Annotated in this window: 51 protein-coding genes (1 of these 51 running past the window's edge); 31 read left to right on the top strand and 20 right to left on the bottom strand. The window is 72.6% G+C overall.

The window, feature by feature from the left end; all coding sequences use genetic code 11:
• Nucleotides 1-169 precede the first annotated feature (169 nt).
• Nucleotides 170-541 carry a hypothetical protein gene (locus ACZ407_RS07070; RefSeq protein ID WP_468126188.1) on the bottom strand — a complete coding sequence of 124 codons (372 nt, stop codon included), beginning with the start codon at nt 539-541 and terminating at the stop codon, nt 170-172.
• Between the two features lie 230 nt (nt 542-771).
• Between ACZ407_RS07070 and ACZ407_RS07075 the strand changes: the two genes are divergently transcribed.
• The 3 genes from ACZ407_RS07075 (at nt 772) to ACZ407_RS07085 (ending at nt 5,222) form a co-directional block, all read left to right on the top strand.
• A complete protein-coding gene (locus ACZ407_RS07075; protein ID WP_468126190.1) occupies nt 772-2,016 on the top strand; it encodes an FG-GAP-like repeat-containing protein in 1,245 nt (414 codons plus the stop codon).
• Nucleotides 2,017-2,042: 26 nt separating this feature from the next.
• Nucleotides 2,043-3,293 (top strand): FG-GAP-like repeat-containing protein, encoded by a 1,251-nt coding sequence (locus tag ACZ407_RS07080; protein ID WP_468126192.1) that lies wholly within the window; start codon nt 2,043-2,045, stop codon nt 3,291-3,293.
• A gap of 279 nt (nt 3,294-3,572) precedes the next feature.
• Complete coding sequence (locus tag ACZ407_RS07085; protein ID WP_468126193.1) at nt 3,573-5,222, top strand: lytic transglycosylase domain-containing protein; 1,650 nt, start codon at nt 3,573-3,575, stop codon at nt 5,220-5,222.
• 240 nt (nt 5,223-5,462) lie between these two features.
• Here ACZ407_RS07085 and ACZ407_RS07090 read toward each other — a convergent pair whose 3' ends face one another.
• Nucleotides 5,463-5,666, bottom strand: coding sequence for a cold-shock protein (locus ACZ407_RS07090; protein ID WP_019707740.1), 204 nt, complete (start codon nt 5,664-5,666; stop codon nt 5,463-5,465).
• 236 nt (nt 5,667-5,902) lie between these two features.
• Here ACZ407_RS07090 and ACZ407_RS07095 point away from each other — a divergent pair, with 236 nt between their 5' ends.
• A complete protein-coding gene (locus ACZ407_RS07095) occupies nt 5,903-6,751 on the top strand; it encodes a menaquinone biosynthetic enzyme MqnA/MqnD family protein (RefSeq protein WP_468126194.1) in 849 nt (282 codons plus the stop codon).
• Here the strand turns inward: ACZ407_RS07095 and ACZ407_RS07100 are convergent.
• Nucleotides 6,726-7,889: an alpha/beta hydrolase gene (locus ACZ407_RS07100; protein ID WP_468126195.1), complete on the bottom strand. Its 1,164-nt coding sequence runs from the start codon at nt 7,887-7,889 to the stop codon at nt 6,726-6,728. The two genes, ACZ407_RS07095 and ACZ407_RS07100, sit on opposite strands and share 26 nt — an antisense overlap.
• Nucleotides 7,890-7,998: 109 nt before the next feature.
• Between ACZ407_RS07100 and ACZ407_RS07105 the strand changes: the two genes are divergently transcribed.
• The 3 genes from ACZ407_RS07105 to ACZ407_RS07115 all read left to right on the top strand — a co-directional run bounded on the left by ACZ407_RS07105 (nt 7,999) and on the right by ACZ407_RS07115 (nt 11,738).
• A complete protein-coding gene (locus ACZ407_RS07105; protein WP_468126558.1) occupies nt 7,999-9,786 on the top strand; it encodes a serine/threonine-protein kinase in 1,788 nt (595 codons plus the stop codon).
• A gap of 97 nt (nt 9,787-9,883) precedes the next feature.
• Nucleotides 9,884-11,083, top strand: coding sequence for a cyclic dehypoxanthinyl futalosine synthase (gene mqnC / locus ACZ407_RS07110; protein WP_468126196.1), 1,200 nt, complete (start codon nt 9,884-9,886; stop codon nt 11,081-11,083).
• A gap of 7 nt (nt 11,084-11,090) precedes the next feature.
• Entirely contained in the window at nt 11,091-11,738 is a 648-nt protein-coding gene (locus ACZ407_RS07115; protein WP_468126198.1) for an imidazolonepropionase-like domain-containing protein, read from the top strand.
• Here ACZ407_RS07115 and ACZ407_RS07120 read toward each other — a convergent pair.
• Nucleotides 11,704-12,063 (bottom strand): response regulator transcription factor, encoded by a 360-nt coding sequence (locus ACZ407_RS07120; RefSeq protein WP_468126199.1) that lies wholly within the window; start codon nt 12,061-12,063, stop codon nt 11,704-11,706. The genes ACZ407_RS07115 and ACZ407_RS07120 overlap by 35 nt on opposite strands.
• Before the next feature lie 113 nt (nt 12,064-12,176).
• Nucleotides 12,177-12,575: a hypothetical protein gene (locus ACZ407_RS07125; protein WP_468126200.1), complete on the bottom strand. Its 399-nt coding sequence runs from the start codon at nt 12,573-12,575 to the stop codon at nt 12,177-12,179.
• A gap of 219 nt (nt 12,576-12,794) precedes the next feature.
• Here ACZ407_RS07125 and ACZ407_RS07130 point away from each other — a divergent pair, with 219 nt between their 5' ends.
• Nucleotides 12,795-13,511, top strand: a complete 717-nt coding sequence (locus tag ACZ407_RS07130; RefSeq protein ID WP_468126202.1) for a demethylmenaquinone methyltransferase — start codon at nt 12,795-12,797, stop codon at nt 13,509-13,511.
• Between the two features lie 14 nt (nt 13,512-13,525).
• Nucleotides 13,526-14,437, top strand: coding sequence for a glutaminase (locus ACZ407_RS07135; RefSeq protein ID WP_468126204.1), 912 nt, complete (start codon nt 13,526-13,528; stop codon nt 14,435-14,437).
• 11 nt (nt 14,438-14,448) lie between these two features.
• On the opposite strand, the gene ACZ407_RS07140 is transcribed toward ACZ407_RS07135, so the two are convergent.
• A complete protein-coding gene (locus ACZ407_RS07140) occupies nt 14,449-14,961 on the bottom strand; it encodes a GNAT family N-acetyltransferase (protein WP_468126205.1) in 513 nt (170 codons plus the stop codon).
• Between the two features lie 98 nt (nt 14,962-15,059).
• On the opposite strand from ACZ407_RS07140, the gene ACZ407_RS07145 reads away from it, so the two are divergent.
• Nucleotides 15,060-16,343 (top strand): geranylgeranyl reductase family protein, encoded by a 1,284-nt coding sequence (locus tag ACZ407_RS07145; RefSeq protein ID WP_468126206.1) that lies wholly within the window; start codon nt 15,060-15,062, stop codon nt 16,341-16,343.
• A 44-nt stretch (nt 16,344-16,387) separates the two neighbouring features.
• Here ACZ407_RS07145 and ACZ407_RS07150 read toward each other — a convergent pair whose 3' ends face one another.
• The 3 genes from ACZ407_RS07150 to ACZ407_RS07160 all read right to left on the bottom strand — a co-directional run bounded on the left by ACZ407_RS07150 (nt 16,388) and on the right by ACZ407_RS07160 (nt 20,075).
• Nucleotides 16,388-17,584, bottom strand: a complete 1,197-nt coding sequence (locus tag ACZ407_RS07150) for an ABC transporter permease (protein WP_468126208.1) — start codon at nt 17,582-17,584, stop codon at nt 16,388-16,390.
• Nucleotides 17,581-18,252 (bottom strand): ABC transporter ATP-binding protein, encoded by a 672-nt coding sequence (locus ACZ407_RS07155; RefSeq protein WP_468126560.1) that lies wholly within the window; start codon nt 18,250-18,252, stop codon nt 17,581-17,583. Before ACZ407_RS07155 ends, ACZ407_RS07150 begins: the two co-directional genes overlap by 4 nt.
• Before the next feature lie 152 nt (nt 18,253-18,404).
• Nucleotides 18,405-20,075 (bottom strand): efflux RND transporter periplasmic adaptor subunit, encoded by a 1,671-nt coding sequence (locus ACZ407_RS07160; RefSeq protein WP_468126210.1) that lies wholly within the window; start codon nt 20,073-20,075, stop codon nt 18,405-18,407.
• A 132-nt stretch (nt 20,076-20,207) separates the two neighbouring features.
• On the opposite strand from ACZ407_RS07160, the gene ACZ407_RS07165 reads away from it, so the two are divergent.
• Nucleotides 20,208-21,212, top strand: a complete 1,005-nt coding sequence (locus ACZ407_RS07165) for a hypothetical protein (protein WP_468126211.1) — start codon at nt 20,208-20,210, stop codon at nt 21,210-21,212.
• A gap of 114 nt (nt 21,213-21,326) precedes the next feature.
• Here the strand turns inward: ACZ407_RS07165 and ACZ407_RS07170 are convergent, their stop codons facing one another.
• Nucleotides 21,327-22,181 carry a C40 family peptidase gene (locus ACZ407_RS07170; protein ID WP_468126212.1) on the bottom strand — a complete coding sequence of 285 codons (855 nt, stop codon included), beginning with the start codon at nt 22,179-22,181 and terminating at the stop codon, nt 21,327-21,329.
• A gap of 867 nt (nt 22,182-23,048) precedes the next feature.
• On the opposite strand from ACZ407_RS07170, the gene ACZ407_RS07175 reads away from it, so the two are divergent.
• From ACZ407_RS07175 to nuoN, 14 genes are read left to right on the top strand one after another with little or no spacing between them, the layout of a single operon-like run.
• Nucleotides 23,049-23,408, top strand: coding sequence for an NADH-quinone oxidoreductase subunit A (locus ACZ407_RS07175; protein ID WP_003992243.1), 360 nt, complete (start codon nt 23,049-23,051; stop codon nt 23,406-23,408).
• Between the two features lie 13 nt (nt 23,409-23,421).
• The gene (locus ACZ407_RS07180; protein WP_226737740.1) at nt 23,422-23,976 is read left to right on the top strand and encodes a NuoB/complex I 20 kDa subunit family protein; all 555 of its coding nucleotides are present in this window, start codon (nt 23,422-23,424) and stop codon (nt 23,974-23,976) included.
• On the top strand, nt 23,973-24,686 hold the full coding sequence (locus ACZ407_RS07185; RefSeq protein WP_468126214.1) for an NADH-quinone oxidoreductase subunit C: 714 nt from the start codon (nt 23,973-23,975) through the stop codon (nt 24,684-24,686). The genes ACZ407_RS07180 and ACZ407_RS07185 overlap by 4 nt, the downstream gene beginning before the upstream one ends.
• Nucleotides 24,686-26,011, top strand: coding sequence for an NADH-quinone oxidoreductase subunit D (locus ACZ407_RS07190; RefSeq protein ID WP_468126216.1), 1,326 nt, complete (start codon nt 24,686-24,688; stop codon nt 26,009-26,011). The genes ACZ407_RS07185 and ACZ407_RS07190 overlap by 1 nt, the downstream gene beginning before the upstream one ends.
• Nucleotides 26,008-26,748 (top strand): NADH-quinone oxidoreductase subunit NuoE, encoded by a 741-nt coding sequence (gene nuoE / locus ACZ407_RS07195; RefSeq protein ID WP_468126217.1) that lies wholly within the window; start codon nt 26,008-26,010, stop codon nt 26,746-26,748. Before ACZ407_RS07190 ends, nuoE begins: the two co-directional genes overlap by 4 nt.
• 5 nt (nt 26,749-26,753) lie before the next feature.
• The gene (gene nuoF, locus ACZ407_RS07200; RefSeq protein ID WP_468126561.1) at nt 26,754-28,124 is read left to right on the top strand and encodes an NADH-quinone oxidoreductase subunit NuoF; all 1,371 of its coding nucleotides are present in this window, start codon (nt 26,754-26,756) and stop codon (nt 28,122-28,124) included.
• The gene (locus ACZ407_RS07205; RefSeq protein WP_468126218.1) at nt 28,121-30,661 is read left to right on the top strand and encodes an NADH-quinone oxidoreductase subunit G; all 2,541 of its coding nucleotides are present in this window, start codon (nt 28,121-28,123) and stop codon (nt 30,659-30,661) included. The genes nuoF and ACZ407_RS07205 overlap by 4 nt, the downstream gene beginning before the upstream one ends.
• Entirely contained in the window at nt 30,658-32,043 is a 1,386-nt protein-coding gene (gene nuoH / locus ACZ407_RS07210) for an NADH-quinone oxidoreductase subunit NuoH (RefSeq protein WP_468126220.1), read from the top strand. The genes ACZ407_RS07205 and nuoH overlap by 4 nt, the downstream gene beginning before the upstream one ends.
• Entirely contained in the window at nt 32,036-32,650 is a 615-nt protein-coding gene (gene nuoI / locus ACZ407_RS07215; protein ID WP_468126222.1) for an NADH-quinone oxidoreductase subunit NuoI, read from the top strand. The genes nuoH and nuoI overlap by 8 nt, the downstream gene beginning before the upstream one ends.
• Nucleotides 32,647-33,456, top strand: coding sequence for an NADH-quinone oxidoreductase subunit J (locus tag ACZ407_RS07220; RefSeq protein WP_468126224.1), 810 nt, complete (start codon nt 32,647-32,649; stop codon nt 33,454-33,456). The genes nuoI and ACZ407_RS07220 overlap by 4 nt, the downstream gene beginning before the upstream one ends.
• Nucleotides 33,453-33,752, top strand: coding sequence for an NADH-quinone oxidoreductase subunit NuoK (gene nuoK / locus ACZ407_RS07225; RefSeq protein ID WP_328969038.1), 300 nt, complete (start codon nt 33,453-33,455; stop codon nt 33,750-33,752). The genes ACZ407_RS07220 and nuoK overlap by 4 nt, the downstream gene beginning before the upstream one ends.
• A gap of 9 nt (nt 33,753-33,761) precedes the next feature.
• Entirely contained in the window at nt 33,762-35,702 is a 1,941-nt protein-coding gene (gene nuoL / locus ACZ407_RS07230; protein ID WP_468126226.1) for an NADH-quinone oxidoreductase subunit L, read from the top strand.
• A gap of 1 nt (nt 35,703) precedes the next feature.
• The gene (locus tag ACZ407_RS07235) at nt 35,704-37,278 is read left to right on the top strand and encodes an NADH-quinone oxidoreductase subunit M (RefSeq protein ID WP_468126228.1); all 1,575 of its coding nucleotides are present in this window, start codon (nt 35,704-35,706) and stop codon (nt 37,276-37,278) included.
• On the top strand, nt 37,275-38,927 hold the full coding sequence (nuoN, locus tag ACZ407_RS07240) for an NADH-quinone oxidoreductase subunit NuoN (protein WP_468126230.1): 1,653 nt from the start codon (nt 37,275-37,277) through the stop codon (nt 38,925-38,927). The genes ACZ407_RS07235 and nuoN overlap by 4 nt, the downstream gene beginning before the upstream one ends.
• Before the next feature lie 84 nt (nt 38,928-39,011).
• Here the strand turns inward: nuoN and ACZ407_RS07245 are convergent, their stop codons facing one another.
• Both ACZ407_RS07245 and fahA read right to left on the bottom strand, forming a co-directional pair.
• Entirely contained in the window at nt 39,012-39,629 is a 618-nt protein-coding gene (locus ACZ407_RS07245; RefSeq protein ID WP_468126232.1) for a hypothetical protein, read from the bottom strand.
• 148 nt (nt 39,630-39,777) lie between these two features.
• Nucleotides 39,778-41,001: a fumarylacetoacetase gene (gene fahA / locus ACZ407_RS07250; RefSeq protein WP_468126234.1), complete on the bottom strand. Its 1,224-nt coding sequence runs from the start codon at nt 40,999-41,001 to the stop codon at nt 39,778-39,780.
• Nucleotides 41,002-41,194: 193 nt separating this feature from the next.
• Here fahA and ACZ407_RS07255 point away from each other — a divergent pair, with 193 nt between their 5' ends.
• The gene (locus tag ACZ407_RS07255; protein WP_468126235.1) at nt 41,195-41,989 is read left to right on the top strand and encodes an HAD family hydrolase; all 795 of its coding nucleotides are present in this window, start codon (nt 41,195-41,197) and stop codon (nt 41,987-41,989) included.
• A gap of 55 nt (nt 41,990-42,044) precedes the next feature.
• On the opposite strand, the gene ACZ407_RS07260 is transcribed toward ACZ407_RS07255, so the two are convergent.
• Both ACZ407_RS07260 and ACZ407_RS07265 read right to left on the bottom strand, forming a co-directional pair.
• Complete coding sequence (locus ACZ407_RS07260; RefSeq protein WP_468126237.1) at nt 42,045-44,048, bottom strand: CocE/NonD family hydrolase; 2,004 nt, start codon at nt 44,046-44,048, stop codon at nt 42,045-42,047.
• 105 nt (nt 44,049-44,153) lie between these two features.
• The gene (locus tag ACZ407_RS07265) at nt 44,154-45,668 is read right to left on the bottom strand and encodes a peptide MFS transporter (RefSeq protein ID WP_468126239.1); all 1,515 of its coding nucleotides are present in this window, start codon (nt 45,666-45,668) and stop codon (nt 44,154-44,156) included.
• 178 nt (nt 45,669-45,846) lie between these two features.
• Between ACZ407_RS07265 and ACZ407_RS07270 the strand changes: the two genes are divergently transcribed.
• The 4 genes from ACZ407_RS07270 (at nt 45,847) to ACZ407_RS07285 (ending at nt 49,148) form a co-directional block, all read left to right on the top strand.
• Nucleotides 45,847-46,857 carry a polyprenyl synthetase family protein gene (locus ACZ407_RS07270; RefSeq protein ID WP_468126241.1) on the top strand — a complete coding sequence of 337 codons (1,011 nt, stop codon included), beginning with the start codon at nt 45,847-45,849 and terminating at the stop codon, nt 46,855-46,857.
• A 277-nt stretch (nt 46,858-47,134) separates the two neighbouring features.
• Nucleotides 47,135-48,415 carry a LolA family protein gene (locus tag ACZ407_RS07275; protein ID WP_468126243.1) on the top strand — a complete coding sequence of 427 codons (1,281 nt, stop codon included), beginning with the start codon at nt 47,135-47,137 and terminating at the stop codon, nt 48,413-48,415.
• Between the two features lie 116 nt (nt 48,416-48,531).
• Nucleotides 48,532-48,735 carry a hypothetical protein gene (locus tag ACZ407_RS07280; RefSeq protein ID WP_328969029.1) on the top strand — a complete coding sequence of 68 codons (204 nt, stop codon included), beginning with the start codon at nt 48,532-48,534 and terminating at the stop codon, nt 48,733-48,735.
• The gene (locus tag ACZ407_RS07285; RefSeq protein ID WP_468126245.1) at nt 48,732-49,148 is read left to right on the top strand and encodes a hypothetical protein; all 417 of its coding nucleotides are present in this window, start codon (nt 48,732-48,734) and stop codon (nt 49,146-49,148) included. The genes ACZ407_RS07280 and ACZ407_RS07285 overlap by 4 nt, the downstream gene beginning before the upstream one ends.
• Here ACZ407_RS07285 and ACZ407_RS07290 read toward each other — a convergent pair.
• The 3 genes from ACZ407_RS07290 to ACZ407_RS07300 all read right to left on the bottom strand — a co-directional run bounded on the left by ACZ407_RS07290 (nt 49,138) and on the right by ACZ407_RS07300 (nt 52,678).
• Nucleotides 49,138-50,454, bottom strand: coding sequence for a M28 family metallopeptidase (locus tag ACZ407_RS07290; protein ID WP_468126246.1), 1,317 nt, complete (start codon nt 50,452-50,454; stop codon nt 49,138-49,140). The genes ACZ407_RS07285 and ACZ407_RS07290 overlap by 11 nt on opposite strands.
• Before the next feature lie 187 nt (nt 50,455-50,641).
• A complete protein-coding gene (rarD, locus tag ACZ407_RS07295; RefSeq protein WP_468126247.1) occupies nt 50,642-51,637 on the bottom strand; it encodes an EamA family transporter RarD in 996 nt (331 codons plus the stop codon).
• Nucleotides 51,638-51,823: 186 nt separating this feature from the next.
• Nucleotides 51,824-52,678 carry an SDR family oxidoreductase gene (locus ACZ407_RS07300; RefSeq protein ID WP_468126249.1) on the bottom strand — a complete coding sequence of 285 codons (855 nt, stop codon included), beginning with the start codon at nt 52,676-52,678 and terminating at the stop codon, nt 51,824-51,826.
• Nucleotides 52,679-52,854: 176 nt separating this feature from the next.
• Here ACZ407_RS07300 and ACZ407_RS07305 point away from each other — a divergent pair, with 176 nt between their 5' ends.
• Nucleotides 52,855-53,196, top strand: coding sequence for a winged helix-turn-helix transcriptional regulator (locus ACZ407_RS07305; protein ID WP_468126563.1), 342 nt, complete (start codon nt 52,855-52,857; stop codon nt 53,194-53,196).
• A 109-nt stretch (nt 53,197-53,305) separates the two neighbouring features.
• Here the strand turns inward: ACZ407_RS07305 and ACZ407_RS07310 are convergent, their stop codons facing one another.
• From ACZ407_RS07310 to ACZ407_RS07320, 3 genes are all read right to left on the bottom strand, one after another.
• Nucleotides 53,306-54,385 (bottom strand): 2-oxoacid:ferredoxin oxidoreductase subunit beta, encoded by a 1,080-nt coding sequence (locus ACZ407_RS07310; protein ID WP_468126250.1) that lies wholly within the window; start codon nt 54,383-54,385, stop codon nt 53,306-53,308.
• Nucleotides 54,378-56,321 carry a 2-oxoacid:acceptor oxidoreductase subunit alpha gene (locus ACZ407_RS07315; protein WP_468126252.1) on the bottom strand — a complete coding sequence of 648 codons (1,944 nt, stop codon included), beginning with the start codon at nt 56,319-56,321 and terminating at the stop codon, nt 54,378-54,380. The genes ACZ407_RS07310 and ACZ407_RS07315 overlap by 8 nt, the downstream gene beginning before the upstream one ends.
• A gap of 163 nt (nt 56,322-56,484) precedes the next feature.
• Nucleotides 56,485-57,136, bottom strand: the 3' portion of a protein-coding gene (locus ACZ407_RS07320) for a response regulator transcription factor (protein WP_468126254.1). 20 nt of this gene lie beyond the right edge of the window; only the last 652 of its 672 coding nucleotides appear in the window; the start codon falls outside the window, past its right edge; it ends in the stop codon at nt 56,485-56,487.

A 57,136-nucleotide genomic window follows, 5' to 3' on the forward strand; every position in this document is an offset into this window, starting at 1 on the left:
TTGGGGGAGGAGGGGTGTTTAGGTGGTTTTCCTACTTCGGACTCGGGGTGTGGGGAACAAGGGGGACGCACGGGCCCTCTGGGGGAGAAACGGGCGGAGGTGGGACGGGTCCCTCCCCCCCCCCCCCCGCCGTCGGCCGTCTTCCGAGCGGGCTCCGCCCGGCCCCCGCTCAGTGCGCGGCGGCCGTCCCGTCGTACAGGACGATCAGCGGCACCGTGCGGTCCAGCGGGCAGCCCAGGTGCACCCGCTCGCCCGCGACCTCGGCCACGGCGGGGTGCGCGTGCCCGGGGCAGGGCGGGAACGGGGTCCCGCGGAACAGGAACTCCTGGACGGTGTCGATGACCCGGTCCGCGATCCACCAGGCCAGCATCACCGGCTCCTCGGTGTCCACGGCGTAGGCCCGCAGCCGTTCGCCGTCCACGGTCACGTCGAGGGGAAGGGTCTCGCGGTCCCGCAGGGCGACGAGAGGGGTGAGCGCGACCTCGCGGCCGAGGGCGGTGCTCAGCCCCCGGGCCACGGACGCGGCTATGGACTCGAACATGACGGGATGGTCCCACAAGGGCCCCCGGCCCGCCGCGCATTCGGGTGCGCAGGACCCGCACGTGCGCATCTGCCCCGCGCAAGGGCGGCCCGGCGCACGAACCCGCCGGCCCTGTCGTTATGATCCGGCCATCATTCGATGCTCGGCAGCATCCTGCGAGCAGCTCCGCATCGTGCGTGCCCATCCGCACCTTGCGCCACCCGCATTCGCGCACATCCATGGGGGAGCCAGTGCGTCCGTCTTCTTCCTTCCGGCGCAAGCCGCGTGCCGTCCGCCGTGCGCTGACGGTCCTCGCCACCGCCGGTCTGGCCGCCGGGGCGCTCAGTGCGCCCGCCCAGGCCGCGAGCGGCTACGACCGCTGCCCCTACGGCAGCCTCTGCCTCTTCACCGGCCCGGTCGGCCAGGGCGACATGCTCGTGGTCAAGAGCGGCCGGCTCACCCTCGGGTCCTGGGACAACCGGATCAGCTCCTTCGCCAACTACACGGACGACCCGGTGTGCTTCCACCAGGAGCCCGGCCTCGGCGACCCGCTGAAGGCCACCCACTTCTACCCAAGCCAGAGGTCCTTCGACGAGACCTCCTCGCCCGAGTTCGACAACACGGTCAGCTCCTTCGACCTGGGCCCCGAGTCCGACTGGTTCTGCGGCTCCGAAAGCCGCTACCCGCTCGTCCTGTGGGACGCCCCGGTCGCGAAGCGCCCCGACGCCCTGCCGGCCGAGGCCCGCTTCGGCGACCTGAACGGCGACGGCTGGTCCGACCTGGCCGCCCGCAACAAGTGGGGCCGGCTCTGGAGCGGCCACGCGTACAAGAGCGGCACCAAGGAGGGCCTGCTCGTCGGCGCCGGCTGGAACGCCATGACGAAGCTGACCCGGCACGGCGACGCCGACGGGGACGCGAAGGAGGACCTCTACGCCCGCGACTCCTCCGGCGTGCTGTGGTTCTACCCCGGCAACGGCAAGGGCGGCTTCGGCACCCGCGTGAAGATCGGGGCGGGCTGGAACACCATGGCGGACCTCGCCGCCGCGGGCGACCTGACCGGCGACGGCCGGGCCGACCTGCTGGCCCGGGACACCTCCGGCGTGCTGTGGACGTACCCCGGCAAGGGCACCGGCGCCTTCGGCAGCCGCATCAAGGTGGGCGCCGGCTGGCAGGTCGTGAACGAGCTCGTCGGCGCCGGCGACATGAACGCCGACCACCGCTCCGACCTGGTCGCCCGGGACACCTCCGGCCGCCTGTGGCTCTACCCCGGCAACGGCAAGGGCGCCTTCGCCGCCCGCAAGCTGATCGGCAGCGCCGGCTGGAACGGCCTGCAGGAGCTCACGGGCGCCGGCGACGTCACCGGCGACGGCCGCCCCGACCTCGTGGCGCACGACCCCAAGGAGAACAACCTGCGGGTCTACCCCGGGGCCGCCGGCGGCGCCCTGAAGGCCCCGGCCCTCCTGGCGTCCGCGCACGACGCCCACTTCGTCTTCTGATCCCCTCCCGCACAGGAGCCCGCTTCATGCCCGCAACCTTCCGCCCCCGCGCCCTCGCCCGGCGCGCGCTGGGTGCCGCGGTCGCCGTGACCGCCTCCCTGGCCACCCTCGTCACCACCGCCCCCGCGGCCTCGGCGGCCGATCCCTCGGACCGCTGCCCGGCCGGCAAGCTCTGCGTCTTCCAGTACCCGAACTTCCAGGGCGCGATGAAGACCCTGTCGGCGAGCGCGCCCTCGCTCACCGCCGACTGGAACGACAAGATCTCCTCGATCGTGAACAAGAGCGGCCTGTGGGCCACCTTCTACACGAAGCCGAACTACCTCACCGACCCGGACGTCCTCATCGTCTCGCCCCACAACGGCGCCATCGACCTGAGCGGCTCCTTCGACCGGGTCTTCGACAACAAGATCAGCTCCTACCGCGTGGCCACCACCGAGTACGAGGTGCTCCAGGGCGTCCCGTACATGGACTGGTACGTGCCCGACGAGGCGCGCCGGCCCGCCGGCCTGCCCGCGGCCGCCCAGTTCGGCGACCTGAACAACGACCGGCGGCCCGACCTGCTGGAGCGCGCGGACGACGGCCGGCTGTGGTTCCTCTCCGGCGCGGGGGACGCGAACCACGTCACCAAGGGACGGCTCGTCGGCGGCGGCTGGAACGCGATGACCCAGCTGGTCCGCCACGGCGACTACAACGGGGACGGCCGCGAGGACCTGTTCGCCCGGGACAAGTACGGCGTCCTGTGGTTCTACCCGGGCAACGGAGCCGGGGCGTTCGGCACCCGCGTGAAGATCGGCGCGGGCTGGAACACCATGCGCGAGATCAGCGCCGCCGGCGACCTCACCGGCGACGGCCGCCGCGACCTGCTGGCCCGCGACACCTCCGGCGTGCTGTGGACGTACCCCGGCAACGGCAAGGGTGCGTTCGGCACCCGCAAGAAGGTCGGCGCGGGCTGGAACGCCATGAACAAGCTGGCCTCGCCGGGGGACATGAACGGCGACGGCCGGTCGGACCTGCTCGCACGCGACACCAACCGGGCGCTGTGGCTCTACCCGGGCAACGGCGCCGGCGCGTTCGGCGCCCGCAAGAAGCTGCCGTACGGCTGGCCCTCCTCCGACCCGGTCATCGCCACGGGCGACGTGAACGGCGACGGGCACTCCGACGTGCTGCGGCCGATCGACTACCAGCTGTTCGTCTACCGCGGCAGCGGGACGGGCGGCATCAGCGGCCCGTGGGCCGACATGCTGTACGACCAGGCCGCGAACGTACGCCTGTTCTGAGGCTCACCCGCGCTGCACCGGCACTGCACCGGCGCCCGCCCCGGGCGCCGGTGCATACGCGTCAAATCCGGTCATTGCGGACGCCCTCAAGCGGCCTTGCCCGAAGGGTCATTGACCCCGCAGGCAAACTGGGCGTCACATTGCCCGGGGGGACGGCGAGTCGCCGTCGAATACCTGATAAACAGTGGATACTCACGGCCCGACCGGCCTGGTCCGTCTTGGGGGGAAAGCCGCACTGTGAAGCCTCTTCACCGTCACATTGTCAGCACTTCGCGCAAAGTGCTGTGCACTGCTGCGCTCGCGGCCAGCCTGACCACCGCCGCCGTCGTGGGCAACACCCCCACCGCCGGCGCCGGGGAGTCGGAGCCCACCGGCGACAGCCCGCAGGCCCAGGACCGCGGCAACGCCCGCCTGGACCTCCCCGACCTCGTCGCCGACCCGCCGCCCCCGCAGGGCGCCCCGCAGGGCTCCACCGGCATACCCGGCACCGCCCTCGACGCGTACCAGCGGGCGGCCAGCTCGGTGGCCGCGGCCCTCCCGGGCTGCCACCTGCCCTGGCAGCTGCTCGCCGGCATCGGCCGGGTGGAGTCCGTGCACGCCTCCGGCTACGGGCTCAAGGCCGACGGCACCACCGAGAAGCCGATCCGCGGCCCCCGCCTCGACGGCAACGGCTTCGCGAAGATCCTCGACACCGACAAGGGCGCGTGGGACGGGGACACCCAGTACGACCGCGCGGTGGGCCCGCTCCAGTTCATCCCGTCCACCTGGGCCCAGTGGGGCGCCGACGGGAACGGCGACGGCCAGCGCAACCCCAACAACATCTACGACGCGGCGCTCGGCGCGGGCCTGTACCTGTGCGCCGGAGACCGCGACCTGTCCCAGGCGGCGGCCCTCGACAAGGCCGTCCTGAGCTACAACAACTCCCGCGAGTACGTGAACACCGTGCTCGGCTGGATGCGCCAGTACCAGCAGGGCGCCGCCCAGGTCCCGAACCCGCCGGCCGTCCCGAACCCGGTGCCGCAGCCGCCCGGTCCGGTCCCGACCCCGAACCCGCCGGTCACCCCGCCCGTGCGGCCCCCGGTCGTACCGCCGCACAAGCCGGACAAGCCGGTCGTCCCGCCGGCCACCGTCTCCGGGCTGGAGCGGATCGGCGCGGGCACGCTCAAGGCGCAGGCGGGCAGCAGCTTCACGGCGGTGCCCAAGGTCAAGGCCAAGCTGAGCAACGGCAAGGCGGCCCCCCGCGAGGTCGTCGTCTTCGAGATCGAGGGCGACACCACGGGCACGGTCTTCGCGGGCACCGGCAAGACGCACGCGGTGGTCCGCACCGACGCCTCCGGCACCGCGGCCGCCCCGGTGCTCAAGGCCGGCGAGAAGGCCGGCGCGAAGCAGGGCTCCTTCACCCTGCGGGCCACCCTGTACGGCACCCGCGAGTTCACGGTGAAGTTCGCGGGCACCGTGACCCCGAAGCCGGTGGTCCCCGCGCCCAAGGCCGACACCGTCGCCCGCATCGGGGACACCCCGGTCGAGGCGGTCGCCGGCGGCGCCTTCGCCGAGCGGATCCGGCTGGCGGCCACGGCCAAGGGCAAGCCGGTCGCCGGCACCGCCGTCACGGCCACCATGGTCCGGCTGGACGAGAAGGGCCGGTGGGTCCCGGCCGAGACCGGACCGTTCTTCAAGGACAAGGACGGCAAGGAGCTGCGCACGCTGCTCCTCGCCCCGACCGGAGCCGACGGGAAGACCACCCTCCCGGAGATCTTCGCCTCGGACCGGCCCGGCACCTACCAGCTGCTGCTGACCACCCCGGAGAACGTGAAGCTCGTCCTCGACCTGGTCGTGAAGGAGAAGCCGGTCACCGAGCCGCCCGGCACCCCGGACGCGCCCACCACCGAGCCGCCCGCCACCCCGACCACGGAGCCGGTCAAGCCCTGACGCCGGCCCGTCCCGGCCCCTGAGCCCCTGCCGCGCGCGACCCGCCCGGCCGGGGCTCAGGCACGGGCGGGACGGGGCGCCGGGAACGCACGCAAAAAGCCGGGAACGCACGCAAAAGGCAGGGAACGCACGCAAAAGGCAGGAGCCCCGCCCCCCGCTCGCGCGGAAGGGGCAGGGCTCCTTGGGTACTGCACTTGAAGTACTGATGTTTCCGACCGCGATCCGGTCGGCCCGGGCAACTTAGACCGGGGTGACGTTCTCCGCCTGCGGACCCTTCGGGCCCTGCGTGACGTCGAAGTTCACGGTCTGGTTCTCCTCGAGGGAGCGGAAGCCAGACGCGTTGATCGCGGAGTAGTGGACGAAGACATCCGGGCCGCCGCCGTCCTGGGCGATGAAGCCGAAGCCCTTTTCAGCGTTGAACCACTTCACGGTTCCGGTAGCCATAAGCCCTCCTTGGGCCAAAGGGTTGCCCTGCTCCAGAACCTGCTGAGAAGTCTGAAAACTACAAAAGCCTGCGGGTTACATGCTCCGCAGGCTCTGTACTGCAAGGGAAACCAAACTGCAACTTGCGTCGAGCCTAGCACGCAGAGTGCAGAGGAGACCAGAGGGAAAGATCACGTCACTCGGACGTTTGAGACCCTCGGCGAGGCTGACGGCGGGCCGGGGGCTAGTCTCGCGATGTGGACGCCAATCGCAGCCGGCCCCGGGTCGGCCACATTCAGTTCCTGAACTGCCTGCCGCTCTACTGGGGCCTGGCCCGTACCGGCACCCTGCTGGACCTGGAGCTGACCAAGGACACCCCCGAGAAGCTCAGCGAGCGGCTCATCGCGGGGGAGCTGGACATGGGGCCGGTCACCCTCGTGGAGTTCCTGCGCAACGCAGACGACCTGGTGGCCTTCCCCGACATCGCGGTGGGCTGCGACGGCCCGGTCATGTCCTGCGTGATCGTCTCCCAGCGGCCCCTGGAGGACCTGGACCGGGCCCGCGTCGCCCTCGGCTCCACCTCTCGTACGTCCGTACGGCTGGCGCGGCTGCTCCTTGCCGAGCGGTACGGGGTGACCCCCGACTACTTCACCTGCCCGCCCGACCTCGGGCTGATGATGCAGGAGGCCGACGCCGCCGTGCTGATCGGCGACGCGGCCCTGCGGGCCTCCCTCCACGATGCCCCCCGCCTCGGCCTGGAGGTCCACGACCTGGGGCTCATGTGGAAGGAGTGGACCGGACTGCCCTTCGTCTTCGCCGTCTGGGCCGCCCGCAAGGACTACCTCGCCCGCGAGCCCGGGCTCGTCGCCAAGGTGCACGAGGCCTTCCTCGCCTCCCGCGACCTCTCCCTCGAAGAGGTCGCCAAGGTGGCCGAGCAGGCGGCCCGCTGGGAGGCCTTCGACGCCGGTCTGCTGGAGCGCTACTTCCGCACCCTCGACTTCCGCTTCGGCCCGGACCAGCTCGCCGGGGTCCGCGAGTTCGCCCGCCGGACCGGGGACACGACGGGCTTCCCGGCGGACGTCAGGGTCGAGATGCTGGCGCCGTAGGCCCCTCGGCCGACGGGGTCACCCCGCCGGTGACCGCCCAGGAGGGGCCGGATGGCTCGGTGCCGGGATCGGCCACCGGCGGCTGGAGCTGCTCGCTGACCCACTGCATGGTGCCCTCGCCCATGCCCCGGATGTACGTCTTCGCGTTGTGGCTGCCCCCCGGGATGACCTGGAGGCGTGTTTTCACCGGACCCCTGCCGAAATTCCCGATGAATTCCCGGAGATTCCGCATCCCGCTTTCCGTGGATCCGATCTGGAACGCGAGATAGACGTCCGGCCCGCCGCGGTCGATCAGCTGTGCGGCGAGCTCCGCCGGATTGTCCTGCGCCTGCTCCTCCTCGTACCCCTTCCACAACGGCGAGTCCGGAACCAGATCCGGACCCGAGGCGATCACCGCCTTGAATTGGTCCGGGTACTTCAGCACCGTCTTCAGGCCGACGAATCCGCCCGAGGAGGAGCCCATGAACGCCCAGCCGTCCCGGGAGCGGAAGGTGCGGAAATTGGCGCGGACGAAGTCGGGCACGTCCTCCGCCAGCCAGGTGCCCATCCGGGGCTGCCCGGGGATGTCGCTGCCGTCGTAGAAGTACTTGCCGTCCGGGTTCAGCACCGGCATCACCACCAGGAAGGGCAGGCTCGTGCCCTCCTGGGACCAGCGCGCGATGCTGCTCTGGAGCTTGAGCCCGGCGCCGATCCAGTAGTTCTTGGGGTAGCCGTGCCCGCCGGGCAGGGCGATCAGCACCGGGAACCCGCTCTTCGCGTACCGGGGCTCGAAGTACTGCTTCGGCGCCCACACCCACACCTTCCCCGTGAACCCCGACTTCGGGCCCGCCAGAGTGGTCACGGCGATCGCCGTGCCGTCTTCGAGGGTGCTCTCCTGGGTGAAGCGCGCCTTCGGTCCGGTGGGCAGCCGGGTCAGCCGCTCCGCCTCGGACTGCGGGCTGCCGGTGCCGGTGCCGGCAGCCGAGGCGGACCGGGCATCGGTGGCCACGGCGTGCGGGGCGTCGAAACTGACCGGGGCGCCGGAGCCGGAGCAGCCGGCCAGCAGGGCGCCGAGGACCGAGGCGGCCAGCGCGGTACGGGCCGCCGGGCGCGCGGATATGCGGGACGTGCGGTGTGCAGGGGTGGTGCGGTGCTTCATGTGGATCACCGTTGCACGGATCCGCCGCCGCCGCGCCACCGGCAGGACTAGGGTGCTGCCCCGGGACGGGGGCCGGACGGCGTTCACGGAAGACGACACAGGGGGCACGATGCAGCCGCTCGAAGCGGGAGACCCGCGCACCATCGGGGCGTACCGGCTGCTCGGCCGGCTCGGCGCCGGGGGCATGGGAGCGGTGTTCCTGGGCCGCAGCGCCGGCGGCCGGACCGTTGCCGTGAAGACGGTGCACCCGCACTTCGCGCAGGACCAGGAGTTCCGGGCCCGCTTCCGCCGCGAGGTCGCGGCCGCCCGCCGGGTCGGCGGGCAGTGGACGGCGCCGGTGCTGGACGCCGATCCCGAGGCGGCGGTGCCGTGGGTGGCCACCGGCTTCGTCGCGGGCACCTCCCTGGACCGGGCGCTGGCCGGGCACGGGCCGCTGCCCGAATCATCCGTACGGGCGATCGGGTGCGGGCTCGCCGAGGCCCTGGCGGCCGTGCACGCCCTGGGGCTGGTGCACCGGGACGTGAAGCCCTCGAACGTGATGCTCACCCTGGACGGGCCCCGGCTGATCGACTTCGGGATCGCCCGGGCCACCGATGGCACGGCCTCGCTGACGTCCACGGGGGTCTCGGTGGGCTCGCCCGGCTACATGGCCCCCGAGCAGATCCTCGGCAAGGGCACCACCGCGGCCGCCGACGTGTTCTCCCTGGGCGCGGTCCTGGTGTTCGCCGCGACCGGGCAGCCCCCGTTCACCGGGGACAACTCGGCCACCCTCCTCTACAAGGTGGTCCACGAGGAGCCGCACCTCGCCCCCGCCCTGACCGGGGACCTGCGCGCCCTGCTGCTGTCCTGCCTGGCCAAGAACCCGGCCGACCGGCCCGCCCCCGGCGAGCTCTCCGCGGCCCTGGCCCCCGGGGGCGCGGCCTCGCTCATCGAGCCGGGCTGGCTGCCCGCCCCGCTGGTCGCGGGCATCTCCAAGGCCGCGGTGCGGCTGCTCGACCTGGAGCCGGACCGGGCCCCGGCCGAGAGCCCCGCGCCCCCGGCGGGCTCCTCGTACGGGGTCCCGGGCGGGGGCCCGGGCGGCACCGGCGGCGGTTTCGGCCCGCCCGATCCTTCCTACGGGCAGCACGGGCAGGCCCGGCCGGGGCAGCCGTACGGCTCCGCCACCGGGCAGCCCTACGGTCCGGACACCGCCGGGGCCCTGGCCGGCCACCCCGCGACCGGCCCGGGCGGCGCCGCTGCGGGCGCCGCCGTGGCCGGTGCGGACACGGCCACCGGCAGCCGGCTCGCCGTGACCGCGACCGCAGGCCGCCGGGTCAGCTGCACCGTGGCCCTCGCCGTGGCCGCTGCGCTCGCCGCCGTCACCGCCGGCGGGCTCTACGCCACCGGCCTGTGGCCCGGCCGCGACCGCGGCTCGGCCCTGGCCGACGGGGGCAAGCAGAGCAGCACGCCCCCGCCCGGGGCGAGCGCACCCAGCCCGCGGCCCTCCGCCTCCGGCTCCGGCGACACCTCCGACCCCGGCCCCAAGGGGACCCGCCAGGACGTGCCGAAGGCCTTCCAGGGCACCTGGAAGGGCACCATCACCACCGCGAACCTGAACGTGTCCAGCGAGATGGAGATCGCCATCACCGGCGGCCGGGTCGGGCAGGTCGTGGGCAAGGACCGCGCGGTGCTCGACGTCCTGAACGCCGACTGCAGCGGGCAGTGGAAGCTGGTGTCGGCCACGGACACCGAGATCGTGCTCGACAGCAGGCGTACGGGCGCCAACCCGCACCCCGGCATCTGCGCCGACGGCAGCCCCGAGGAAACCTTCACCCTCAAGCCGGACGGCACCCTGCACTACGTGTCCGCCGACCAGGCCGCCGGAAAGCCGGTGGGCGACCTCAGCCGCAGCCGCTGACGGCCCGGCCGGGGCGCTGGCGTAGGCTGGCTCGGGGGCTGCGCCCCCTTTGTGGTCCATTCCGCACATCACGACCCCGCCGAAAGGTGACGCACCGGTGACCGACCAGGCCGCTCTCCAGTCTGTTCTCGACCGCGCGGCCGGAGGGGGCCGGATCTCCGCGGAGGAGGCCCTCGACCTCTACCGGCACGCCCCGCTGCACGCCCTGGGCTCCGCCGCGGACGCCGCGCGCCGCCTCCGGTACGCGGGCACCGAGCACATCGCCACGTACATCATCGAGCGGAACATCAACTACACGAACGTCTGCGTGACGGCGTGCAAGTTCTGCGCCTTCTACGCGGCCCCCAAGGACACCAAGAAGGGCTGGACCCGCGACCTCGACGACATCCTGCGCCGCTGCGCGGAGACCGTGGAGCTGGGCGGCACCCAGATCATGTTCCAGGGTGGCCACCACCCCGACTTCGGCGTCGAGTACTACGAGGAGCACTTCGCCGCCATCAAGAAGGAGTTCCCCCAGCTGGTCATCCACTCCCTCGGGGCCTCCGAGGTCGAGCACATGGCCCGCATCTCCGGGGTGAGCGCCGAGGAGGCGATCCGCCGGATCCACGCCGCCGGCCTGGACTCCTTCGCGGGCGCCGGCGCCGAGCTGCTCCCGGCGCGGCCGCGCAAGGCCATCGCCCCGCTCAAGGAGTCCGGCGAGCGCTGGCTGGAGATCATGGAGCTCGCCCACGGCCTGGGCGTGGAGTCCACCTCCACCATGCTCATGGGCACCGGCGAGACCAACGCCGAGCGGATCGAGCACATGCGGATGATCCGCGAGGTGCAGGACCGGACCGGGGGCTTCCGGGCCTTCATCCCGTACACCTACCAGCCCGAGAACAACCACCTCAAGGGCCGCACCCAGGCGACGATCTTCGAGTACCTGCGGACGATCGCCATCGCCCGCCTGTTCTTCGACAACGTCGCGCACATCCAGGGCTCCTGGCTGACCGTCGGCAAGGAGGCCGGCCAGCTCTCCCTGCACTACGGCGCCGACGACCTGGGCTCGATCATGCTGGAGGAGAACGTGGTCTCCTCGGCCGGTGCCAAGCACCGCTCGAACCGCCAGGAGATCATGGACCTGATCCGCAAGGCGGACCGCGTCCCGGCCCAGCGCGCCACCACGTACGAGCACCTGGTCGTGCACACCGACCCGGCCGAGGACCCGGTCGACGAGCGGGTGGTCTCGCACATCTCCTCGATCGCGATCGAGGGCGGCACCGCGCACCCGGAGCTCAAGCTCCTCGACGCCCGCTGAGCCCGCCGTGCTGACGCTGCACACCGCCCCGCTGCTGCTGCCGGTCGGATCCGCGCCGGTGCCGGACGGGGCGGTGCTCGTCGAGCACGACCGGATCGCCGCGATCGGCCCGCGCGCCGAACTGGAGTCCGTACGGCCCGAGGCCCGGGTCCGCTCCTGGCCCGGGGTGCTCACCCCCGGCCTGCGCCAGTGGCACGCCGTCTTCCTGCTGAAGCGCTGCTACCACCCGGACCCGCGGGAGGCCGACCTCCTGGGCACCGAGCCGCTGTTCGGGGACACCCTGGACACCCTGGACCTGAACCCCGCCCGCTGGTCGGGCAGCGTCCGCCGGGGCCTCCAGCAGATGCTCCGGTACGGCACCACCGCGGTGGCCGTCACCGCCGGGGACGAGCTGCTCTCCACGCCGGTGGCCCGCTCGGGGATGGAGGCCGCCTCCGTGGTCGGGGCCCCCGGGATACTCGTGGAGGGCCCCTCCCTCGACCCCTTCGTGGCCGGCGGCAGCCTCGCCGACACGGTGGCCCGTCCGCTGGAGGCGGGCGGGCGCGCCGACTTCGCCGTCTTCGACGTGCCGGACGAGCAGGCCTTGAAGGAGCAGGGCGCCGGGACCTGCGTGGCCACCGTCATCGCGGGGCGGCTGCTCTACCGCAGGCGCTGACCCCCGCTGCACCGCCGCAGGAGCCGGCTCCCGGCCCCGCGGCCCCGCCGGCCCGCCCGCCCGGGCCCGGACCGTCCGCCGCGGGCACCGCCGTGTGGTGCACGGCGAGCAGGCAGGCCTGGAGCCGGGAGACCCCGCCCAGCTTGGCGCGGATGTTCGCCACGTGGAACTTCGCGGTGCGGACCGTCAGGTGGAGGTGTGCGGCCAACTGGGCGTTGGTCGGACCGGTCGGCAGGCAGCGGAACACCGACAGCTCCTGGTCGGTGAGCCGGGGTATCCGGGCCAGGGCCCGGTGCAGCCGCTCGGCGTCGAGGGCGCCCGGCACCCACGCGCACGGTAAGCAGGGACGCTCCATCCAAACCCCCCGGGTCCGCGGAATCGTCCGGCCGGAGCCGGCCGGAGACGGCCGTCCGGCCGGCAGGCAGGCTACCCCGGGCCTCAGTACTCCAGGTAGGACGAGCTGATCGTGTTCCGGTACAGGGTGCTGGCGTTGCCGCGGTAGCCGGCCGGGAGGTAGCCCACGTACCCGCCCCGGTAGGCCTCGGTGTACACCGACCACTCGGCGGTGTCCCGGTTCAGGTAGGACTCCGTGTAGTCGTTCGTGGTGTGCTGGGCGCACGCCAGCGAGCCCTTGAAGTAGTTGTCCTTGAAGTTGGCGTCCGCGGTGTACAGGTCGAAGACCGCCCCGCCCTGGTTCTGGAGGCAGAACAGCCCGAACTCGCCGGGGTCGAGGATGCCGTCCTTGTCCACGGCCGCCGCCGCGGTTCCGGTGCCCGTGGCGAGTGCGGCGGCCAGTGCCAGACCGGCGGCGAGTGCGCGCAGACACGTTCTGTTCATCACGCGTGCCTTTCCGTGGGGAATCGGGCCGCCGATGAGTGGAACACCGGCACCACCCGTCACGCCACTGTCCTTCGGGCCAGTGTGCGGCGCCGGGGGCCACCGCCTCCGGGACGGGCCGGGACGGCCTGCCAGAATGGGGGCGGAATCCACCGCGACGTGCGGCCGGCCCGCGCCGCGGGCGCACCGCCGCACCCGACACCTGCGAGGCGAACGCCAGTGACCCGGGCCACCCTGGACAAGCAGCCGCACGAGGTCGCCTCCATGTTCGACGGAGTCGCGGCCAACTACGACCTCACCAACGACGTGCTGTCGCTGGGCCAGGCCCGGCTGTGGCGCAAGGAGGTCGCCAAGGCCGTGGCCGCCCGCCCCGGGCACAAGGTCCTCGACCTGGCTGCGGGCACCGCGACCTCCTCGCTGCCCTTCGCCGCGACCGGCGCGTACGTCGTCCCCTGCGACTTCTCCCTCGGCATGCTCCGCGAGGGCAAGCGGCGCAACCCGCACCTGCCGCTGACCGCCGGGGACGCCACGAAGCTGCCGTTCAAGGACGGGGTCTTCGACACCGTCACGATCTCCTTCGGCCTGCGCAACGTCCAGGACACCGACAGCGCCCTGCGCGAGCTGTACCGGGTGACCAAGCCCGGCGGCCAGGTCGTCATCTGCGAGTTCTCGCAGCCGGTCCGGGCCCCCTTCCGGACCGTCTACACCGAGTACCTGATGCGCGCCCTGCCGCCGGTGGCGCGGGCCGTGTCCTCCAACCCCGACGCGTACGTCTACCTCGCCGAGTCCATCCGCGCGTGGCCGGCCCAGCCGGAGCTCGCCGGACTGCTGCAGAAGGCCGGCTGGCAGCGCGTCGCCTGGCGCAACCTGACCGGCGGCATCGTCGCCCTGCACCGCGGGGTCAAGCCCGCCGGCCCGGCCGTCCCCGCCGCGTAGGGACCCGTACGCACGTGGACTACCAGGCCGTACTGGAACGCATCGCCGAGGACGTCGCCCCGCTGGTGGGCACCGGCACCCCGGCCGAGTACATCCCGGCGCTCGCCGGGGTGGACCCCGGCCGGTTCGGCATGGCCGTCGCCGACCTCGAAGGCAACGTCCACGGGGTGGGGGACTGGCGGGTGCCGTTCTCCGCCCAGTCCATCACCAAGGTGTTCACCCTGGCCCTGGTGCTGGCCCACGGCGGGGACAGCATCTGGGAGCGGGTGGGCCGGGAGCCCTCCGGCAACCCGTTCAACTCCCTGGTGCAGCTGGAGTACGAGAACGGCATCCCGCGCAACCCGTTCATCAACGCGGGCGCCCTCGTGGTCACCGACCGGCTCCAGGCCTGGACCGGGGACGCGAGCAGCGAACTCCTGGAGTTCCTGCGGCGCGAGAGCGGCAACCCGGACCTCGCCTTCAACACGGAGGTGGCGCAGTCCGAGGCCGCGCACGGCGACCGCAACGCCGCCCTCGCCCACTTCATGGCCTCCTACGGCAACATCACCGGCCCGGTGCCCGCCCTCCTCGACCACTACTTCTGGCAGTGCTCGATCGAGACCAGCTGCGCCGACCTCGCCCTGGCCGCCCGCTTCCTGGCCCGCCACGGCCTGCTCGCGGACGGCTCCCGGCTGCTCAGCCGCAGCGAGGCCAAGCAGGTCAACGCGGTGATGCTGACCTGCGGCACGTACGACGCGGCCGGGGACTTCGCGTACCGGGTGGGCCTGCCGGGCAAGAGCGGGGTCGGCGGCGGGATCGTGGCCGTCGTGCCCGGACGCTGCACGCTGTGCGTGTGGAGCCCCGGACTCGACGAGCGCGGCAACTCGGTGGCGGGGGTGGCGGCCCTCGACCGCTTCACCACGCTGACCGGCCTGTCGGTCTTCTGAGCGCGGCGGGGCTACGGCTGCGCGAGGGAGAGCGCGTAGCGGCGGCCCTTCGTGCCGGAGGCCGTGGTGAAGGACTCCGCCAACTCCATCCCCAGCCGCTCGGCCACCGCGATGGAACGGGCGTTGCGCTCGTCCACCATCGCCACCACTCTCGGTATCCCGGCCGCCCGCACCCGCTCCAGGGTCTCGCGGGCCGCGGCCGCCGCGTACCCCTTGCCCCAGTACGGGCGGGCCAGCCGCCAGCCGATCTCGATCTCGCCCACGGGACCCCAGTCGAGCGGCCAGGGCTGCGCCCCCGTGAACCCGATGACCTCGCCCTCCTCGTCGAGCAGGGTCCAGAAGCAGACACCCAGTTGCGCGTCGTGCATGCGCTGGCGCGCGCTGAACTCCTCGTAGACCGACACCTCGGCGGGCGCCCCGCCCTGGAACTCCATGACGTCGGGATCGGCGAAGATCCGGTGCCAGACGTACGCGTCCTCCTCGGTCGGGACGCGGAGCACGACGGTGGGGTACTGCTCGCTCATCGGTACAGCCCTTCGGGATCGTGATCACTCATCGCTGCATAGACTGCCCATGTCCTGTGCATTAGGCACCCCCTCTTGAGCCTCCGGGAGATCCCGCAGTGACCGAGCTCCTCTCCGAACACACCGCGGATGTGATCGTCGTCGGAGCCGGGCCCGCCGGCTCGACCACGGCGTACTACCTCGCCAAGGCCGGACTCGACGTCCTGCTGCTGGAGAAGACGGCCTTCCCGCGCGAGAAGGTGTGCGGCGACGGCCTGACCCCGCGCGCCACCAAGCAGCTCGTGGCGATGGGCATCGACATCTCCGAAGAGGCCGGCTGGCTGCGCAACAAGGGCCTGCGGATCATCGGCGGCGGGGTGCGCCTCCAGCTGGACTGGCCGGAACTCGCCTCGTTCCCGGACTACGGACTCGTCCGCAAGCGCGACGACTTCGACGAGCAGCTCGCCCGGCAGGCGCAGAAGGCCGGGGCCCGGCTGTACGAGCGCTGCAACGTCGGCGAGCCGATCCGCGACGAGCGCACCGGGCACATCACCGGCGTGCACGCCAAGCTCGGCGACGAGAAGAAGGCCGTCACCTTCCACGCCCCGCTGGTGGTCGCGGCCGACGGCAACTCCTCCCGGCTGTCCCTGGCGATGGGCCTGCACCGGCGCGAGGACCGGCCGATGGGCGTGGCCGTCCGCACGTACTTCGAGTCCCCGCGGCACGACGACGACTACCTGGAGTCCTGGCTGGAGCTGTGGGACCGGCGCGGCCCGCAGGACCGGCTGCTGCCCGGCTACGGCTGGATCTTCGGCATGGGCGACGGCACCTCCAACGTGGGCCTGGGCATCCTGAACTCCTCCTCCGCCTTCCGCGAGCTGGACTGGCGCGAGGTGCTGAAGGCCTGGTGCGCGTCCATGCCCGAGGACTGGGGCTACACCCCCGAGAACATGACCCAGCCGATCCGCGGCGCGGCCCTGCCGATGGCCTTCAACCGGCAGCCGCACTACACCAAGGGCCTGCTGCTGGTCGGCGACGCGGGCGGGCTCGTCAACCCGTTCAACGGCGAGGGCATCGCCTACGCGATGGAGTCCGGCCAGATCGCGGCCGACGTCATCGTCCAGGCCCACGCCCGGGCCACCCCGGCCCAGCGCGAACTCGCCCTGCACAGCTACCCGAAGGTCCTCAAGGAGACCTACGGCGGCTACTACACGCTGGGCCGCGCCTTCGTGAAGCTCATCGGCAACCCGAAGGTCATGAAGATCGCCGCCCAGCGCGGTCTGACGCACCCCGTCCTGATGAAGTTCACGCTGAAGATGCTGGCCAACCTGACGGATCCGACGGGTGGCGATGCGATGGACCGCATCATCAACGGCCTCAGCAAGGCGGCCCCCAAGGCCTGACCCCGGCTCGGGAAGGGGCGGGGTGGGGAGAAGGCCCCGCAGGGTCAGCGGCGGAGGGCCGCCGCCGGCTCGACCCGCCCCGCCCGCCACGCCGGGTACAGGCCCGCGACGAGGCCGGTCAGGAGACCGGCCGCGGGGGCCGCGGCCACGACCACCGGGTGCAGCACCGGCGTCCACCCGCGCCCCACCGCCACCCCCACCACCACCAGCACCCCCAAAGACGTCCCGACCACCCCGCCCAGCCCCCCCAACAGCCCCGACTCCGTCAGGAACTGCGCCGCCACGTGCCGCCCGCGCGCACCCAGCGCCCGCCGCAGCCCGATCTCCCCGGTCCGCTCCAGCACCGCCACCAGCGTCGTGTTGGCGATCCCGGCCGCGCCGATCACCAGGCAGATCCCGGCGAGCAGCAGGAACAGCGTCCCCAGGTCCGAAGAGACCCCGGCCCGCAGCCGCCGCGGATCCGGCGGGGGCACGGCCCGCAGGTGCTCGGGATGGTCCGGCCGCAGCGCCGGCGGCGCGAGCCGCGCGATCTGGCGGGCCGCACCCGGCTCGGTGGAGACCAGCATCCGGGCCGCACCGGGCCCCGGCGGCCCCCACAGCCCCTCCGCGGTGGCCCGCGGCACGAGCGCCGCGAGCAGGTTCTCCGGCTGGCGGCCCACGTCGTCGAGGATCCCGGCCACCGTGAACATCTCGCCGCCGATCCGCACGGCGGGCCGGGTCCCCAGCGTGGTGACCCCCAGCCGGGCCGCGGCCCCGCCGCCGAGCACCACCACCCGCTGCCGGGTCCGCTCGGCGAACCCGTCGTACAGCCGCCCCTGCCGCAGCCGCGGGGCCATCGCGAGCACCGCCTCGGGGGAGGCCGCCACCACGGCCAGGCCCGTACCGGCGGGGCCGGGACCGACCGGGGGCGCCGGGCGCACGGGCCAGTGCACCCCGGCGTGCTCGATGCCGGCGAGGGCCCGGATCCGGCGCTCCGCGTCGGCGGGGAAGGCGGGCGGGGCGAACGGGTCCTGCTGGGCGGCCACGTCCTCGACCGTCACCTCGGTGGCCGTCAGCACGCTGAACCGCCCGTCGATGCGCGCGGACAGCGTGGCGGTCAGCCCGAGCACCGCCACGAAGCTGCCCACCCCGAGCACCGTCCCGAGCGCGGTGAGCACCGCCCGCCCGGGCCGCCGCACCATCCCCGCGACCGCCTCCGAGAGCGCGTCCCGTACCGAGAGCCGGGTGGGCGCGGGCCTCATGCCTCCCGCCCTCGTTCGTGGAGCCGGCCGTCCCGGATCGTGACCGTGCGGCCGCCGAGGGCGGCCACCCCGGGGTCGTGGGTGATCACCAGGACCGTCATCCCGGCCGTGTGCAGCCCGCCGAGCAGGTCCAGTACGGAGGCGGCGCTCGCCGAGTCCAGGTTGCCGGTGGGTTCGTCGCACAGCAGCAGCGAGGGCCGGCCGACCAGGGCCCGGGCCACCGCCACCCGCTGGCGTTCGCCCCCCGACAGCTGCGCGGGCGGAGACTGCGCCCGGTGGCCGAGGCCGACCCGCTCCAGGGCCGTGCGGGCCCGGGCCCGCCGTTCGGCGGCGGGTACGCCGGTGTAGAGCAGGGCCAGTGCCACGTTCTCCAGCGCGCTGCGGTGCGGGAGGAGGTGGAAGGACTGGAACACGAACCCGATCCGCCGGCCGCGCAGTGCGGCCCGTTCCCGCTCGCGCAGCGCGCCGGTGTCGATGCCGTCGAGGAGGTACCGCCCGCGGGTGGGCACGTCGAGCAGGCCCGCCAGGTTGAGGAAGGTCGACTTCCCGGACCCCGAGGGCCCGACCACGGTCAGGAACTCCCCCCTCCGCACCGTCAGATCGCAGCCCCCGAGCGCCTCGACGGGCGGCGGCCCGGGATACGTGAACCCCACCCCCCGAAACTCCATGACCACGTCCGGCCCGTCCGGCCCGTCCGCCCGGCCGTCCACGGGCCCGTCCGCCGGGTCTTCCGCCGCAACGCCCGCCGGCCCGGAGTCCGCGTCCGCGCCCGGTGCCGCGCCCGGCGCCGAGGCCTGCGCGGCCCTCCGGAGCCACGGGCTCACCGCGGGTCCCCGGAGTCCCGAGCGGCCCCGCCCGCTCCGACCCCGCCCGCTCCGACGCCGTCAGCCCCGCCCGCGCCCGCGGACGGTCCCGCCGAGCCGGTGACCACGCGGGTGCCCTCGGCGAGGGTGCCGGGGCGCAGCGGGACCACCTCCACGTACCCGTCCCCGCTGGTGCCCGTACGGACCGCCACCCGGTGCTGGGTGCCGGCGGGGGTGACCGCGGTGACGGAGGTCTGCCCGTCGGCGCCCGCGGAGACCGCGGTGACCGGGACCACCAGGGCCGGGCCGGCCGTCGCGGCCGACTGGACCGTGAGCCGGACGTCCTGGCCGGCGAACCCGGCCGGCAGCGGGCGGTCCGGCCGGACCACCATCCGGTAGCCCAGCCGGGCCGGGCCCGCGGCCCCTTCGCGGCCGGGTTCGGCCGAGGGGGCCGCGGCCTCGGCCGGCTCCCCGGCGACCAGCAGCACCTTCGCCCGTACGTCCTGGCCGAGCACCTCGGACGAGACCACGGCCGGCTGCCCGGCCCGCAGCAGCCGCCGCCGGTCGGCCTCCAGCCAGGCCTCCACCACGAGTTCACCGGCCGACAGGGTCAGTACGGCTCCGGTCGCGGGCGCCCCGACCCGCGCCCCCACCGTGTTCACCCGCGCGGGGAACGAGCGCAGGAACACCGCCTCGGCGGCCGGCAGCATCGGCCCGTCGGCCGCCTCGGCCGCGGCCAGCCGGGCCCGCGCATCGGCAAGCGTCTGCCGCGCCCGCACCACCGCCCGCCCGGCCGCCGCCGTCCGCCCGCCCGCGGCCACCGCCCCGAGCCCGGCCACCGGCCCGCCGGAGCCCGCCGCCCCCGCCCGGCCGTACGCCTCACCACCCCCGCCGCCCGGCTTCCCGGCCCCGTCCCCACCGCCCGCGCCGCCGTCCGCTCCGCCGTCCGCTCCGCCGTCCGCTCCGCCCGTCGCCCCCGCCGACGTGCCCTCCGGGCCGCCCCCCTCGGGCCCGCCGCCGGACTTCGGCGTGCGCCGGGCCTCCCGTTCGGCGGACTCCGCGTCCTCCAGGGCCCACTGGGCGGAGCGCACCGCCTCGCGGGCCGTGCGTACGGACTCCCCGTCGTCCGGGACGGCGGGTACGGGGGGATAGCCGAGGGCGCGGTAGAGCGCGGTCAGCGCCGACTTCGTGCCGGGACCGAACACGCCCCGCCGGTCGGCCCCGGTGCCGTGGCCCAGTTCGCGCAGGGCGCGCTGGAGCTGGGCCACGTCCGCCCCGGCCGCCCCCGGCCGCAGGTCGCGGTAGCCGGGCAGCTCCCCGTGCAGGGCGAACACCGGCCGGCCGGAGACCTCGGCCAGCAGCCGGCCCGGGCGCACCCGGTCCCCGGCCTTCAGCGGCAGCCGCGTCACCACGGCGGCCCCGGCCCCGGCCCCGGCGGGCTGCGGGGCGGTCACCGCCACGCTCTGGTCGGCCACCACGGTCCCGCGCATCACCACCGTCTCGGCCAGCACCCGGCGTTCGACCGAGGCCAGCAGCACCCCCTGGGCGGGCGGCCCGGCCTCGGCCGCCAGCTGGGCCGGAGACTTCACCAGGGCGGTGGCCAGCAGCCCGCCCGCCGTCATCAGCGCGGCCCCGGCCACGACGCCGAGCACGACGCGCCTCCCGCGCGTGAGCGCATCCTTCGGCATGAACGCGCATCCTAGGAAGCGGTTTCCGGCCCGAACAAGTGATCTGCCAGCCAGGCCGGTTGTCTACTTGTGCACCCCCGGGCGGGGCCGTTGACTCCGGTTACCCGGATCCCCGACGGTGAGGAACGCGAAGTGGACGCACGGCCCCCGACCCCCGCCCCGCCCCGGCCCGCAGCCGTCCGCCGCCTGGCCGCGGCCGCATGTGCCGCCGCCCTCGCCGCCGCGGTCGCCGCCGGCTGCGCGCCCGGCGGCGGGGGCGCGGACCGCCCGGCCGAGCCGGCCCTCGGCGCCGTTCCGGTCAACCCGCCGACCGCCTCCCTCACCCTGCCGCTCGACGCGTACGAGGACTCCGACGAGGAGAAGGCCCGGCTGGAGGCGGCCCAGCAGCGCCTGACCGTCCGCTGCATGAGCCGGTTCGGCTTCGCGTACGCGCCCCCGGCCCCGCCCGCCCGTACCGGCGCCGGCCGGGCGGACCGGCACCGCCACCTCTTCGGCCTCGCCGACCCCGCGGAGGCCGCCGCGCACGGCTACGACCGGGACGCGGGCCGCCCGCGCCCGCCCCGGCCGCCCGAGCCCCCGCTCAGCGACAGCGCCCGTACCGTCCTCTACGGCGAACGGCCCGGCGGGCAGGGGCGGCAGACCGGCCCCGACCCGCGGACCGAGGAGGAGGCCGCGGCGGCGGACAGCGGGATCACGGTCGGCGGCCGCCGGGTGCCGCCCGGCGGCTGCCTGCGCGAGGGCTACCGGAAGCTGTACGCGCCCGAGAAGGACAGCGTGGACCTGCTGTTCGCCTTCGGGCTGGCCTCGGAGGCGCACACCCGGGCGCAGCGCGACTCGCGGGTGGCGGCGGTGCTCGCCCGGTGGTCGGCCTGCCTGGCCCGGGCCGGCTACCGGGGGGTGGACAGCCCGTACGAGGTGACGGCCCGGCTGGGCCTGGACGCCGACCCGGGCGGCCCCAGGGCGGTGGCGGTCGCGGTGCGGGACGTGGCCTGCAAGCGGGAGACCAACCTCGTGGGGGTGTGGGCGGCGGTGGAGACGGCGTACCAGCAGCGGCTGGTGGAGGAGCAGGCGGAGACCCTGGCCGCGTACCGGACCCAGCGCGCGGCCCGGCTCCGGCTGGCGGCGGAACTCTCCTGAGCGGGGCTCAGGCGCCGGGCGCGGACACGGCGGAGGGCCGGTACTCCACCCCCGAGCGGGGGAGTACCGGCCCTCGGCCGTGCTGGGGGCGCGGGCCCGGAGAGCGGGGAGCGCTCAGAGGATGCGGACGGCGCCGGAGGGGCGGTCCCAGTCCAGCGAGTGCTTGGCCACGCCCGCGGACGGGTTCTGCGCGCCGACGTACTGGCCGCCGCCGACGTAGATGGCGACGTGGTACGCGCTGCCGCGGCCGCCCCAGTAAAGGACGTCGCCGGGCTGGAGGTTGCTCAGCGAGACCGCTGTGCCGCGGGCCGACTGGTCCTGGGAGACGCGCGGCAGGGTGATGCCGGCCTGGCGGTACGCGGCCTGCACGAGGCCGGAGCAGTCGTACGCGGAGGGGCCGGTGGCGCCGCTGATGTAGGCCTTGCCGACCTGCGCCAGGGCGAAGTTGACGATGGAGGCGGCGGTGCCGCCGCCCTTGGAGGCGCGGGCCGCGCCGGAGTCGCTGCTGGCGGCGTCGTCGGCGGAGGAGGAGTTGCCGCCGCCGTTGCCGAGGGTGGTGCGGGCGGCGCTGCGGGAGGCGCGCTCGGCGTCCTTGCGGTCGGCCTCGGCCTTCGCGGCGGCCTGGGCCTCGGCTTCCGCCTTCTCCTTCGCGGCGGCCTTGGCCTTCTTCGCGTCGGCGGCGGCGGTCTTCTCGGCGCTCTGCTCCAGGGCGGCGAGCTCGGTGTCGAGCGCGCGGGCCTGGGCGGCGTCCGCGGACTGCGTGAGGGCGGAGGAGACGTCTGCCGCCAGGTCCAGGTTCAGGACCGGCATTTCGAGCGTCTCGGTCACGGGCTCGGACGGCGCGGCGCTCGCCGGCCCGGCCATCGCCAGGGTGCTGAGGACGCCACCGGCAACTCCGGCGCGGACCGCGAGCTTCGAGGCGCTGCGGCGGGGCTTCCGGTGGCTGGGTATGTGAGCGGTATGGGACATGAGAACAACCGCTATCAGGGGGTTGAGGTTCCCATCAAGAAACGTGGCTTGCGCCACAGTTGCGCTCAGATGGCTTGAACCGGGCGCGTCGCAGGTCTTATTGACGCCGTAACGGGCGAATCGGACAGGGGGTCACAAGGCTGTGATCATGGGGTTTCCGCAATAAGTCCGAATTGACCTGTGGCCTACCACCTGCCCCGGTCGTTGGCCAAGCCCGCTTTCGCCGTCGCGGAAACGACGTGGCGCAGGTCACAGCGACATCACGGGGAGCCGTCGATTCCGCCACCTTCCCTCCGGCGGCCTTCCAGGCGGCCTCCCGGGTGGCCCTCGGGGTGGCCTTCCGGACGGCCTCTCGGGCGGCGCGAAGATCGTGAACGCGCGCACGCGATCAAGGGGAGCGGACCTCTTCGGCCGGCCCCTCCGTCCGGCCGCCGACCCGCGCCCGCGGCCGCCCACCCCCGCCCGCCGCCGTCCACCCCCGTCCACCCGTCTCATCCGGTCGGGCGACGCCGGTTCCTTTATCACCGGCCCAGGTCTGTCGCAAATTTGCATGTAGTGGCCACTGTTTGATAGTGCGGAACTGCGTTCACCTGCGGTAACACCAGCGGATGTCACCTTTGGTGATCACATGTGTGCTTCACGTATGAAGATCACTGCTCATCTGACTTCATGATCGTTCGTCAGGTGGTGGAGATCACAAAGTCCTTGGCGTTACCCGTGTCGCAGATCACAGATGGACAGGCATAGGATGCGGGTCAGTCCGGCTTGTGAACTGCCTCACATGTGCACGATCTTCGCGAGGCGGGACATGCGCTGCCGGAGATCACGCGGTCCAACGGTCAAGGACGACTGGAAGGAGCGAGGAGCGTGAATGCCTACGCGCCCATCCTCGTGCTCGGCGCCCTCGGGGCAGGGTTTGCGATCTTTTCCGTGGTCATGGCCACGCTAATCGGTCCAAAGCGGTACAACCGGGCCAAGCTCGAGGCGTACGAGTGCGGCATCGAGCCCACTCCCACGCCGGCCGGCGGCGGCCGTTTCCCCATCAAGTACTACCTGACGGCGATGCTCTTCATCGTCTTCGACATCGAGATCGTCTTCCTCTACCCCTGGGCCGTCACCTTCGACGCCCTGGGGATCTTCGGGCTCGTCGAGATGCTGCTCTTCGTGCTCACCGTCTTCGTTGCCTACGCGTACGTGTGGCGGCGCGGCGGCCTGGAATGGGACTGAGGGGCTGGATTCCATGGGACTCGAAGAGAAGCTGCCGAGCGGCTTTCTGCTGACCACCGTCGAACAGGCCGCGGGCTGGGTGCGCAAGGCGTCGGTCTTCCCGGCCACTTTCGGCCTCGCCTGCTGCGCCATCGAGATGATGACCACCGGCGCCGGCCGCTACGACCTGGCCCGCTTCGGCATGGAGGTCTTCCGCGGATCCCCGCGCCAGGCCGACCTCATGATCGTGGCCGGCCGGGTCAGCCAGAAGATGGCGCCGGTGCTGCGGCAGGTCTACGACCAGATGCCCGAACCCAAGTGGGTCATCTCCATGGGCGTCTGCGCCTCCTCGGGCGGCATGTTCAACAACTACGCGATCGTCCAGGGCGTCGACCACATCGTGCCGGTCGACATCTACCTCCCCGGCTGCCCGCCCCGCCCCGAAATGCTGATGGACGCCATCATCAAGCTCCACCACAAGATCCAGTCCTCCAAGCTCGGCGTGAACCGGGAAGAGGCGGCCCGCGAGGCGGAGGAGGCGGCCCTCAAGGCGCTCCCCACCATCGAGATGAAGGGGCTCCTCCGGTGAGCGACACCCCTGCCGACAACAACGTCCCCGCCCCCCGCGGCGGCCGGGCCGGCGAGATCATCGGCGTCCGCAAGGGCATGTTCGGCGCCGAGAGCGGCGGCGACACCAGCGGCTACGGCGGCCTGGTCCGCACCGTGGCCCTGCCCGGCGCGGCCACCCGCCCGTACGGCTCCTACTTCGACGAGGTGGCCGACGAGCTCGAAGGGGCCCTGGAGGAACAGGGCCTGGTCCCCGAGAACGCGATCGAGAAGACGGTCGTCGACCGCGGGGAGCTCACCTTCCACATCGCCCGCGAGCACCTGGTCCGGGTGGCGTCCACCCTGCGCGACGATCCGGCGCTGCGCTTCGAGCTGTGCACCGGGGTCTCCGGCGTCCACTACCCCGGGGACAAGGGACGCGAGCTGCACGCCGTCTACCACCTGCGCTCGCTCACCCACGGCCGGCTGATCCGGCTGGAGGTCTCGGTCCCGGACGGGGACCCGCACCTGCCCTCCCTCGTCGGGGTCTACCCGACGAACGACTGGCACGAGCGCGAGGCCTACGACTTCTTCGGCCTGGTCTTCGAGGGCCACCCCGCCCTCACGCGGATCATGATGCCGGACGACTGGCAGGGCCACCCGCAGCGCAAGGACTACCCCCTCGGCGGCATCCCCGTCGAGTACAAGGGCGCCCAGATCCCGGCTCCCGACCAGCGGAGGTCGTACAGCTGATGTCCACTTCCCACCACGCGGCCTCCCGGGAGACCACCGAAGGCACCGTCTACACCGTCACCGGCGGGGACTGGGACGAGATCGTCCAGTCCGCGGTCAAGGCGGACGACGAGCGCATCGTCGTCAACATGGGCCCGCAGCACCCCTCCACCCACGGGGTGCTCCGCCTGATCCTGGAGATCGACGGCGAGACCGTCACCGAAGCCCGCTGCGGAATCGGTTACCTGCACACCGGCATCGAGAAGAACCTCGAATTCCGCAACTGGACGCAGGGCACCACCTTCGTGACGCGCATGGACTACCTGACGCCGTTCTTCAACGAGGCCGCCTACTGCCTCGGCGTCGAGAAGCTCCTCGGCATCACCGAGCAGATCCCGGACCGGGCCTCCGTCATCCGCGTCCTGCTCATGGAGCTCAACCGGCTCTCCTCCCACCTGGTGTGCATCGCCACCGGCGGCATGGAGCTGGGCGCGACCACGATCATGATCTACGGCTTCCGTGACCGCGAGCTGATCCTCGACATCTACGAGCTGATCACCGGCCTGCGCATGAACCACGCGTTCATCCGCCCCGGCGGCCTCGCCCAGGACCTGCCCCCGGGCGCCGTGGACCAGCTCCGCGACTTCGTGAAGACCATGAAGAAGAACCTGCCGGAGTACGACAAACTCGCCACCGGCAACCCGATCTTCAAGGCCCGCATGCAGGACGTCGGCTACCTCGACCTCGCCGGCTGCATGGCCCTGGGCGCCACCGGCCCCATCCTCCGCTCCGCCGGCCTGCCGCACGACCTGCGCAAGTCCGACCCGTACTGCGGCTACGAGACGTACGAGTTCGACGTGCCGACCGCCGACACCTGCGACTCGTACGGGCGGTTCCTGATCCGCCTGGAGGAGATGCGCCAGTCCCTGCGGATCGTCGAGCAGTGCCTGGAGCGGCTGGAGCCCGGCCCGGTCATGGTCGCCGACAAGAAGATCGCCTGGCCGGCGCAGCTCGCCCTGGGCCCCGACGGACTCGGCAACTCGCTCGACCACATCAAGAACATCATGGGCACCTCCATGGAGGCCCTCATCCACCACTTCAAGCTGGTGACCGAGGGCTTCCGGGTACCGGTCGGCCAGGCCTACGCGGCCGTCGAGTCCCCCAAGGGCGAGCTCGGCGTCCACGTCGTCTCCGACGGCGGCACCCGCCCCTTCCGGGTCCACTTCCGCGACCCGTCCTTCACCAACCTGCAGGCCATGGCCGCGATGTGCGAGGGCGGCCAGGTCGCCGACGTCATCGTCGCCGTCGCCTCCATCGACCCCGTGATGGGAGGCGTCGACCGATGACCGAGCAGATCAGCCTCGGGATGCCGCAGCTCCCCGCCCCCGAGTTCCCGGCCGAGGTCCGGGAGCGGCTGGCGGCGGACGCCAGGGAAGTCATCGCCCGCTACCCCGACAGCCGCTCCGCGCTGCTGCCGCTGCTGCACCTCGTGCAGTCGGAGGAGGGCCACGTCTCCCGCACCGGCATCCGCTTCTGCGCCGAGACCCTGGGCCTGACCACCGCCGAGGTCACCGCGGTCGCCACCTTCTACACCATGTACCGCCGCAAGCCCTCCGGCGAGTACCAGGTGGGCGTCTGCACCAACACCCTCTGCGCGGTCATGGGCGGGGACGCCATCTTCGACGAGCTCAAGCGGCACCTGGGCGTGGGCAACAACGAGACCACCGAGGACGGCAAGGTCACGCTGGAGCACATCGAGTGCAACGCGGCCTGCGACTTCGCCCCCGTCGTGATGGTCAACTGGGAGTTCTTCGACAACCAGACCCCCGAATCGGCCAAGGCGCTGGTGGACGACCTGCGGGCCGGCCGCCCCGTCGAGCCCACCCGCGGCGCGCCCCTGTGCACCTACAAGGAGACCGCGCGGATCCTCGCCGGCTTCCCCGACCCGCGCGCGGGCGCGGTCGAGGCGAGCGGCGGCGCGGGCCCCGCCTCCCTGGTGGGCCTGAAGATCGCCCGCGGCGAGACCCCGCACACGACCGTCGTCCACCCGAGGGGCGAGGCCGGCACCGAGGGAGGGGAGTGATGACGATGACCTCCGAGCTCAGCGACGGCGGGCCCACCCGGCCCGGCGCCGGGGGCGGGACCAGCCCGGAGAAGCTGCTCGCGCCGGTGCTGTCGGCGTTCTGGGACGACCCGCGGTCGTGGACCCTGGACACCTACCGCAGGCACGGCGGCTACGAGGGCCTGCGCAAGGCCCTCGCGATGACCCCGGACGACCTGATCGCCTACGTGAAGGACTCCGGACTGCGCGGCCGCGGCGGCGCAGGCTTCCCCACCGGGATGAAGTGGCAGTTCATCCCGCAGGGCGACGGCAAGCCGCACTACCTCGTCGTCAACGCCGACGAGTCCGAGCCGGGCACCTGCAAGGACATCCCCCTCCTCTTCGCCAACCCGCACTCCCTCATCGAGGGAATGATCATCGCCTGCTACGCGATCCGGTCCGAGCACGCCTTCATCTACCTGCGCGGCGAGGTCGTGCCGGTCCTGCGCCGCCTGCACGAGGCGGTCCGCGAGGCGTACGAGGCCGGCTACCTGGGCGAGGACGTCCTCGGCAGCGGCCTGAAGCTCGACATCACCGTGCACGCGGGCGCGGGCGCGTACATCTGCGGCGAGGAGACCGCACTCCTCGACTCCCTCGAAGGCCGGCGCGGACAGCCCCGGCTGCGTCCCCCCTTCCCCGCGGTGGAAGGCCTCTACGCCTGCCCCACCGTGGTGAACAACGTGGAGTCCATCGCGTCGGTTCCCGCGATCCTGGCCCGGGGCAAGGACTGGTTCAAGTCGATGGGCACCGAGAAGTCCCCCGGCTTCACCCTCTACTCCCTGTCCGGACACGTCGCCAACCCCGGCCAGTTCGAGGCCCCGCTCGGCATCACCCTGCGCCAGCTCCTCGACATGAGCGGCGGGATGCGGCCCGGCCACCGGCTGAAGTTCTGGACCCCGGGCGGCTCCTCCACCCCCATGTTCACGGACGAGCACCTCGACGTGCCCCTCGACTACGAGGGCGTGGGCGCGGCCGGCTCCATGCTCGGCACCAAGGCCCTCCAGTGCTTCGACGAGACCACCTGCGTGGTCCGCGCCGTCACCCGCTGGACCGAGTTCTACGCCCACGAGTCCTGCGGCAAGTGCACCCCCTGCCGCGAAGGCACGTACTGGCTGGTCCAGCTGCTCCGCGACATCGAGGCGGGGAAGGGCGCGATGTCCGACCTCGACAAGCTGAACGACATCGCCGACAACATCAACGGCAAGTCCTTCTGCGCACTCGGCGACGGCGCCGCCAGCCCCATCTTCTCCTCGCTCAAGTACTTCCGCGCGGAGTACGAGCAGCACATCACGGGCAAGGGCTGCCCCTTCGACCCGGCGAAGTCGACCCTCTGGGCCGACACGGAGGTGACCGCATGACCCTGACCAGCAGCGCCCCCGCCGGGGGCGGCGACGCAGCGGGGCCCCCCGAGGCCCCCGTGGAGACGGTCTCCCTGACCATCGACGGCATCGAACTGTCGGTTCCCAAGGGCACCCTCGTCATCCGCGCCGCCGAGCAGCTCGGCATCGAGATCCCGCGCTTCTGCGACCACCCGCTCCTCGACCCGGCCGGCGCCTGCCGCCAGTGCATCGTCGAGGTGGAGGGCCAGCGCAAGCCGATGGCCTCCTGCACCATCACCTGCACCGACGGCATGGTGGTCCGCACCCAGCTCACCTCGCCCGTGGCCGACAAGGCCCAGCGCGGGGTGATGGAACTCCTGCTGATCAACCACCCCCTGGACTGCCCGGTCTGCGACAAGGGCGGCGAATGCCCCCTGCAGAACCAGGCCATGTCCCACGGCAACGCCGAATCCCGCTTCGAGGGCCGCAAGCGGACCTACGAGAAGCCGGTCCCGATCTCCACGCAGGTGCTGCTCGACCGCGAGCGGTGCGTGCTGTGCGCCCGCTGCACCCGCTTCTCCCACCAGGTCGCCGGCGACCCGATGATCGAACTGGTCGAACGCGGCGCCCTCCAACAGGTCGGCACCGGCGAGGGCGACCCCTTCGAGTCGTACTTCTCCGGCAACACCATCCAGATCTGCCCCGTCGGCGCCCTCACCTCGGCCGCCTACCGGTTCCGCTCCCGCCCCTTCGACCTCGTCTCCTCCCCGAGCGTGTGCGAGCACTGCGCGGGCGGCTGCGCCACCCGCACCGACCACCGGCGCGGCAAGGTGCTCCGGCGGCTGGCCGCCGAGGACCCCGAGGTCAACGAGGAGTGGATCTGCGACAAGGGGCGGTTCGGCTTCCGCTACGCCCAGCGGCCCGACCGGCTGACCACCCCGCTCGTCCGCGGGGCCGACGGGGTGCTGGCGCCGGCGAGCTGGCCCGAGGCCCTGGCCGCCGCCGCCCGCGGACTCGCGGCCGCGCACGGCCGGTCCGCGGTGCTCACCGGCGGCCGGCTCACCGTCGAGGACGCCTACGCCTACGCCAAGTTCGCCCGGGTGGCCCTCGACACCAACGACATCGACTTCCGGGCCCGCGTGCACAGCGCGGAGGAGGCCGACTTCCTCGCCGCCACCGTCGCCGGCCGCGGCCGCGACCTGTCCGGCACCGGGGTCACGTACACCTCGCTGGAGCAGGCCCCGGCCGTGCTGCTGGCCGGCATCGAGTCCGAGGAGGAGGCCCCCGGCGTCTTCCTGCGGCTGCGCAAGGCCCACCGCAAGCGCAAGCAGCGGACCTTCGCCCTCGCCCCGTTCGCGACCCGCGGGCTGGAGAAGGCGGGCGGCACCCTCCTGCCGGCCGCGCCGGGCACCGAGCCCGAGTGGCTGGACGCACTCGGCTCCCGCACCGGCCTCGAAGAGGGCGGGCACGCGGCCGCCGAGGCCCTGCGGGCCGCCGGCTCCGTGATCGTGGTCGGCGAGCGGCTGGCCGCCGTGCCCGGCGCGCTGACCGCCGCCGTCCGGCTGGCCGCCGCCTCCGGGGCCCGGCTGGTGTGGATCCCGCGGCGGGCCGGAGAGCGCGGCGCCGTCGAGGCCGGGGCCCTGCCCTCGCTGCTGCCCGGGGCCCGCCCGGCCACCGACCCGCGGGCCCGCGAGGAGGTCGCCGCCGCCTGGGGGCTGGAGGAGCTCCCGCACCGCTACGGTCGGGACACCGGCCAGATCCTGGCGGCCGCCGCCTCCGGCGAGCTCGGCGCCCTGGTCGTCGCGGGCGTGGAGCCCGCCGACCTGCCGGACCCGGCGCGCGCCCGGGTCGCCCTCGACGAGGCCTTCGTGGTCTCGCTGGAGCTGCGCCCCGGCGAGGTCACCGACCGGGCCGACGTGGTCCTGCCGGTGGCCGCGGTCGCCGAGAAGGCCGGCGCCTTCGTCAACTGGGAAGGCCGGGTCCGCCCGTTCGAGGCCGCCCTGAAGCCCGACCAGATGACCCGCCGGCTCGCCCCGGCCGACGCCCGCGTGCTGCACATGCTCGCGGATGCCCTCGCCGAGGAGACCGGCAGCCCGGCCCGCCGGATCAACCTGCCCGACCTGCACGCCGTACGCACCGAGATCGACCGGCTGGGCCGCTGGAGCGGGGAGCCCGCCTCCGAGCAGTCCGCCTCGGCGCAGTCGCTGCCCCGGCCCGCCGCGGGGGAGGCCGTGCTCGCCGGGCACCGGCTCCTCCTCGACCAGGGCCTGCTCCAGCAGGGCGACGAGGCGCTGGCCGGCACCCGGCACGCGGCCAACGCCCGGCTGTCGGCCGCGACGGCCGCCGAGACCGGGGTGAAGGACGGCGACCTGCTCGCCGTCACCGGCCCCGCCGGATCCGTGGAACTCCCGCTCCGCATCACGGAGATGCCCGACCGGGTGGTCTGGCTCCCGCTGAACTCGACGGGCGGCGGGGTCCTCTCGGACACGGGCGCCCGCCCCGGCGCCCTGGTCCGCATCGGCCCGGCGGTACCGCCGGCCGACGTCAGCGACACGACGCCGGAGGTGCACGCGTGAACGCGGCACACAGTGAGTTCGTACAGACGGCCGCCGAGGACCTGTCCCTGTTCGGGCGCGACGTCTGGTGGCTCGTCGTCATCAAGGCGGTGTTCTGCTTCGCCTTCCTGATGGTGACCGTGCTCTTCTCCATCGTGTGGGAGCGCAAGGTCGTCGCCTGGATGCAGCTGCGCATCGGCCCGAACCGGCACGGCCCCTGGGGCCTGCTCCAGTCCCTCGCCGACGGCGTCAAGCTGATGCTGAAGGAAGACGTCATCGTCAAGCGGGCGGACAAGGTCGTCTACGTGCTGGCGCCGATCGTCGCCGCGATCCCCGCCTTCATGGCGATCGCCGTGATCCCCTTCGGCCCGTCCGGCAACGAGGTCTCCATCTTCGGCCAGCGCACCACCATGCAGCTGACCGACCTGCCGATCGCGATGCTGTACGTGCTCGCGGTGGCCTCGGTCGGCATCTACGGCATCGTGCTCGCCGGCTGGTCCTCCGGGTCCACGTACCCGCTGCTCGGCGGCCTCCGCTCCTGCGCGCAGATGATCTCGTACGAGATCGCGATGGGCGCGGCCTTCGCCTCGGTGTTCCTCTACTCCGGGTCGATGTCCACCTCGGCGATCGTCGAGGCCCAGCAGGACCGCTGGTTCATCGTGCTGCTGCCGGTGTCCTTCATCATCTACGTCGTCACCATGGTCGGCGAGACGAACCGGGCGCCGTTCGACATGCCGGAGTCCGAGGGCGACCTCGTCGGCGGCTTCAACACCGAGTACTCGTCGATCAAGTTCGCGATGTTCATGCTGGCCGAGTACGTCAACATGGTCACCGTCTCGGCGGTCTCGGTCACCCTGTTCCTGGGCGGCTGGCGGGCCCCGTACCCGATCAGCACCTTCTGGGAGGGCGCCAACCACGGCTGGTGGCCGCTGCTCTGGTTCGTGGTCAAGGTGCAGCTGCTCCTCTTCTTCTTCATCTGGCTGCGCGGCACCCTCCCCCGGGTCCGCTACGACCAGCTGATGAAGCTGGGCTGGAAGGTCCTCATCCCGGTCTCGGTGCTCTGGCTGATGCTCGTCGCGAGCGTCCGGGCCCTGCGCAACGAGAACTACGACTTCCAGTCGATCGTGCTCTACGTCGGCGGGGCCGTGGTCTCCATCCTGCTGGTCTCCCTGGTCGCGGACATGTTCCGGGACCGCCGCGCCGGGCGCTCCGCGGGCGCGGCGAAGGCGGCGGAGGACGCCGCCGCATTCGACCCCATGGCGGGCGGGTTCCCCGTACCGCCGCTGCCCGGCCAGACCCTTCCGCCGGTACCGCGCCGACGGCCCCGCCACGAGCGGGAGCTGATTGCCAGTGGCGGCGCCACCACCGAAAGCGACCGAGAGGAGGGTGCCGGCAATGTCTGACGAGAAGTGGCAGAACCCGGTCGCCGGCTTCGGCGTGACCTTCAAGGCCATGTTCAAGAAGCGGCTCACCGAGCAGTACCCGGAGCAGCAGAAGACCACCGCTCCGCGCTTCCACGGACGGCACCAGCTCAACCGCCATCCGGACGGCCTGGAGAAGTGCATCGGCTGCGAGCTGTGCGCCTGGGCCTGTCCCGCCGACGCCATCTACGTGGAGGGCGCGGACAACACCGAGGAGGAGCGCTACTCCCCGGGCGAGCGCTACGGCCGCGTCTACCAGATCAACTACGCCCGCTGCATCCTGTGCGGGCTGTGCGTGGAGGCCTGCCCCACCCGGGCCCTGACGATGACGAGCGAGTTCGAACTCGCCGACGCCAGCCGCGAGTCGCTCATCTACACCAAGGAGCAGCTGCTCGCCGGCCTCACCGAGGGCATGGTCGAGGCACCGCACCCGATGTACCCCGGCACGGACGAGCAGGACTACTACCGCGGCCTGGTCACCGGGGCGGCCCCCGGTACGGAGCGGCAGCCGGCCCTGTCCAAGGGCGAGCTGCCCGCGGACGCGGTGACGGCCGAGGCCGGCAACGGCGGCGAGGGGGTGGGGGCGTGAACGCGATCGCCGCCGCCTCGCTCACCTCCACGGGCGAGGCCGTCCAGTTCTGGGTGCTGGGCATCACCGCCGTCATCGGGGCGCTGTGCACGGTCCTGATGAAGAAGGCCGTGCACAGCGCACTGTGCCTGGCCGGCACGATGATCATCCTGGCCGTGTTCTACCTCGCCAACGGCGCGTACTTCCTCGGCGTGGTCCAGATCGTCGTCTACACCGGCGCGATCATGATGCTCTTCCTCTTCGTGGTCATGCTCGTCGGCGTCACCGCGGCGGACTCCCTGAAGGAGACCCTCAAGGGCCAGCGCTGGCTGGCCCTCCTCTGCGGGCTCGGCTTCGGCGTCCTGCTGATCGCCGGCATCGGGAACGCCGGGCTCAAGACCTTCAACGGGCTGGGCCGGGTCAACTCCGGCGGCCACGTGGAGGCCCTCGCCCGGCTCATCTTCACCAAGTACGTCTTCGCCTTCGAGATCACCGGCGCGCTGCTCATCACCGCGGCCGTCGGCGCGATGGTCCTCACGCACAAGGAGCGCACCGAGCGCGCCGCCACCCAGCGCGAACTGGCCGAGCGCCGCGTCCGCGAGGGCAAGCAGCTCCCGCCGCTCCCCGCCCCCGGCGTCTACGCCCGGCACAACGCGGTGGACGTACCCGGCCTGCTGCCGGACGGCACCCCGTCCGAGCTGACCGTCAGCAAGACCCTCCGCGCCCGCGGCCAGGTGCGCGACGTGTCCGCCCAGGCCATCGACGACCTGAAGGCGCTGGAGCAGCGCTCCGCGGAGCGGCTCGGCCGTGAGGAGGCGGCGAAGTGAATCCGGTCAACTACCTGTACCTGGCGGCCCTGCTGTTCACCATCGGCGCGTCCGGGGTGCTGATCCGGCGGAACGCGATCGTGCTGTTCATGTGCGTGGAGCTGATGCTCAACGCCTGCAACCTCGCGCTCGTCACCTTCTCCCGGATGCACGGCAACCTCGACGGCCAGATCATCGCCTTCTTCACGATGGTCGTGGCCGCCGCGGAGGTCGTGGTCGGCCTCGCGATCATCGTGTCGCTGTTCCGTACCCGCCACTCGGCCTCGGTCGACGACGCCAGCCTGATGAAGCTGTAAGGGGTCGCTGTGGAGAACCTGATCGCGCTGCTCGTCGCAGCGCCACTGCTCGGAGCGGCGGTGCTGCTCTGCGGCGGCCGCCGCCTCGACAAGGCCGGGCACTGGCTCGGCACCCTGCTGGCGGCCGCCTCGTTCGGCATCGGCCTGGCCCTGTTCGCCGACATGCTGGGGCGGGACGGCGAAGACCGGCTGATGTCCCAGCACCTGTACAGCTGGATCCCCGTCGAGGGCTTCCAGGCGGACCTGGCCTTCCACCTCGACCAGCTGTCGATGACCTTCGTCCTGCTGATCTCGGGCGTGGGCACGCTCATCCACGTGTACTCGGTCGGGTACATGGAGCACGACGAGCGGCGCCGCCGCTTCTTCGGCTACCTGAACCTGTTCCTCGCGGCGATGCTGCTCCTCGTCATCGCCGACAACTACCTGCTGCTGTACGTCGGCTGGGAGGGCGTGGGCCTCGCCTCGTACCTGCTCATCGGCTTCTGGCAGCACAAGCCCAGCGCGGCCACCGCCGCGAAGAAGGCCTTCCTGGTCAACCGGGTCGGCGACATGGGCCTGTCGATCGCGATCATGCTGATGTTCACCACCTTCGGCACCTTCGCCTTCGAGCCGGTCCTCGCCTCCGCCGGGGAGACGTCCGAGGGCAAGCTGACGGCCATCGGCCTGATGCTGCTCCTCGCCGCCTGCGGCAAGTCGGCCCAGGTGCCGCTCCAGTCCTGGCTCGGGGACGCGATGGAGGGCCCGACCCCGGTCTCGGCCCTGATCCACGCGGCCACCATGGTCACCGCCGGCGTCTACCTGATCGTCCGCTCCGGCGCGATCTTCAACGGGGCGCCGGACGCCCAGCTCGCGACCGTCGTGGTCGGCGCGGTCACGCTCCTCTTCGGTGCGGTCGTCGGTTGCGCGAAGGACGACATCAAGAAGGCCCTCGCCGGCTCGACGATGTCCCAGATCGGCTACATGGTGCTGGCCGCGGGCCTCGGCCCGATCGGCTACGTCTTCGCGATCATGCACCTGGTGACGCACGGCTTCTTCAAGGCCGGGCTCTTCCTCGGCGCCGGCTCGGTCATGCACGGCATGAACGACGAGGTGGACATGCGCAAGTACGGCGCCCTGCGCAAGCACATGCCCATCACCTTCGCCACGTTCGGCCTCGGCTACCTCGCCATCATCGGCTTCCCGGGCCTGTCCGGCTTCTTCTCCAAGGACAAGATCATCGAGGCGGCCTTCGCCAAGGGCGGCACCGAGGGCTGGATCCTCGGCGGCGCGGCCCTGCTCGGCGCCGGCATCACCGCCTTCTACATGACCCGCGTCATGGTCCTGACCTTCTTCGGCGAGAAGCGCTGGCAGCCCGCCCCCGACGCGGACGCGGTGCCCAGCGCCGAACCCGCCGCCGAGCACCGGGCCGGCGAGATGCCGCACCCGCACGAGTCGCCCAAGAGCATGACCGTCCCGATGGTCCTGCTGGCCTTCGGCTCGGTGTTCGCGGGCGGGTTCTTCAGCATCGGCGACCGCTTCCTGAACTGGCTGGAGCCCGTCACCGGCCACACCCACGGGCACCCGCCGATCGGAGCCCTGACGGTCACCCTGGCCACCATGGCGGTCCTCGCCGTCGGCGTGGCCCTCGCCTGGGCCATGTACGGACGGAGGCCCGTCCCGGTCGTCGCCCCGCGCGGCTCGCTGCTCACCCGCGCCGCCCGCAGGGACCTGTTCCAGGACGACTTCAACCACGTCGTGCTGGTGCGCGGCGGCGAGCACCTGACCCGCTCGCTCGTGTACGTGGACCACACCCTGGTCGACGGCGTGGTCAACGGCACGGCCGCCTCGGTCGGCGGCCTCTCCGGCCGGCTGCGCAAGCTGCAGAACGGCTACGCCCGCAGCTACGCGGTCTCGATGTTCGGGGGCACGGCGATCCTCATCGCCGCGACCCTGCTGATGAGGGCGGTGTGAAATGAGTTTCCCGCTTCTGACGGCGACGGCCGCGGTGCCCGCGGCCGGCGCGATCCTGACGGCGGCCGTCCCGGCCGCCCGCCGGACCGCCGCCAAGTGGCTCGCGCTGCTCTTCTCGCTGGCCACGCTGGCCCTCGCGGCCCTGGTCGCGATCCGCTTCGAGCCCGGCGGCGACCGCTACCAGCTCACCGAATCCCACTCCTGGATCAAGGACTTCGGGGTCCGCTACGAGCTGGGCGTGGACGGCATCGGGGTGGCGCTCATCGCGCTCACCGCCCTGCTGATCCCCTTCGTGATCGGGGCCGGCTGGCACGACGCCGACCCCCTGGAGACGCAGTCCTCCCGGTGGCGCCCCACCCAGGGCTTCTTCGCCCTGATCCTCATGGTCGAGGCCATGGTGATCATCTCGTTCGAGGCCACCGACGTCTTCCTCTTCTACATCTTCTTCGAAGCCATGCTCATCCCGATGTACTTCCTCATCGGCGGCTTCGGGGACCGGGCCCACGCCGGCAGCGACGAGAACGCCGCCGCGCAGCGCTCGTACGCGGCGGTCAAGTTCCTCCTCTACAACCTGGCCGGCGGGCTGATCATGCTGGCCGCCGTCATCGGCCTGTACGTGGCCGCCGGGAGCTTCTCCCTCCAGGAGATCACCGCCGCCCGGGCCGCGGGCTCCCTCGACATCGCGACCAACACCGAACGCCTGCTGTTCCTCGGGTTCTTCTTCGCCTTCGCGGTGAAGGCCCCGCTGTGGCCGCTGCACACCTGGCTGCCCAACGCGATGGGCGAGGCCACCGCGCCGGTGGCCGTGCTCATCACCGCGGTGGTCGACAAGGTCGGCACCTTCGCGATGCTCCGCTTCTGCCTGGGCCTGTTCCCGGAGGCCAGCAAGTGGGCCACCCCGGTGATCCTCGTCCTGGCCCTGATCAGCATCGTCTACGGGGCCCTGCTCGCGGTCGGGCAGCGGGACATCAAGCGGCTGGTGGCCTACGCCTCCATCTCGCACTTCGGCTTCATCATCCTGGGCATCTTCGCGATGACCTCCCAGGGCCAGTCCGGCGCGACCCTCTACATGGTCAACCACGGGCTGAGCACGGCCGCCCTGATGCTCGTCGCCGGCTTCCTGATCTCCCGGCGCGGCTCCCGGCTCATCGCCGACTACGGCGGCGTGCAGAAGGCGGCCCCGGTGCTCGCCGGCACCTTCCTGATCGGCGGCCTCGCCACCCTGTCCCTGCCCGGACTCGCCCCGTTCGTCAGCGAGTTCCTGGTCCTGGTCGGCACCTTCGCCCGCTACCCGGTGGCGGGCGTCGTCGCCACCCTCGGCATCGTGCTGGCCGCGCTCTACACCCTGGTGCTCTACCAGCGCACCATGACCGGACCCGTCAAGGACGAGTCCATCCGGACGATGCCGGACCTGCGCCTGCGCGAGGTGCTCGTGGTGGCCCCGCTGATCGTGCTCCTGATCGGCCTGGGCGTGTACCCGAAGCCCCTCACGCAGATCGTCAACCCGGCCGTGGAGCACACGATGTCCGACGTGAAGCAGCACGACCCCAAGCCCGAGGTGGAGGCGGCGAAGTGAGCACATTGACTGCTGTCCACGGCCTGTGGGCGGTGGCCGCCGACCCCGTCGAGCGGATCCCGGCCCCGCACATCGAGTACGCCCAGCTCTCGCCCACGCTGATCGTGGTCGGCGCGGCGATCCTGGGCGTCCTCGTCGAGGCCTTCGTCCCCCGCAGGTCCCGCTACCACGTCCAGGTGTTCCTGGCGGTGGCCGCCCTCGCCTCGGCCTTCGCGGCCGTGGTCGGGCTGGCCGCCGGCGGGTACGGCTCCACCAAGGCGCACATCGCCGCCATGGGCGCCGTCGCGGTGGACGGGCCCGCGCTGTTCCTCCAGGGCGTGATCATCCTCGCCGCCGCGGTCTCGGTGTTCACCTTCGCCGAGCGGCGGCTCGACCCCGCCGCCCACGGCAACCGGGTGGACTCCTTCGCCGCCCAGGCGGCCTCCGTCCCGGGCAGCGAGAGCGAGAAGGCGGCCGTGCGGGCCGGCTTCACCACCACCGAGGTGTTCCCGCTCGCGCTGTTCGCGGTCTCCGGCATGCTGATCTTCCCGGCGGCCGACGACCTGCTGACGCTGTTCGTGGCCCTGGAGGTCTTCTCCCTCCCGCTGTACCTCCTGTGCGCCGTCGCCCGCCGCCAGCGGCTGATGTCGCAGGAGGCGGCCGTGAAGTACTTCCTCCTCGGCGCCTTCTCCTCCGCCTTCCTCCTCTTCGGAATCGCCCTGGTCTACGGGTACGCGGGCTCGGTCTCGTACGCCCGGATCGCCGACGTGGTCGACGGCACGGTCACCTCCGTGGACCCGGCCCTGGCCGGCACCATGGGCAACGACGCGCTGCTGCTCATCGGCGGGGCGCTGATCCTGATGGGCCTGCTGTTCAAGGTCGGCGCGGTGCCGTTCCACATGTGGACCCCGGACGTCTACCAGGGCGCGCCCACCCCGGTCACCGGGTTCATGGCCGCCGCCACCAAGGTCGCCGCGTTCGGCGCCCTGCTGCGCCTGCTGTACGTGGTGCTGCCCGGGCTGCGCTGGGACTGGCGCCCGGTGATGTGGGGGGTCGCGATCGTCACCATGCTGGCCGGTGCGGTCATCGCGGTGACCCAGACCGACGTCAAGCGGCTCCTCGCGTACTCGTCCATCGCGCACGCGGGCTTCATCCTGGCCGGTGTGATCGCCACCTCCGAGGAGGGGGTCTCCTCGGTCCTCTTCTACCTGCTGGCCTACTCGTTCGTGACGATCGGCGCGTTCGCGGTGGTCACGCTGGTGCGGGACGCGGGGGGCGAGGCCACGCACCTGTCCAAGTGGGCCGGGCTGGGGCGGCGGTCGCCGCTCACGGCGGCGGTGTTCGCGGTGTTCCTGCTGGCCTTCGCGGGCATTCCGCTGACCTCGGGCTTCGCGGGCAAGTTCGCGGTGTTCAAGGCGGCGGCGGAGGGGGGTGCCGGGGCGCTGGTCGTGGTCGGTGTGATCTCCTCGGCGATCGCCGCGTTCTTCTACATCCGGGTGATCGTCCTGATGTTCTTCAGCGAGCCGAAGGCAGACGGGCCGACGGTGACGGTGCCCTCGCCGCTGACGATGGCGACGATCGGGATCGGGGTGGCCGTGACGGTCGTCCTGGGCGTGGCCCCGCAGTACTTCTTGGACCTGGCCGGCCAGGCGAGCGTCTTCGCGCGCTGAGCGGGCGCGGCGCCGCGCGGTACGCAGGACCGGGGCCCGGTCCCCTCCGGGGGGCCGGGCCCCCTGCGTGCGGTGGGCCGGCGGTCAGGAGGAAGATCCGTCGGGGGACGCGGACGGGGCGAAGTCCGGCGGGGTGGACGGCGGGACCGTCGATCCCGGCGGGCACTTCACGTCCGGGTTCCACGCCTTGAAGAACCCGTCGGGGTTGTCCTCGTACGTCCAGGCGTGCAGGTCGTAGTGGACGGGCATGCCGGGTGCGTGTCCGGGCATCGGGCCGTCGAAGGGCACGCCGAAGAGCGAGGGGCGGTCCGTGTCCGTCTTCAGGTCCTGGTCCTTGTCGGGGACCAGCCACTCCAGGGCGAGCAGCCGGCGCTTGCCGTCCGGCCCCTTCTCCGGGCTGTAGAGCACCGCGGCGGGCTTCGTCGGATCGGTGGACCCGATCAGCGACTCCTTGACGTAGTGGTAGCCCATGGCGCCGGAGCCCTTCGGGTCCGCCGCGCACACCGCGTCCGGTTCGTAGCCGTCGTCCACGGCGGCCTGCTCGTCCACGTAGCGGAGGGTGGCGAGGTAGGCCCTGCCGAGGTCGAGCACGTGCCGGGCGGGAGGCTCGGGGGAGGGGGTTTCGGCGGAGTGCGCCGGGGCTGCGGTCAGGACGAGGCAGGTGGTGGCCGCGCCGGTGAGGACTGCCCTGAGGTGTCGCATGGACATCGCCTCCTGGAATGGCGAGGACGGTACGGACCCCGGGTTCCCGGCCCGTACCTCCTTCCCACGATCCCCCCGCGCCCGGGAGCCCGCACCCGGACGCCCCGCCCGGCGGCGGGCCGCCGGGCGCGGGCGGGGCGGAGCCCCGTCAGGCGGAGGGGGTGATGCGGCCCGTGACCTCGCCGAGGGCCACGCGCGTGCCGCCCGGCCCCGGCGCCCAGGCCGCGAGGGTCACCTCGTCCCCGTCCTCCAGGAACGTCCGCTTGCCGTCGGCGAGTTCGATCGCATCCCGCCCGTTCCACGTCAGCTCCAGCAGCGATCCCCGCTGCCCTGTCTCGGGCCCGCTGACGGTCCCCGACGCGAAGACGTCCCCCGTGCGCAGGGACGCCCCGTTGACGGTCATGTGCGCGAGCTGCTGGGCCGCGGTCCAGTACATGGTGGAGAACGGCGGGGCCGCGATCTCCTGCCCGTTGAGGGCCACCGAGATGTGCAGGTCGAAGCCGCCCGGCCGGACCCCGGAGTCGTCGAGGTAGGGCAGCAGCGGGAAGTCCCGGGCCGGCGGGGCGGTGCGGGCGGCCTCCAGGGCCTCCAGCGGGGTGACCCACGCGGACACGGAGGTCGCGAAGGACTTGCCGAGGAAGGGGCCGAGCGGCACGTACTCCCAGGCCTGGATGTCCCGGGCGGACCAGTCGTTCAGCAGGAAGAGCCCGAAGACGTGCTCCTCGAAGGACTCCAGCGGCACCGGCCGGCCCTGCTCGGAGGGGACGCCGACGACGAAGCCGACCTCCGCCTCGATGTCGAGCTTGATGCTCGGGCCGAAGACCGGCGCCGGGTCGGCGGGGCCCTTGCGCTGCCCGGAGGGGCGCACGACCTCGGTGCCCGAGACCACGAGGGTGCCGGCCCGGCCGTGGTAGCCGATCGGCAGGTGCTTCCAGTTGGGGGTGAGCGGCTCCCCGTCGGGGCGGAACATCCGGCCCACGTTCGTGGCGTGGTGCTCGCTCGCGTAGAAGTCGACGTAGTCGGCGACCTCGTACGGCAGGTGCATCACGACCCGGTCGAGCGGCACGAGCAGGGGCTCCACGACGGCCCGGTGGGCCGGCTCGGCGACCCATGCGGTGAGCTCGGCGCGGACCGCGGTCCACACCGGGCGCCCGGCGGCGAGCAGCGGGTTCAGCGAGGGCGCGGCGAGCAGTTCCGCGTGCGCGGAGCCGAGGGCGGCCGCGGCGGCCCCGGCGTCCAGCACGTGGCCGCCGATCCGCACGCCGATGCGCCGGCGCAGCGGCTCGTCCGCGGTCGTGAAGACGCCGTAGGGGAGGTTGTGCGGCCCGAACGGGTCGCCCTCGGGGAGGTCGAGGGGGCTCTGCTGGGGCATGGGTGCTGCCTCGCTTCCATGGGGTCCACGGTGGGTCTGCGCGCGTGCGGGGCGCCGGAGCCCGGGTGTCCCCGGGGATTCCTGTGCGAGACCATAGGATACGTGTCCGGTGCGGCGTACGGGAGGCCGGATTCGCGCCCGATTTATAGGACTTGTACCGACGCGTCGTGATCTCCATCCGTATCCTTGGCGGGTGTCATACGCCTTGATCGCCACCGACCTCGACGGCACCCTGCTCCGCGCCGGAGACACCGTCTCACCCCGCTCGCACCGGGCGCTCGCGCGGGCGCGCGCGACGGGCGCACAGCACATCGTGGTCACCGGACGGCCCGTCCCGCAGGTGCGCCACGTGCTCGACGGCCTCGGCTACGGGGGGCTCGCGGTGTGCGGGCAAGGCGCGCAGGTGTACGACGCGGGGGCCGGGCGGATGCTGCACTCCGTGCCGATGGACCGGGAGCTGGCCGACGTGGCCCTCGGCAAGATCGAGGCGGAGATCGGCGAGGTGTACGCGGCCGTCAACCGCGAGGGCGTGGACGCGGAGATGCTGATAGGGCCCGGCTACCGGATGTGGCACCCGCACCTGCCCACCGTCCGGGTGCCCCGGCGGGCCGACCTGTGGTCCGCGCCCATCAACAAGGTGCTGATCCAGCACCCCCGCCTCGACGACGACGAGCTCACCCGGGTGGCGCGCGCGGTGGTCGGAGACCTGGTGAACGTGACGATGGCGGGCGAGCACACGGTGGAGCTGCAGCCGCCGGGCATCGACAAGGCGGGCGGGCTGGCCCTCGCCGCGGCCCGGCTGGGCGTGCCCGCGGAGTCCGCGATCGCCTTCGGCGACATGCCGAACGACATCCCCATGTTCGCCTGGGCGGCGCACGGGGTCGCCATGGCGAACGCGCACCGCGAGCTCCTGGCCGTCGCGGACGAGGTCACGCTCTCCAACGAGGACGACGGCATCGCGGTGGTCCTGGAGCGCCTGTACGCCTGACCGGGGCAGGGGCCGGCCCCCGGCGGACCGGGGGCGGGGGCGGAGCCTCCGGGGATCACCCCGCCTCGCGGGGGATGCGCCGTTCCCACGTGCGGTGGAAGACGATCTCCTCCCCGTCCCGGCACACCAGCTCGTTCGCCGTCAGGAAGGCCCCCGCCTCGCAGGAGATCTCCGACCGGGTTTCCACGCGTACGTCCCAGGCCCGGTCCGGCCGGTGCAGCCGGATCCGCCACCGGGACGCGGTCCGCGCGGACAGCGGGTCCGCGTCCTGGATCTCGTACGTCTCCAGGGCCTCCTCGGAGTACTCCAGGCCGTCCGGGTGGACCCGGGTGCCCCCGTACCGCGGGTCCACCTCCAGCCGCCACCGCCCGGCGGCCACGTCCCGCACCACCAGCCGCTCCGGCCGCGGCTCGTCGAGGGTCTCCGGGAAGGAGACGCCCAGCGGCTCGGACTGCTCGGGGGACTCGAAGCCGATGCCCTCGTCCGTGTCCGGCACGGGGGTGCGCACGGGCAGGTCCAGGGAGCTGCCCGCCGGGTCCATCGTCCAGCCCGCCTCCGAGCCGGCCCGCGGCCAGATCCACGGCCAGTACGCCGAGGACAGCGCGAGCCGGATCCGGTGGCCGGGCGGGAAGGCGTGCCCGATGCCGTTCAGCTCGAAGGACACCTCCTGCACCGCGCCCGGCGGCCAGGACACCGCCCGGTCCCGGCCCTCGCGCGCCGACAGGTTCAGCACCCCCCGGGTGACCAGGGTCGAGGAGCCGTCCGGGGCCACGTCGCAGAGCCGGGCGGCGATCTGCCCGTGCGGCACGTCCATCCGCAGCCGCACCGAGACCCGCGGCCGCCCCAGGACCTCCACCGGCTCCGCCGCGACCGGGAACTCGAAGCAGACCGACTTCGCGTCCTCCTCCCGCTGGTCCGGCGGCAGGTCGGCCGCGTTCCCGAACGGGAAGAACCGGCCCGCGTCCAGCCCGGTGTGCTGCGGCGAGGCCACCACGACCGGGGGGCCCTGGAGGGCGTACCGGACCGGGGTGACGGCGGGGGAGGGCCAGGCGGTGTCGCCCACCCAGCGGCCCGGCAGCCGCTCGTACGTGGTCGCGGGCGGGTGCGAGGCGCTGATCCAGGACCGCAGCAGCGGCTCGGCCATGATCCCGGTGTCCTCGCCCTTGAGCCAGTGGTCCCACCAGCGCAGGGTCTCCTGGAGGAAGCCGATCGCCGGGCCCGGCGGCAGCCCGCGGTCCGGGTACTGGTGCGACCAGGGGCCGATGAGCCCGCGCACCCGGTCCGCCGGCAGGTGCTCGACCAGCCGCAGCACGGCGTCCCGGTAGGGGTCGTGCCAGCCGCCCACCGCCAGCACGGCCGCACCGATCGCGGAGTAGTCCTCGCACACGCTGCCGTGCCGCCAGTAGGCGTCCCGGGTCTGGTGCGCCAGCCAGGTGTGGACGAGCGGCTCCACCGCGTCCAGCCGCGACAGCCACTGCTCCCGCCAGCCCTCCCCGGCGTACCGGGGGTCCGGCGGGCGGGCCGCGAAGGCCAGCATCGTGGCCGCCCACGCGTGCATGTCCACGGCCAGCACCGAACCGCCCATGTAGTGCACGTCGTTGTCGTAGCGGTCGTCGGTGGAGCAGACCGTCACGACCGCCTTCAGCGGCGCGGGGGCCAGCGCCGCGATCTGGAGGGAGTTGAAGCCGCCCCAGGAGATGCCGAACATGCCCACCGAGCCCGTGCACCAGGGCTGCGCCGCCAGCCACTCCACGACCGCCACCCCGTCGGCCAGCTCCTGCGCGTCGTACTCGTCGCCCGGCCGGCCCCCGCTGTTGCCGTGGCCGCGCACGTCCACCCGTACGGAGGCGTAGCCGTGGCCCGCGTACCAGGGGTGGCGCTGCCAGTCCCGCGGGGCGGTCCAGTCGGTCAGCCGGTACGGCAGGTACTCCAGCAGGGCCGGCACCGGCTCCCCGGTCACCGGCCGCCAGATGCGCGCGTACAGCTGCGTCCCGTCGGGCATCGGGATGCGGACGTCCTCGTGGGCGGTCTCGTAGGGGAAGGAGGTGCGGATGATCATCGGCGTCCCCGTCGGTTCGGGAGGTCTCGTTCGGGTCGTTCGGGTCGTGCGTGCCGTGCGTGCCGCACGCGGCGCACGCGTCGCGCGCCTCGGGCGGGCGGCCCGTCAGTGCACGGGGTGCATCGTGCGCCGCAGCCAGGGGCCCAGGGCGATCACCGCCAGTCCCGCGGCGACCGCGATCGCGCCGTTGCAGCCGAAGTACACGGGGTCGGACACCCGGCCGTAGAGCTTCACCACCTGGGCCTGGATGCCGTTCGCCAGGGCGAGGGAGAGGAACCAGAGGGCCATGGTCTGGCTGCCGAAGGCCTTGGGCGCCAGCTTGCTCGTGGCGGACATGCCGGAGGTCTCCAGCAGGACGTCGCCCAGCCCCAGCAGCAGGTACGAGCCCACGATCCACGAGGCGGCCATCCGGTACGCCTCCCCGGCGTGCCCGCTCGTGGGCAGCGCCATCAGGAGGAAGGACAGGCCGCCCAGGACGACCCCGATCGCGATCTTGCGGGAGGCGTGCGGCTGCCGCCGGCCCATCCGCGCCCAGACGGCCGCGACCACCGGGGCCAGCGCCACCTCGAACGCGCCGAGGGCCGAGGCGTACCAGCCGGCCGGGAAGTCGAAGCCGAGGATCGTGGTCCGGGCGTTCGTCGAGGCCAGGAGCATCATCGTGGAGTACGCCTGGAAGAGGATGAAGTTGAAGGCCACCGAGGCGAGGAAGAGCACCGCGTACGGGCGCAGCCGGCCGCGCTCCTCGGCCGTCACCCGCGGGCTGCGGAACATCACCGCGAAGTAGCCGACGGGCGCGATCACCGAGACCAGGGTCAGCAGGTCCACGAACCGGTCCATGGTCAGCCACCCGGCGGCGGCGAGCAGCCCGGCCGCCGCGGCCGCCGCGACCAGTCCGCCGGTGATCAGCCGCACCGCGCGCCGCATGGCCGCCGGGGCGAGGGCGGACTCGGCGGAGTGCCGGCGCCCGGCCAGGTGTCGGCGGCCGAGCACGTACTGGAGGAGTCCGGCGGTCATGCCCACGGCGGCCGCGGAGAAGCCCCAGTGCCAGCCCTTGTGCTCGCCGAGCCAGCCGGTGACCAGCGGGCCCGCGAAGGCGCCGGTGTTGATGGCCGTGTAGTAGAGGGCGAAGCCGGCGTCGCGGCGGTCGTCGTCGGTGCGGTAGAGCCGGCCGACCATGGTGGCCACGTTGGGCTTGAGCAGGCCGGTGCCCGCGCTGATCAGGCCGAGGCCCGCCCAGGTCGCGGCCGGCTGCGGGACGGCCATCGTGTAGTGGCCGCAGGCGATGAGGACGCCGCCCCACAGGACCGCCCGGTACGAGCCCAGGATCCGGTCGGCGAGCCAGCCGCCCGCGACCGACACGAGGTAGACCATGGTCCCGTACGCGGCGGCGACGGAAGCGGCGGTTCCGGGGTTCATCCCGAGGCCGCCGCGGGCCGCCGTGTCCGCGAAGTACAGGACGAGGATGGCCTGCATGCCGAGGAACGAGAAGCGTTCCCAGACCTCCAGCCCGGAGAGGGTGGCCAGGCCCCGGGGATGCCCGAAGAAGGCGTGGCCGTCGCCCGCGGGCTGCTGCTGCGCCTCGGGGCCGCCGGGTTCGGTGCCGGTTGCTGTTCTGGACAAAACGCTCGCTTCCGCCGCTATCTGCTCCACTCGAACATACCGGGGCTCTTCGGGCATTGTGTGGGAGCCGGCGCCCGGCCGCTCTCGGTGATCGAAAATGGACCGGATACGCTGACTTGAGTGATGGCAGCGACACATCGACAATCCGTGTGATCGTCAGCAGACAGGAGTACCCCTCGTGACCGTCGTCGGGCCGTTCGGACTGAGCGTGCGGGACCAGGCTCTTGAGACCGATGTCCAGGCCGGACTGGCCGCCGTCGAGGAGGGTCTGCTCGAAGCCACCAAGAGTGAGGTCCCCTTCATCACGGAGGCCGCACAGCACCTGGTCCGCGCCGGTGGCAAGCGCTTCCGCCCCCTGCTGGTGATGCTGGCCTCCCAGTTCGGCGACCCGTACGCGCCCAAGATCGTGCCGTCCGCCGTGGTCGTGGAGCTCACCCACCTGGCGACGCTGTACCACGACGACGTCATGGACGAGGCCGAGGTGCGGCGCGGGGTGCCCAGCGCCAACACCCGCTGGGGGAACTCCGTAGCCGTCCTGACCGGGGACTTCCTCTTCGCCCGGGCCTCGCACATCCTGGCCGACCTCGGCCCCGAGGCCGTCCGCATCCAGGCCGAGGCCTTCGAGCGGCTGGTCACGGGCCAGATCCTGGAGACGGCCGGCCCGCGCGACGGCCGCGACCCCGTCGAGCACTACCTCGACGTCATGGCCGGCAAGACCGGCTCCCTGGTCGCCGTCTCCTGCCGGTTCGGCGCGATGATGTCCGGCGCCGACGAGGGCGTCGTCGACATCCTCACCCAGTACGGCGAACGCCTCGGCGTGGCCTTCCAGCTGGCCGACGACGTGCTCGACATCGCCTCCGACTCCCACGAGTCCGGCAAGACCCCGGGCACCGACCTGCGCGAGGGCATCCCGACCCTCCCGGTCCTGCGGCTGCGCGAGCTCGCCGCGCGCGAGGGCCGCGAGGAGGACCTGGACCTGGTCCGGCTGCTCGACAGCGACCTGACGGACGACGCCCGGCACGCCGAGGCCCTGGCCCGGCTGCGGGTGCACCCGGCGCTGGAGCAGGCCCGCCGGGACACCGTGCGCTACGCCGAGGAGGCCCGCGCCGCCCTCGCCCCGCTGCCGGAGTGCTTCGCGAAGTCCGCCCTCGTGGAACTCTGCGACGCCGTGGTGCACCGGGCCGGTTGAGCCCAGGGCCGGCTGGGCCCGGCCCGCGTACCGTGCGGCAGCCCGCCGGGATGATCCCCTGGGACTCCCCGCCCCCTACGGGATGGGGAGGGAAACCCCCTCCGGTGTCATCCCTGCGCAGTACGCGGAGTTGAGCCCGCGGTCTGACGCCCCGGAGCGCCCGATTTGGTCAGATGGAACCACCATCCCCACCGGATCAGGTGACGCAGGCGGCGCGGGGTGGACGTGTACGCGTACATACGGGATAGGCGCCGCCGTACACAGAGGTAGGGCATTCATGGCACCCAACGCACAGTTCCCCGTCGGCGGCTCCGAGGCGGCCGAGGCCGAGGACCTCCGCGCCGGCCGCCGCAAGGCGTCGCGGTACGTCGTACCGCTCGCCGTGGCGGGAGTGGCCGTGGCGGCGGTCGCGGCCGTCCCCGCGCTGGCCAACGCGGGCAGCCCCGACCTGCCGGAGGTCACGGCGCAGCAGCTCGTCGAGAAGGTCGCCGCCTCCGAGGTGCAGACGCTGTCCGGCACCGCGAAGATCAGCACCGACCTGGGCCTGCCGGCCTTCGCCGACGGGCTGCTGGGCGGGCTGGGCGCGGGCGCGCCCGGCGGCTCCGGCGGCGGTTCCGTGAGCCCCGAGCAGAAGCTCACCGAGCTCGCCACGGGCAGCCACACCGTCAAGGTCGCGGCCGACGGCCCGGACCGGCAGAAGCTCACCGTCCTGGACGGCAAGGACGAGTACAGCCTGATCCACAACGGGCAGGACGTCTGGGGCTGGGACAGCAGGTCGAACCAGGTCTTCCACGAGCGCGACAAGGCCGCGCACCCCGGCGACCGGGGGAAGAAGGCCGCGGACCGGATGCCGGGCACCCCCGCCGAGCTGGCCCGGGAGTTCCTGGCGGCCGCGGGCCCGACCACCGACGTGCGGGTGGGCGACACCGCGCAGGTGGCCGGACGGGACGCGTACCAGCTGGTCCTGACGCCCAAGCAGAAGGGCTCCACCATCGGCTCGGTGCAGATCGCGGTGGACGCGAAGAACGGCGTGCCGCTGCGCTTCCGGATGCTGGCCTCCGGCGGCGGCAAGCCGATCGTGGAAGCCGGCTTCACCAAGGTGGACTTCGGCCGCCCGGCCGCGGACACCTTCGCCTTCACCCCGCCCAAGGGTGCGAAGGTGACGGAGGGCCCGGCCGAGGACAAGGCCGGTGCGGGCCACGAGAAGTGGGCGGGACCGGGCGCGCTGGACTCCCTGCCCGGCCTGGAGGGCCTGACCGGCGGCGCGGCCGGCGAGGGCCCGAAGGACGTGAAGGTGCTCGGCGAGGGCTGGGCCGCGATCGCGAAGATCGAGGTGCCCGGCGGCAAGGGGCTGAACGCGGTCGAGCAGGGCAAGGACGTCCCGAAGGAGGCGCAGCAGTTCCTGGACGCCCTCGGCGACAAGGTCTCCGGGAAGTTCGGCCAGGGCCGGATCCTGTCCACCCGCGTGGTCAACGCCCTGATCACGGACGACGGCACGGTCTACGTGGGCGCGGTCACCAAGGACGCGCTGGTGAAGGCGGCCGAGTCCGGCAAGTAGCGGCAGGCCCGCCGCCGGCGGGCGGCGGGCGCACGGGGTGGCCGGGGAGTGTGTCCCCGGCCACCCCCGGGCCGTTCCCCTCCCCCGTACAGCAGGGCCGCTGTACGGTGAAAGGCATGTCGAGACACGTCACCATCCGCCTGGACGAGGAGTTCCACGACCGCCTCAAGGCGCGTGCGGCGGCGCTGGGGACGACCGTCACCGCGCTGATCACCGAGGTCACCGAACGCGAACTCGACGAGGACCGGCGCAGTTTCCTCACCGGGGTCGAGGAGTTCGCGGACCACTGGGGCTACTTCCAGGAGCGGTTCGGGAATTGAAGATCACCATGGAGTGGGCCTGGACCGCTCTGGCCCACCACCTCCCGTCCGACCCGGCCGTGTGGGACCCCTCCGGGGTCGAGGCCGCAGTCGCCCGGCACCAGAGCGACCTGGTGCTCGTACCGGAACAGCCCGCCCCCGACACGGCATGGCGGGCCGCTGCGTTTCTGCACACCCTCGCGGTGTGCCCGGCGCTCGAATCCCCGATGAACGAGTTCTACGCGGCCGCGGCCACCCGCTCGTACCTGCGGGTGGCCGGGGCCCGGAACCTGCCCTCGCCCGAGGACCTCGGCGATCTGGTCGAGGCCGCGAAGCTGGGCAAGGCGGACCTCGCGGCGGTGGCCGAGCAGTTGCGCGCCCGGATCCAGGCCCCGGAGCGGGACCCGGAACCGGGCGGGGGGATCAGAAGGTGATCTTCCAGCTGTTGATGTAGCCGACGTCCTGGGCGGCCGCGTCCTTCACCCGGAGGTTCCAGACCCCGTTCGCGACCTCGCTGGAGGCGTTGACGGTGTAGCTGGCGACGAGGTTGTCGGCGCTGCCGCCGCTGCGGTTGTGCAGGTTGTAGACCGTGCCGTCGGGCGCGACCAGGTCCACGATCAGGTCACCGCGGTAGGTGTGGACGATGTTCACGTCCACCTTGGTGGTGGCCGGCGCGTTGCCGGTGACCCCGGAGACGGTGATCGGCGAGCTGACGGCCGCCGCGGGGGAGTCCGGGATGTTCACGTCCGTGGTGTTCTCGAAGGACGGGCCGGGCGGGACCGGGGTGGCGAAGCCCAGGTTCCAGATCGCGTAGGCGATGGCGTCGCTGTTGCGGTCCAGAGCGGTGTCGTTGATGTTCGCCGTGGTGTCGCACGAGGAGTGGTAGCACCGGTCGAAGGCCTGGCCGGACGTACCGCCCCACTTCTGCGCCTGGGCCGCGGTCTTGGTGTAGTCGGCGCCGGTGAAGAGGCCGCCGACCGGGATGCCGACGTTCTTGAAGGGCGCGTGGTCCGAACGGCCGTCGCCCTCGGTCTCGATCTCGGTGGGTATGCCGAGGCCGGAGAAGTACGTCTTGAACGTCTGCTCGATGGTGGGGTCGTCGTCGTAGACGAAGTACCCCGGGTTCGGCGAGCCGATCATGTCGAAGTTCAGGTAGCCGGAGATCTTCGCGCGCTCGGCCGTCGGCAGGTTGTTCACGTAGTACTTCGAGCCGATCAGGCCCAGCTCCTCCGCGCCCCACCAGCCGAAGCGCAGGTGCTTGGTGGGGGTCAGCCCGGCCCGGGAGACGGCGAGGGCCGTCTCCAGGACGGCCGCGGACCCGGAGCCGTTGTCGTTGATGCCGGGTCCGGAGGTCACCGAGTCCAGGTGCGAGCCGGCCATCAGCACGGAGTTCGGGTCGCCGCCCGGCCAGTCGGCGATCAGGTTGTAGCCGGTCGCGCCGCTGGAGGTGAAGGTCTGCAGCGTGGTCGTGAACCCGGCCGCGTCCAGCTTGGCCTTCACGTAGTCGATCGAGGCCTTGTAGCCGGTCCGGCCGTGGGCGCGGTTGCCGCCGTTGTTGGTGGCGATGGTCTGGAACTGCGACAGGTGCGCCTTGACGTTGGCGACCGGGATGTCCGGCGGGGTGGGGGCGGCGGTGACCGCGGTCGGGGCGGCGAGCGCACCGGGCGTGGCGGAGGCGAGCAGGCCGGCGGCCGCGAGTGCGGCGGCAGCGGCCAGACGCCCGGAAACGGAGAGGCTCATGTGGGGGCTCCGGGATTCCGTACGGGGATGGGAACGGAACGTGCGGGGATAGAGCGTCTGTGCGAGCCCGATGTTCAGTGAGAGCGTGACACTCCGTCAAGGGCGGAATTCGGTCAGGGTTGTTCGGTAAACGGACAGTCGCCCGCACCAGTGTTGGCGCGGGCGACTGAAGGGGTGTATGAGGCGGCTACGCCGGTTCGCGGGCGGCGGCGGGAGCGGCGGCGGGGTTGGTTGCCGGAGCGGCTGCCGGGGCGGCTGCGGGGGCCGGATGCGGCAGGTCCGCGGCCCCCGCCCTGGTACGCCGTACGGTGCGCAGCGCGTCCCAGGTGAGCAGCATCAGCGCGGCCCAGACCAGCCCGAAGCCGGCCCACCGCTCGGGTGGCATCGCCTCGTGGAAGTAGAGGACCCCGAGGCCGAACTGGAACGCCGGGGCGAGGTACTGGAGCAGCCCCAGGGTGGAGAGCGGGACCCGGATCGCGGCCGCGCCGAAGCAGATCAGCGGGATGGCGGTGACCACGCCGGTGGAGGCGAGCAGGGCCAGGTGCCCGGGGCCCTCGGAGGTGAAGGTGGACCGCCCGGCGGCGGACAGCCAGAGCAGGTAGCCGAGGGCGGGCAGGAACTGCACGGCGGTCTCGGCCGCCAGCGACTCCAGCCCGCCGATGTTGACCTTCTTCTTGATCAGCCCGTACACGGCGAACGAGAAGGCCAGCACCAGGGAGATCCACGGCAGCCGGCCCGCGCCCACGGCCAGCACCACGACCGCGGCGAAGCCGATGCCCACCGCCGCCCACTGCACCGGCCGCAGCCGCTCGCCGAGGAGCAGCACGCCCATGGCGATGGTGACCAGCGGGTTGATGAAGTAGCCGAGGGAGGCCTCGACCACCTGGCCGGCGTTGACGGCCCAGATGTAGAGGCCCCAGTTGACCGTGATCACGGAGGCGGCGAGGACGGTCAGGGCCAGTTTGCGCGGCTGCCGGAGCAGCTCGGGTATCCAGGCCCGGCGCCGCATGGCGAGCAGGGCCACGGCGACGAAGCCGAGGGACCAGACCATCCGGTGCGCCAGGATCTCGATCGCCCCGGACGGCTTGAGCAGGGGCCAGAACAGGGGCACCAGGCCCCAGATGCCGTATGCGCCGAATCCGTAGAGCAGTCCGGTCCGCCGCGGTTCGCTGCCTGACTTCACGTGTCCTCCTGGACGACTTCAAGCCAACCTGACGACCGTAGCGCCGCAAGGACCCCGCTGTCATGCCCAAACCAGGGAGATACTCATGACACTTCCCGAGCGCTGCTCACGCGGGGCGCGAGCGGCGCACGAGCCGGGACCGGCGGTGCCGGGCCCCGGCGCGCGCGCCGCGGCGGATCCGGGCGGCTACGCGAGGGCCGCGGCGATCGCCTCGCCCACCGGGGTGGTCGGCCGGCCGATCAGCCGCGCCAGGTCCCCGCTGGTGCCGGCGAGCCGGCCGCGTGCGATCGCGGCGTCCACGTCCACGAGGACCGCGGCGAAGGGCTCCGGCACCCCGGCCCCGGTCAGGACCTCCAGGTGCGCGTCGGCGGGCAGGTTCCGGTACGCGACCTCCCGGCCGGAGCGGGCCGCGACCTCGGCCGCGTACTCCTCCAGGCTCCAGGCGGTGTCCCCGCTGAGCTCGTAGACCCGGCCGAGGTGGCCCTCGCCGGTCAGCACCTCGGCCGCGGCGGCCGCGTAGTCGGCGCGCGCCGCGGACGCGATCCTGCCCCCGCCCGCGCTGCCCACGACGGCGCCGTGCTCCAGGACCGGGCCCAGCTGGGCGGTGTAGTTCTCGTGGTACCAGCCGTTGCGCAGGAAGGTGTGGGGGAGTCCGGAGTCGAGGATCGCCTGCTCGGTCGCCTTGTGCTCGGCGGCCAGGTCGAAGTCGGCCTCCGGGCCGCCGAGGATGCCGGTGTAGGCGAGCTGGGCCACCCCGGCCGCCTTCGCCGCCTCGATCACCGCGGTGTGCTGCGGGATGCGCCGGCCCACCTCGCTGCCGGAGATCAGCAGCACGCGGTCGCCGGCCCGGAAGGCCCCCGCGAGCGCGGCCGGGTCCTCGTAGTCCGCGATGCGCAGCTCCACGCCCCGCGCGGCGAGGTCGGCGGCCTTGTTCCCGTCCCGCACGACGGCGGCGACGCGCTCCGCCGGGACCTTGGCCAGCAGCTCTTCGATGACGAGGCGGCCGAGGGCTCCGGTGGCTCCGGTGACGACGATGCTCATGGGGGTGCTCCCGTTCGAGGGTGGGTTCCGGTCGGTGACACCACCCTACGGAGAGCGCTAACCATTCGTAAGTACCCACTTTGAAGTAAGGTACTGGTGTGGCAGTAAGTGTTGACCCCACGCAGCAGGCCCCCGAGCGGCAGGCCCCCGGGCAGCCGGCGAACGTAAGGGCCCCGATGTGCCCCTCCCGGGTCGTGCTGGAGCACGTCACCAGCCGCTGGGGCGTGCTCGTGCTGGCCGCGCTCGTCGAGCGCTCGTACCGCTTCAGCGAGCTGCGCCGCGAGGTCGGCGGGGTCAGCGAGAAGATGCTCGCCCAAACCCTCCAGACCCTGGAGCGCGACGGCTTCGTGCTGCGCGACGCCAAGCCCGTGATCCCGCCGCGGGTGGACTACTCCCTCACCCCCATGGGCCGCGAGGCCGCCGAGCAGGTCTGGGCCCTGGCCCGCTGGACCGAGCGCCGCACCGCCGACGTGCAGCGGGCCCGACAGGCGTACGACGAGGCCCGCGCCGGCGCATAGCGCGGACGGGACCCGTGCGAGCGGGGCGGCGTACGGCACCGGCAGCGGAAAGCGGACGGGCCCGGACCTCCGCGCGGAGGTCCGGGCCCGGGGGCGGTGCGGCGGCGGATCAGCCGACGACCGTCCAGGTGTCGTTGCCCGCGAGCAGCCGGCCCAGGTCGCCCTTGCCGTTCTGCTCGATCGCGGCGTCCAGCTGGTCCGCCATCTGCGTGTCGTAGACGGGCCGCTGCACGTTGCGGAAGACGCCGATCGGGGTCTGGTGCAGGGTGTCCGGGTCGGCCAGCCGGGACAGTGCGAACGCGGTCGTCGGGCTGGCGGCGTACGCGTCGTGCACGAGGATCCGCGACTCGTTCTCCGCGGTCACCTCGACCACCTGGAGGTCGCCGGTGGCCTGGTCCCGCACCACGCCCTTGTGCCCGCCCGCGCCGAAGCGGATCGGCTGCCCGTGCTCCAGCCGGATCACGGCCTCCTGCGCCTGCTCGTTGTCCTTGAGGACCTCGAACGCGCCGTCGTTGAAGATGTTGCAGTTCTGGTAGATCTCCACCAGCGCCGTGCCCGGGTGGTCGGCGGCCTGCCGCAGCACCTCGGTCAGGTGCTTGCGGTCCGAGTCCACGGTCCGGGCCACGAACGACGCCTCCGCGCCGATCGCCAGGGACACCGGGTTGAAGGGCGCGTCCAGCGAGCCCATCGGCGAGGACTTGGTGAGCTTGCCGACCTCGGAGGTGGGCGAGTACTGGCCCTTGGTCAGACCGTAGATCCGGTTGTTGAACAGCAGGATCTTGAGGTTGACGTTCCGGCGCAGGGCGTGGATCAGGTGGTTGCCGCCGATCGACAGCGCGTCGCCGTCACCCGTCACCACCCACACGCTCAGGTCGCGCCGGGAGGAGGCCAGGCCCGTGGCGATGGCCGGGGCGCGGCCGTGGATCGAGTGCATCCCGTACGTGTTCATGTAGTACGGGAAACGCGAGGAGCAGCCGATGCCGGAGACGAAGACGATGTTCTCCTTGGCGAGCCCCAGCTCGGGCATGAAGCCCTGGACCGCCGCGAGGACCGCGTAGTCACCGCAGCCGGGGCACCAGCGGACCTCCTGGTCCGACTTGAAGTCCTTCATCGACTGCTTCCCCTCGGCCTTGGGCACGAGGGAGAGCAGGGAGTGGTGGGAGGCGGGTTCCGCCGTCGTCTCAGACATCGATGGCCTCCTTGAGAACCGTGGCGAGCTGCTCCGCCTTGAAGGGCATTCCGTTGACCTGGTTGTACGACTGCGCGTCGACGAGGTACTTCGCCCTGATCAGGGTGGCGAGCTGGCCGAGGTTCATCTCCGGAACCACTACCTTGTCGTAACGCTTGAGGACCTCGCCCAGATTCCGCGGGAAGGGGTTCAGGTGGCGCAGGTGGGCCTGCGCCACCGGCAGTCCGGCGTTCCGCAGCCGGCGCACGGCCGCCGTGATCGGCCCGTACGTGGAGCCCCAGCCGATGACCAGGGTCCGGGCGCCGTCCGGGTCGTCGACCTCCAGGTCCGGGACCTCGATGCCGTCGATCTTCGCCTGCCGGGTGCGCACCATGAACTCGTGGTTGGCCGGGTCGTACGAGATGTTGCCCGTGCCGTCCTGCTTCTCGATGCCGCCGATGCGGTGCTCCAGCCCCGGGGTGCCCGGCACCGCCCACGGGCGGGCCAGGGTCTGCGGGTCGCGCTTGTACGGCCAGAAGACCTCGGTGCCGTCCGCCAGCTCGTGGTTCGGGCCGGTGGCGAACTGCACCCGCAGGTCCGGCAGCTCGTCCGGGTCCGGGATGCGCCAGGGCTCCGAGCCGTTGGCCAGGTAGCCGTCCGAGAGCAGGAACACCGGGGTCCGGTACGTCAGCGCGATCCGGGCCGCGTCCAGCGCCGCGTCGAAGCAGTCCGCAGGGGTCTTCGGCGCGACCACCGGGACCGGCGCCTCGCCGTTGCGCCCGTACATGGCCTGGAGCAGGTCGGCCTGCTCGGTCTTCGTGGGCAGACCGGTGGACGGGCCGCCGCGCTGGATGTCCACGATCAGCAGCGGCAGCTCCAGGGAGACCGCGAGGCCGATGGTCTCCGACTTCAGGGCCACGCCCGGGCCGGAGGTGGTGGTCACCGCGAGGGAGCCGCCGAAGGCCGCGCCGAGCGCGGCGCCGATGCCGGCGATCTCGTCCTCGGCCTGGAAGGTGCGCACGCCGAAGTTCTTGTGCTTCGACAGCTCGTGCAGGATGTCCGAGGCCGGGGTGATCGGGTACGAGCCCAGGTAGAGCGGCAGGTCGGCCTGCCGGGAGGCCGCGATCAGGCCGTAGGACAGGGCCAGGTTCCCGGAGATGTTGCGGTACGTGCCGGTAGGGAAGGCGCGCGTGGCCGGGGCCACCTCGTAGGAGACCGCGAAGTCCTCGGTGGTCTCGCCGAAGTTCCAGCCGGCCCGGAAGGCCGCGACGTTCGCCTCGGCGATGTCGGGCTTCTTCGCGAACTTCTGGCGCAGGAAGTTCTCGGTGCCCTCGGTGGGCCGGTGGTACATCCAGCTGAGCAGGCCCAGCGCGAACATGTTCTTGCTGCGCTCGGCCTCCTTGCGGGTCAGCCCGAAGTCCTTGAGCGCCTCGACGGTCAGCGTGGTCAGCGGCACCGGGTGGACGTTGTACGCGTCCAGCGAGCCGTCCTCCAGCGGGGAGGTCTCGTACCCCACCTTGGCCATGGGCCGCTTGGTGAACTCGTCCGTGTTGACGATGATCTCCGCGCCCCGCGGGACGTCCGCGATGTTGGCCTTCAGGGCCGCCGGGTTCATCGCGACCAGGACGTTCGGCGCGTCACCCGGAGTGAGGATGTCGTGGTCGGCGAAGTGCAGCTGGAACGAGGAGACGCCCGGCAGGGTGCCGGCGGGCGCCCGGATCTCGGCCGGGAAGTTCGGCAGGGTGGAGAGGTCGTTGCCGAACGACGCGGTCTCCGAGGTGAACCGGTCTCCGGTGAGCTGCATACCGTCGCCCGAGTCACCCGCGAAGCGGATGATCACGCGGTCGAGACGGCGGACCTCCTTGGAACCGGAGGCCGCAGGCGTGCGCTGCTCTCCGACTACAGCCCCTGCTGCACCGTCGGCCTGCTCGGCTGGGGTACTGACCTGGCTGGTCACTGAACTGGACCTCCTTCGAGGCGTACGCGTCCCAAAACCACCCTACGTCGGTAAGGGTGGCCTACCCCGGGCCGCTCACATTCTGGACTCCACTTTGAGATGTTGCGCCTCAGGGAGCGGCGGTGGGTTTGTGCCATGCCACAACTGACAGGTTGTCAGCCGGCTATGAATTCAGGTAGGTGAGCACGGCGAGCACGCGCCGGTGATCCCCGTCACTCGGCGAGAGGCCGAGCTTCATGAAGATGTTGCTGACGTGCTTCTCGACCGCGCCGTCGCTGACGACCAGCTGCTTGGCCACCGCCGAGTTCGTACGGCCCTCGGCCATCAGGCCCAGGACCTCGCGCTCGCGGGGGGTCAGACCCGCCAGCACGTCCTGCTTGCGGCTGCGTCCCAGCAGCTGGGCCACCACCTCCGGGTCCAGTGCGGTACCGCCGCGGGCCACCCGGACCACCGCGTCGGTGAACTCGCGAACGTCGGCTACCCGGTCCTTCAGCAGGTAACCCACGCCGGTGCTCGACCCGGCCAGCAGTTCGGTGGCGTACTGCTCCTCCACGTACTGCGACAGCACGAGCACCCCGACCCCGGGATGCGCCGCCCGCAGCCGCACCGCGGCGCGCACCCCCTCGTCGGTGTGCGTGGGGGGCATCCGCACGTCGGCGACGACCACGTCGGGCAGCGCGTCCTCGGCCGCCAGCCCTTCTATGGCCTCCATCAGGGCCTGTGCATCCCCGACCCCGGCCACGACGTCATGCCCCCGGTCGGTCAGCAGCCGGGTCAGGCCCTCACGAAGCAGCACTGAATCCTCGGCGATGACG

It is taken from the genome of Streptomyces sp. NPDC030809, from assembly GCF_055572195.1.

Coding starts and splice junctions, on each gene's coding strand:
- ACZ407_RS07070 (WP_468126188.1), bottom strand. CDS start 541: ATGTTCGAGTCCATAGCCGCGTCCGTGGCCCGGGGGCTGAGCACCGCC.
- ACZ407_RS07080 (WP_468126192.1), top strand. CDS start 2,043: ATGCCCGCAACCTTCCGCCCCCGCGCCCTCGCCCGGCGCGCGCTGGGT.
- ACZ407_RS07090 (WP_019707740.1), bottom strand. CDS start 5,666: ATGGCTACCGGAACCGTGAAGTGGTTCAACGCTGAAAAGGGCTTCGGC.
- ACZ407_RS07100 (WP_468126195.1), bottom strand. CDS start 7,889: ATGAAGCACCGCACCACCCCTGCACACCGCACGTCCCGCATATCCGCG.
- ACZ407_RS07105 (WP_468126558.1), top strand. CDS start 7,999: ATGCAGCCGCTCGAAGCGGGAGACCCGCGCACCATCGGGGCGTACCGG.
- ACZ407_RS07125 (WP_468126200.1), bottom strand. CDS start 12,575: ATGAACAGAACGTGTCTGCGCGCACTCGCCGCCGGTCTGGCACTGGCC.
- ACZ407_RS07140 (WP_468126205.1), bottom strand. CDS start 14,961: ATGAGCGAGCAGTACCCCACCGTCGTGCTCCGCGTCCCGACCGAGGAG.
- ACZ407_RS07150 (WP_468126208.1), bottom strand. CDS start 17,584: ATGAGGCCCGCGCCCACCCGGCTCTCGGTACGGGACGCGCTCTCGGAG.
- ACZ407_RS07155 (WP_468126560.1), bottom strand. CDS start 18,252: ATGGAGTTTCGGGGGGTGGGGTTCACGTATCCCGGGCCGCCGCCCGTC.
- ACZ407_RS07160 (WP_468126210.1), bottom strand. CDS start 20,075: ATGCCGAAGGATGCGCTCACGCGCGGGAGGCGCGTCGTGCTCGGCGTC.
- ACZ407_RS07170 (WP_468126212.1), bottom strand. CDS start 22,181: ATGTCCCATACCGCTCACATACCCAGCCACCGGAAGCCCCGCCGCAGC.
- ACZ407_RS07180 (WP_226737740.1), top strand. CDS start 23,422: ATGGGACTCGAAGAGAAGCTGCCGAGCGGCTTTCTGCTGACCACCGTC.
- ACZ407_RS07190 (WP_468126216.1), top strand. CDS start 24,686: ATGTCCACTTCCCACCACGCGGCCTCCCGGGAGACCACCGAAGGCACC.
- nuoE (WP_468126217.1), top strand. CDS start 26,008: ATGACCGAGCAGATCAGCCTCGGGATGCCGCAGCTCCCCGCCCCCGAG.
- nuoF (WP_468126561.1), top strand. CDS start 26,754: ATGACCTCCGAGCTCAGCGACGGCGGGCCCACCCGGCCCGGCGCCGGG.
- ACZ407_RS07205 (WP_468126218.1), top strand. CDS start 28,121: ATGACCCTGACCAGCAGCGCCCCCGCCGGGGGCGGCGACGCAGCGGGG.
- nuoI (WP_468126222.1), top strand. CDS start 32,036: ATGTCTGACGAGAAGTGGCAGAACCCGGTCGCCGGCTTCGGCGTGACC.
- ACZ407_RS07235 (WP_468126228.1), top strand. CDS start 35,704: ATGAGTTTCCCGCTTCTGACGGCGACGGCCGCGGTGCCCGCGGCCGGC.
- ACZ407_RS07245 (WP_468126232.1), bottom strand. CDS start 39,629: ATGCGACACCTCAGGGCAGTCCTCACCGGCGCGGCCACCACCTGCCTC.
- fahA (WP_468126234.1), bottom strand. CDS start 41,001: ATGCCCCAGCAGAGCCCCCTCGACCTCCCCGAGGGCGACCCGTTCGGG.
- ACZ407_RS07260 (WP_468126237.1), bottom strand. CDS start 44,048: ATGATCATCCGCACCTCCTTCCCCTACGAGACCGCCCACGAGGACGTC.
- ACZ407_RS07275 (WP_468126243.1), top strand. CDS start 47,135: ATGGCACCCAACGCACAGTTCCCCGTCGGCGGCTCCGAGGCGGCCGAG.
- ACZ407_RS07280 (WP_328969029.1), top strand. CDS start 48,532: ATGTCGAGACACGTCACCATCCGCCTGGACGAGGAGTTCCACGACCGC.
- ACZ407_RS07290 (WP_468126246.1), bottom strand. CDS start 50,454: ATGAGCCTCTCCGTTTCCGGGCGTCTGGCCGCTGCCGCCGCACTCGCG.
- ACZ407_RS07300 (WP_468126249.1), bottom strand. CDS start 52,678: ATGAGCATCGTCGTCACCGGAGCCACCGGAGCCCTCGGCCGCCTCGTC.
- ACZ407_RS07305 (WP_468126563.1), top strand. CDS start 52,855: ATGTGCCCCTCCCGGGTCGTGCTGGAGCACGTCACCAGCCGCTGGGGC.
- ACZ407_RS07310 (WP_468126250.1), bottom strand. CDS start 54,385: ATGTCTGAGACGACGGCGGAACCCGCCTCCCACCACTCCCTGCTCTCC.